57 protein-coding genes (1 of these 57 running past the window's edge) are annotated in these 56,297 nt (G+C 71.4%); 20 read left to right on the forward strand and 37 right to left on the reverse strand.

The features are described from left to right. The 3 genes in view from uca to F4560_RS22070 are tightly spaced (at most 10 nt apart) and all read left to right on the forward strand, a layout consistent with a single transcriptional unit that may run on beyond the window. On the forward strand, positions 1–127 hold the 3' portion of the coding sequence (uca, locus tag F4560_RS22060) for an urea carboxylase (RefSeq protein ID WP_184922767.1). Its footprint begins 3,386 nt before the window's first position; the window shows 127 of its 3,513 coding nt (coding positions 3,387–3,513); the start codon falls outside the window, past its left edge; it ends in the stop codon at positions 125–127. After that, entirely contained in the window at positions 124–1,701 is a 1,578-nt protein-coding gene (locus F4560_RS22065; protein WP_184922769.1) for an allophanate hydrolase, read from the forward strand. The genes uca and F4560_RS22065 overlap by 4 nt, the downstream gene beginning before the upstream one ends. Before the next feature lie 10 nt (positions 1,702–1,711). After that, a complete protein-coding gene (locus F4560_RS22070; RefSeq protein WP_184922771.1) occupies positions 1,712–2,695 on the forward strand; it encodes a PHP domain-containing protein in 984 nt (327 codons plus the stop codon). 20 nt (positions 2,696–2,715) lie between these two features. Here F4560_RS22070 and F4560_RS22075 read toward each other — a convergent pair whose 3' ends face one another. Next, positions 2,716–3,720: a radical SAM protein gene (locus F4560_RS22075; protein WP_184922772.1), complete on the reverse strand. Its 1,005-nt coding sequence runs from the start codon at positions 3,718–3,720 to the stop codon at positions 2,716–2,718. A gap of 214 nt (positions 3,721–3,934) precedes the next feature. Between F4560_RS22075 and F4560_RS22080 the strand changes: the two genes are divergently transcribed. The 3 genes from F4560_RS22080 to F4560_RS22090 all read left to right on the forward strand — a co-directional run bounded on the left by F4560_RS22080 (position 3,935) and on the right by F4560_RS22090 (position 5,945). Next, the gene (locus tag F4560_RS22080; RefSeq protein ID WP_184922774.1) at positions 3,935–4,573 is read left to right on the forward strand and encodes a sensor histidine kinase; all 639 of its coding nucleotides are present in this window, start codon (positions 3,935–3,937) and stop codon (positions 4,571–4,573) included. 6 nt (positions 4,574–4,579) lie between these two features. Next, positions 4,580–5,254: a response regulator gene (locus tag F4560_RS22085; RefSeq protein ID WP_184922776.1), complete on the forward strand. Its 675-nt coding sequence runs from the start codon at positions 4,580–4,582 to the stop codon at positions 5,252–5,254. A 67-nt stretch (positions 5,255–5,321) separates the two neighbouring features. Next, a complete protein-coding gene (locus tag F4560_RS22090) occupies positions 5,322–5,945 on the forward strand; it encodes a helix-turn-helix transcriptional regulator (protein WP_184922778.1) in 624 nt (207 codons plus the stop codon). 41 nt (positions 5,946–5,986) lie between these two features. On the opposite strand, the gene F4560_RS22095 is transcribed toward F4560_RS22090, so the two are convergent. The 15 genes from F4560_RS22095 to F4560_RS22165 all read right to left on the reverse strand — a co-directional run bounded on the left by F4560_RS22095 (position 5,987) and on the right by F4560_RS22165 (position 23,168). Beyond that, positions 5,987–7,291, reverse strand: coding sequence for a hypothetical protein (locus F4560_RS22095; protein ID WP_184922780.1), 1,305 nt, complete (start codon positions 7,289–7,291; stop codon positions 5,987–5,989). A gap of 113 nt (positions 7,292–7,404) precedes the next feature. Next, complete coding sequence (locus F4560_RS22100; RefSeq protein ID WP_184922782.1) at positions 7,405–10,629, reverse strand: DUF11 domain-containing protein; 3,225 nt, start codon at positions 10,627–10,629, stop codon at positions 7,405–7,407. A 3-nt stretch (positions 10,630–10,632) separates the two neighbouring features. Then, positions 10,633–11,514 (reverse strand): NADase-type glycan-binding domain-containing protein, encoded by an 882-nt coding sequence (locus F4560_RS22105; RefSeq protein ID WP_184922784.1) that lies wholly within the window; start codon positions 11,512–11,514, stop codon positions 10,633–10,635. A 497-nt stretch (positions 11,515–12,011) separates the two neighbouring features. Then, complete coding sequence (locus F4560_RS22110) at positions 12,012–12,527, reverse strand: phage tail protein (RefSeq protein WP_184922786.1); 516 nt, start codon at positions 12,525–12,527, stop codon at positions 12,012–12,014. After that, on the reverse strand, positions 12,524–14,467 hold the full coding sequence (locus F4560_RS22115) for a putative baseplate assembly protein (RefSeq protein WP_184922788.1): 1,944 nt from the start codon (positions 14,465–14,467) through the stop codon (positions 12,524–12,526). The genes F4560_RS22110 and F4560_RS22115 overlap by 4 nt, the downstream gene beginning before the upstream one ends. Beyond that, complete coding sequence (locus F4560_RS22120; RefSeq protein WP_184922790.1) at positions 14,464–14,877, reverse strand: gp25 family contractile injection system sheath assembly initiator; 414 nt, start codon at positions 14,875–14,877, stop codon at positions 14,464–14,466. Before F4560_RS22120 ends, F4560_RS22115 begins: the two co-directional genes overlap by 4 nt. Before the next feature lies 1 nt (position 14,878). Continuing rightward, a complete protein-coding gene (locus F4560_RS22125) occupies positions 14,879–15,160 on the reverse strand; it encodes a PAAR domain-containing contractile injection system baseplate protein (RefSeq protein WP_184922792.1) in 282 nt (93 codons plus the stop codon). Between the two features lie 42 nt (positions 15,161–15,202). Next, positions 15,203–17,017 (reverse strand): VgrG-related protein, encoded by a 1,815-nt coding sequence (locus F4560_RS22130; protein WP_184922794.1) that lies wholly within the window; start codon positions 17,015–17,017, stop codon positions 15,203–15,205. After that, entirely contained in the window at positions 17,007–17,765 is a 759-nt protein-coding gene (locus F4560_RS22135; protein ID WP_184922796.1) for a CIS tube protein, read from the reverse strand. Before F4560_RS22135 ends, F4560_RS22130 begins: the two co-directional genes overlap by 11 nt. A gap of 4 nt (positions 17,766–17,769) precedes the next feature. Continuing rightward, positions 17,770–18,201: a phage tail protein gene (locus F4560_RS22140; protein WP_184922798.1), complete on the reverse strand. Its 432-nt coding sequence runs from the start codon at positions 18,199–18,201 to the stop codon at positions 17,770–17,772. Positions 18,202–18,206: 5 nt separating this feature from the next. Next, on the reverse strand, positions 18,207–18,575 hold the full coding sequence (locus F4560_RS22145; RefSeq protein WP_184922800.1) for a hypothetical protein: 369 nt from the start codon (positions 18,573–18,575) through the stop codon (positions 18,207–18,209). Between the two features lie 1,953 nt (positions 18,576–20,528). Next, on the reverse strand, positions 20,529–20,687 hold the full coding sequence (locus F4560_RS22150) for a DUF6760 family protein (protein WP_106618461.1): 159 nt from the start codon (positions 20,685–20,687) through the stop codon (positions 20,529–20,531). After that, complete coding sequence (locus F4560_RS22155) at positions 20,684–21,148, reverse strand: hypothetical protein (protein WP_184922802.1); 465 nt, start codon at positions 21,146–21,148, stop codon at positions 20,684–20,686. Before F4560_RS22155 ends, F4560_RS22150 begins: the two co-directional genes overlap by 4 nt. Before the next feature lie 4 nt (positions 21,149–21,152). Next, on the reverse strand, positions 21,153–21,596 hold the full coding sequence (locus tag F4560_RS22160) for a phage tail protein (RefSeq protein WP_033441628.1): 444 nt from the start codon (positions 21,594–21,596) through the stop codon (positions 21,153–21,155). A gap of 36 nt (positions 21,597–21,632) precedes the next feature. After that, on the reverse strand, positions 21,633–23,168 hold the full coding sequence (locus F4560_RS22165) for a phage tail sheath family protein (protein WP_184922804.1): 1,536 nt from the start codon (positions 23,166–23,168) through the stop codon (positions 21,633–21,635). 177 nt (positions 23,169–23,345) lie between these two features. Between F4560_RS22165 and F4560_RS22170 the strand changes: the two genes are divergently transcribed. After that, a complete protein-coding gene (locus F4560_RS22170) occupies positions 23,346–23,702 on the forward strand; it encodes a hypothetical protein (RefSeq protein WP_184922806.1) in 357 nt (118 codons plus the stop codon). Here the strand turns inward: F4560_RS22170 and F4560_RS22175 are convergent. Further along, on the reverse strand, positions 23,699–23,845 hold the full coding sequence (locus F4560_RS22175; protein WP_184922807.1) for a hypothetical protein: 147 nt from the start codon (positions 23,843–23,845) through the stop codon (positions 23,699–23,701). The genes F4560_RS22170 and F4560_RS22175 overlap by 4 nt on opposite strands. A gap of 23 nt (positions 23,846–23,868) precedes the next feature. On the opposite strand from F4560_RS22175, the gene F4560_RS22180 reads away from it, so the two are divergent. Further along, the gene (locus tag F4560_RS22180; RefSeq protein ID WP_184922809.1) at positions 23,869–24,051 is read left to right on the forward strand and encodes a hypothetical protein; all 183 of its coding nucleotides are present in this window, start codon (positions 23,869–23,871) and stop codon (positions 24,049–24,051) included. Position 24,052: 1 nt separating this feature from the next. Here F4560_RS22180 and F4560_RS22185 read toward each other — a convergent pair whose 3' ends face one another. From F4560_RS22185 to F4560_RS22205, 5 genes are all read right to left on the reverse strand, one after another. Further along, positions 24,053–24,772 (reverse strand): eCIS core domain-containing protein, encoded by a 720-nt coding sequence (locus F4560_RS22185; protein WP_184929301.1) that lies wholly within the window; start codon positions 24,770–24,772, stop codon positions 24,053–24,055. 99 nt (positions 24,773–24,871) lie between these two features. Continuing rightward, a complete protein-coding gene (locus F4560_RS22190; protein ID WP_184922811.1) occupies positions 24,872–26,863 on the reverse strand; it encodes an ATP-binding protein in 1,992 nt (663 codons plus the stop codon). After that, complete coding sequence (locus F4560_RS22195) at positions 26,860–27,468, reverse strand: Pvc16 family protein (protein ID WP_184922813.1); 609 nt, start codon at positions 27,466–27,468, stop codon at positions 26,860–26,862. The genes F4560_RS22190 and F4560_RS22195 overlap by 4 nt, the downstream gene beginning before the upstream one ends. Continuing rightward, a complete protein-coding gene (locus F4560_RS22200; RefSeq protein WP_184922815.1) occupies positions 27,452–28,336 on the reverse strand; it encodes a hypothetical protein in 885 nt (294 codons plus the stop codon). The genes F4560_RS22195 and F4560_RS22200 overlap by 17 nt, the downstream gene beginning before the upstream one ends. Before the next feature lie 220 nt (positions 28,337–28,556). Further along, positions 28,557–29,015 (reverse strand): hypothetical protein, encoded by a 459-nt coding sequence (locus tag F4560_RS22205; RefSeq protein WP_184922817.1) that lies wholly within the window; start codon positions 29,013–29,015, stop codon positions 28,557–28,559. Positions 29,016–29,203: 188 nt separating this feature from the next. On the opposite strand from F4560_RS22205, the gene F4560_RS22210 reads away from it, so the two are divergent. Continuing rightward, complete coding sequence (locus F4560_RS22210) at positions 29,204–30,034, forward strand: helix-turn-helix domain-containing protein (RefSeq protein WP_184922819.1); 831 nt, start codon at positions 29,204–29,206, stop codon at positions 30,032–30,034. A 3-nt stretch (positions 30,035–30,037) separates the two neighbouring features. Then, positions 30,038–30,268 carry a DUF397 domain-containing protein gene (locus F4560_RS22215; protein ID WP_184922822.1) on the forward strand — a complete coding sequence of 77 codons (231 nt, stop codon included), beginning with the start codon at positions 30,038–30,040 and terminating at the stop codon, positions 30,266–30,268. Between the two features lie 83 nt (positions 30,269–30,351). Here F4560_RS22215 and F4560_RS22220 read toward each other — a convergent pair whose 3' ends face one another. Genes F4560_RS22220 through F4560_RS22245 form a run of 6 tightly spaced genes read right to left on the reverse strand, consistent with a single transcriptional unit; the run spans position 30,352 to position 37,089 of the window. Further along, positions 30,352–31,644: an ABC transporter substrate-binding protein gene (locus F4560_RS22220; RefSeq protein ID WP_221483607.1), complete on the reverse strand. Its 1,293-nt coding sequence runs from the start codon at positions 31,642–31,644 to the stop codon at positions 30,352–30,354. A gap of 13 nt (positions 31,645–31,657) precedes the next feature. Continuing rightward, positions 31,658–32,758, reverse strand: coding sequence for a branched-chain amino acid ABC transporter permease (locus tag F4560_RS22225; RefSeq protein ID WP_184922824.1), 1,101 nt, complete (start codon positions 32,756–32,758; stop codon positions 31,658–31,660). Continuing rightward, a complete protein-coding gene (locus tag F4560_RS22230; RefSeq protein ID WP_184922826.1) occupies positions 32,755–33,642 on the reverse strand; it encodes a branched-chain amino acid ABC transporter permease in 888 nt (295 codons plus the stop codon). The genes F4560_RS22225 and F4560_RS22230 overlap by 4 nt, the downstream gene beginning before the upstream one ends. Next, complete coding sequence (locus F4560_RS22235) at positions 33,639–35,498, reverse strand: AMP-dependent synthetase/ligase (RefSeq protein ID WP_184922828.1); 1,860 nt, start codon at positions 35,496–35,498, stop codon at positions 33,639–33,641. The genes F4560_RS22230 and F4560_RS22235 overlap by 4 nt, the downstream gene beginning before the upstream one ends. After that, complete coding sequence (locus F4560_RS22240; RefSeq protein WP_312869413.1) at positions 35,495–36,307, reverse strand: ABC transporter ATP-binding protein; 813 nt, start codon at positions 36,305–36,307, stop codon at positions 35,495–35,497. The genes F4560_RS22235 and F4560_RS22240 overlap by 4 nt, the downstream gene beginning before the upstream one ends. After that, the gene (locus F4560_RS22245; RefSeq protein ID WP_184922830.1) at positions 36,304–37,089 is read right to left on the reverse strand and encodes an ABC transporter ATP-binding protein; all 786 of its coding nucleotides are present in this window, start codon (positions 37,087–37,089) and stop codon (positions 36,304–36,306) included. The genes F4560_RS22240 and F4560_RS22245 overlap by 4 nt, the downstream gene beginning before the upstream one ends. Positions 37,090–37,301: 212 nt before the next feature. Between F4560_RS22245 and F4560_RS22250 the strand changes: the two genes are divergently transcribed. From F4560_RS22250 to F4560_RS22265, 4 genes are all read left to right on the forward strand, one after another. Then, positions 37,302–37,664 carry an ATP-binding protein gene (locus tag F4560_RS22250; RefSeq protein WP_184922832.1) on the forward strand — a complete coding sequence of 121 codons (363 nt, stop codon included), beginning with the start codon at positions 37,302–37,304 and terminating at the stop codon, positions 37,662–37,664. 64 nt (positions 37,665–37,728) lie between these two features. Next, on the forward strand, positions 37,729–38,475 hold the full coding sequence (locus F4560_RS22255; protein ID WP_184922834.1) for a SigB/SigF/SigG family RNA polymerase sigma factor: 747 nt from the start codon (positions 37,729–37,731) through the stop codon (positions 38,473–38,475). A 52-nt stretch (positions 38,476–38,527) separates the two neighbouring features. After that, positions 38,528–38,941 carry a hypothetical protein gene (locus F4560_RS22260; RefSeq protein ID WP_184922836.1) on the forward strand — a complete coding sequence of 138 codons (414 nt, stop codon included), beginning with the start codon at positions 38,528–38,530 and terminating at the stop codon, positions 38,939–38,941. A gap of 407 nt (positions 38,942–39,348) precedes the next feature. Then, positions 39,349–40,272, forward strand: coding sequence for a baeRF2 domain-containing protein (locus tag F4560_RS22265; protein ID WP_184922838.1), 924 nt, complete (start codon positions 39,349–39,351; stop codon positions 40,270–40,272). A 185-nt stretch (positions 40,273–40,457) separates the two neighbouring features. Here F4560_RS22265 and F4560_RS22270 read toward each other — a convergent pair whose 3' ends face one another. Further along, complete coding sequence (locus F4560_RS22270) at positions 40,458–41,477, reverse strand: DNA topoisomerase IB (protein ID WP_184922840.1); 1,020 nt, start codon at positions 41,475–41,477, stop codon at positions 40,458–40,460. Positions 41,478–41,576: 99 nt separating this feature from the next. On the opposite strand from F4560_RS22270, the gene F4560_RS22275 reads away from it, so the two are divergent. Both F4560_RS22275 and F4560_RS45715 read left to right on the forward strand, forming a co-directional pair. Next, entirely contained in the window at positions 41,577–42,665 is a 1,089-nt protein-coding gene (locus tag F4560_RS22275) for a carboxylate-amine ligase (protein WP_184922842.1), read from the forward strand. 56 nt (positions 42,666–42,721) lie between these two features. Next, positions 42,722–43,081, forward strand: a complete 360-nt coding sequence (locus F4560_RS45715; RefSeq protein WP_184922844.1) for an STAS domain-containing protein — start codon at positions 42,722–42,724, stop codon at positions 43,079–43,081. Here the strand turns inward: F4560_RS45715 and F4560_RS22285 are convergent. The 4 genes from F4560_RS22285 to F4560_RS22300 form a co-directional block, all read right to left on the reverse strand. Then, positions 43,078–43,428, reverse strand: coding sequence for a hypothetical protein (locus tag F4560_RS22285; protein WP_184922847.1), 351 nt, complete (start codon positions 43,426–43,428; stop codon positions 43,078–43,080). The genes F4560_RS45715 and F4560_RS22285 overlap by 4 nt on opposite strands. Positions 43,429–43,486: 58 nt before the next feature. Continuing rightward, positions 43,487–43,945, reverse strand: coding sequence for a nucleoside deaminase (locus F4560_RS22290; RefSeq protein ID WP_184929305.1), 459 nt, complete (start codon positions 43,943–43,945; stop codon positions 43,487–43,489). Positions 43,946–44,092: 147 nt separating this feature from the next. Next, positions 44,093–44,422, reverse strand: coding sequence for a TfoX/Sxy family protein (locus F4560_RS22295; RefSeq protein ID WP_184922849.1), 330 nt, complete (start codon positions 44,420–44,422; stop codon positions 44,093–44,095). A gap of 39 nt (positions 44,423–44,461) precedes the next feature. Beyond that, positions 44,462–47,083 (reverse strand): CHAT domain-containing protein, encoded by a 2,622-nt coding sequence (locus F4560_RS22300; RefSeq protein ID WP_184922851.1) that lies wholly within the window; start codon positions 47,081–47,083, stop codon positions 44,462–44,464. 99 nt (positions 47,084–47,182) lie between these two features. Between F4560_RS22300 and F4560_RS22305 the strand changes: the two genes are divergently transcribed. The 4 genes from F4560_RS22305 to F4560_RS22320 all read left to right on the forward strand — a co-directional run bounded on the left by F4560_RS22305 (position 47,183) and on the right by F4560_RS22320 (position 51,366). Then, positions 47,183–48,355: a S8 family peptidase gene (locus F4560_RS22305; RefSeq protein ID WP_221483608.1), complete on the forward strand. Its 1,173-nt coding sequence runs from the start codon at positions 47,183–47,185 to the stop codon at positions 48,353–48,355. Between the two features lie 177 nt (positions 48,356–48,532). Next, complete coding sequence (locus tag F4560_RS22310) at positions 48,533–49,165, forward strand: RNA polymerase sigma factor (protein ID WP_184922855.1); 633 nt, start codon at positions 48,533–48,535, stop codon at positions 49,163–49,165. Next, positions 49,131–49,595 carry a hypothetical protein gene (locus tag F4560_RS22315; protein WP_312869414.1) on the forward strand — a complete coding sequence of 155 codons (465 nt, stop codon included), beginning with the start codon at positions 49,131–49,133 and terminating at the stop codon, positions 49,593–49,595. The genes F4560_RS22310 and F4560_RS22315 overlap by 35 nt, the downstream gene beginning before the upstream one ends. A gap of 118 nt (positions 49,596–49,713) precedes the next feature. After that, a complete protein-coding gene (locus tag F4560_RS22320; protein ID WP_184922864.1) occupies positions 49,714–51,366 on the forward strand; it encodes a diguanylate cyclase domain-containing protein in 1,653 nt (550 codons plus the stop codon). On the opposite strand, the gene F4560_RS22325 is transcribed toward F4560_RS22320, so the two are convergent. From F4560_RS22325 to F4560_RS22340, 4 genes are all read right to left on the reverse strand, one after another. After that, positions 51,305–52,072 carry a class I SAM-dependent methyltransferase gene (locus F4560_RS22325; protein WP_312869415.1) on the reverse strand — a complete coding sequence of 256 codons (768 nt, stop codon included), beginning with the start codon at positions 52,070–52,072 and terminating at the stop codon, positions 51,305–51,307. The genes F4560_RS22320 and F4560_RS22325 overlap by 62 nt on opposite strands. Positions 52,073–52,143: 71 nt before the next feature. Continuing rightward, positions 52,144–52,740 (reverse strand): GTP-binding protein, encoded by a 597-nt coding sequence (locus F4560_RS22330; protein ID WP_184922866.1) that lies wholly within the window; start codon positions 52,738–52,740, stop codon positions 52,144–52,146. A 47-nt stretch (positions 52,741–52,787) separates the two neighbouring features. After that, positions 52,788–53,210: a roadblock/LC7 domain-containing protein gene (locus F4560_RS22335; protein WP_033441650.1), complete on the reverse strand. Its 423-nt coding sequence runs from the start codon at positions 53,208–53,210 to the stop codon at positions 52,788–52,790. Next, the gene (locus F4560_RS22340; protein ID WP_312869416.1) at positions 53,207–56,239 is read right to left on the reverse strand and encodes a sensor histidine kinase; all 3,033 of its coding nucleotides are present in this window, start codon (positions 56,237–56,239) and stop codon (positions 53,207–53,209) included. Before F4560_RS22340 ends, F4560_RS22335 begins: the two co-directional genes overlap by 4 nt. Between the last annotated feature and the right edge of the window lie 58 nt (positions 56,240–56,297).

A 56,297-nucleotide genomic window follows, 5' to 3' on the forward strand; every position in this document is an offset into this window, starting at 1 on the left:
CGCCGACGGCGAGGTGGTCGAGGTGCTGGCCACGCCGGGTGACCAGGTGGCGCCGGGGACGGCGCTGGTCGTGCTCGGCGAGTGGAAGCCGGCGGCGGAAGATGCGGCGGAGAGGGGTGCGGCGTGAACCGGGTGACGGCGGCGTACGAGCGGATCCGGCAGGTCGACCGGCCGGAGATCTGGATCGACCTGCGGCCGGAGGATGACGTCCAGGCCGAGTTCGCCGCCGCGTCCGGGCCGTTGGCCGGGAAACTGGTGGCGGTCAAGGGGAACATCGACGTGGCCGGGTTGCCGACCACGGCCGGTTGTCCGGCTTACGCGTACAAGCCGGAGCGGGACGCCGAGGTGGTGCGGCGGTTGCGGGCGGCCGGGGCGGTGGTGTTGGGCACCACGAACATGGACCAGTTCGCCACCGGCCTGGTCGGCACGCGCAGCCCGTACGGGGCGGTGCGGAACGCGGTCGATCCGGCACGGGTGTCCGGCGGGTCCAGTTCAGGCTCGGCGGTCGCGGTGGCGTTGGGGATCGCGGACCTGGGGTTGGGGACGGACACGGCCGGGTCCGGACGGGTGCCGGCGGCGTTCAACGGGATCGTCGGGCTGAAGCCCACGTACGGCGTGATCCCGACGGACGGCGTGGTGCCCGCGTGCCGGAGCCTCGACTGCGTGTCGATCTTCGCCCGGACGGTGGACGAGGCGTCGCGGGCGTTGGCGTGCGCAGGCGATCTGCCCGCCGCTCCCCCGTTGTCGCTGCCCTACCGGCTGGGGGTGCCGGTGTCGGTCGGCTCGCTGGCTCCGGGCTGGGCGGCGGCGTTCGAGGCGGCCGTGGATCGGTTCACCGGGGCCGAGTTGGTGCCGATCGACCTGGAGCCGTTCCTCGCGGCGGCGCGGCTGCTGTACGAGGGCGCGTTCGTGGCCGAGCGGTACACGGCGGTGGGCGACTTCGTGTCCGCGCACGCCGGTGAAGTCGATCCGACGGTCGGCGCGATCATCTCGGCGGCCCGGGACGTGCCCGCGCACCGGCTGTTCGCGGACCAGGAGGAGTTGACCCGGCTGCGGTCCCTCGCGCACGAGCAGTTGGACCTGGTCGACGCGCTGGTGCTGCCGACCACCGTCGAGCACCCGACGATCGCGGAGGTGGCGGCCGACCCGTTCGGGGTGAACGCCCGGCTGGGCCGGTTCACGAACTTCGCGAACCTGTTCGGGCTTGCGGCGTTGGCGGTGCCGGCGGGGGTGGTGGACGGGCTGCCGTTCGGGATCTCGTTGGTGGGGCGCGGACATTCGGAGCGGGTGCTGGCCGGGATCGCGCGGTCCGTGCCCGAGGTGGTGCGGGTGGCGGTGGTCGGCGCGCACCTGAGCGGCCAACCGTTGAACGTCGAGTTGGTGGCCAGGGGCGGGGTGCTGGTGTCGGCCACGTCCACGGCCGCCGGGTACCGGTTGTTCGCGCTGGACACCGTGCCGCCGAAGCCGGGGCTGGTGCGGGATGAGGGTGGTGGCGCGGTCGAGGCCGAGGTGTGGGAGCTGCCGGTGGCGGCGTTCGGCGACTTCGTGGCGTCGTTGCCCGCGCCGATGGCGATCGGGTCGGTGGAGCTGGCGGACGGTTCGCGGGTGTCCGGCTTCACGTGCGAGCGGTATGCGTTGGCCGGCGCACGGGACATCACGGAGTTCGGCGGTTGGCGCGCGTTCCTGCGGCGGGCGGAGTAGACAGGACGTCGTGGATCCGCTCTGGGCATTGCGACAGGTGGCGTTCCAGTTGGAGCGCGCGGGTGAACCCACCTACCGGGTGCGGGCGTTCCGGAAGGCGGCGGAGGTGGTGGCCGCGTTGCCGGAGGGCGAGGTGGCGAAGCGGGTCGCGGCGGGCACGTTGACCGACCTGCCCGGTATCGGCAAGGCCACCGCCGGGGTGATCGCGGACGCGGTGGCCGGGCGGGAACCGGCCTACTTGGCCAAGTTCCGGGAGCAACCGGTGGTCGGCGGGCAGGCGCTGCGGGCGTTGCTGAAGGGCGACTGCCACACGCATTCGGACTGGTCGGACGGCGGCAGCCCGATCCGCGAGATGGCCGAGGCGGCCCGCGACCTCGGGCACTCGTGGATGGTGCTGACCGACCACTCGCCGCGGTTGACGGTGGCCAACGGGCTGTCCGCGGACCGGCTGCTCAAGCAGCTGGACGTGGTGGCCGAGCTGAACGTGGAGCTGGCGCCGTTCCTGATCCTGACCGGGATCGAGGTGGACATCCTGGACGACGGGTCGCTCGACCAGCGGCCCGAGTTGTTGGAGCGGCTGGACGTGGTGGTCGCCAGCGCGCACTCGAAGCTGCGGATGCCCGCGCCTGAGATGACCCGGCGGATGGTCGCCGCGGTGTCCAACCCGAACGTCGACATCCTCGGGCACTGCACCGGGCGGCTGGTGGTGGGCAAGGGACGGCCGGAGTCGACGTTCGACGCGGAGGCGGTGTTCTCGGCCTGCGTCGAGCACGGGACGGCGGTGGAGATCAACTCCCGGCCGGAGCGACGTGACCCGCCGGAGCGGTTGCTGCGGCTGGCGCTGGAGCTGGGGTGCTCGTTCTCGATCGACAGCGACGCCCACGCGCCGGGGCAGTTGGACTGGTTGTCGTTCGGGTGCGAGCGGGCGGAGAAGTGCGGCGTGACACCGGATCGGGTGATCAACACACGGGAAGCGGCGGAGCTGCTGGTTTGAGTGCTCCGGTCGCGCCTGGGCTAACGGCCGGCGGTGGCCGGACGTGCGGCGCGGGACGCTCGGAGCAGGTGGCCGTACCACGGGACGAGCGGGCCGGTGCGGCCGTCGACCAGGCGTTGCCAGGTCGCCCGGCACAAGGCGAGGAACGGCGCGGCGTCCCAGTTCGCCGCGAGGTCGGCCAGTGGCCGGTCCAGGATGTTGCCCAACCCGTAGCGGCGGTCGAAACCGTAGGACACCGGCACCGCCGCGCCATTCGACTCGATCACCAACGGGGTCAGCCACCGGCCCAGCGCCTGCCCCTCGTCCACCGGCACGGCCATGAAAGCCTCCGGCTTGCGGGCCAGCATGGTCCGCGGCACCGCGTCCAGCTGCACCGCGAGACCGTGCTCCTCGGCGATCCGGCCCAGTTCCACCGCCGCGTAGGCGAGTTCGACCGAGTCCGGGCGTTCACCGGCCATCAGCCGGTTCGCGGCGCCCTCCGGTTCGAGCGGGTGGACCTGGAGCAGCAGCGCGCCGGACTGGGCCGCGGCGAGGGCGACATCACCCAACTGGGTGGCGTTGCCCTGGGTCAGGGTGGTGATGACGCCGACCGGGATGCCCGCCTCGGTGAACCGGCGGATACCGGCGAGCGCCTTGTCGAAGCACCCTTCCTGGTCGCGGATCCGGTCGTGGGTGGCGCGGTCGCCGTCCAGTGACACGGCCACGAGGTCCACCAGCCCGCGCACCAGCCCGATCCGGCGCTGGGTCAACGCGACCGCGTTCGTCGTGACGGTCGTCCGCATTCCCGCCGCACGGGCCGCGCGCAGCAACGCGGGCAGTTCCGGGTACAGGAACGGTTCGCCGCCCGACACGTTCAGCACGTCGTACCCGAGCCCGGCCGCGTCCCGGACCACTGTGGACAGCACCGCTATCGGAACCGATTCAGCGACGTCCGGCCCGGAGCTGGAGTAGCAGTGCAGGCAGCGCAGGTTGCACAGTCTGGTCGGGTGCACTTGCAGAACGGCCCGGCCACTCGTCTGCGCCATGCCACCCTCCCGTGGTTCTCACTATCCGTATGGAGCACGGTCGGGCCGCCCTGATACGTCGTTCCGTCACCGCATTCCGGTTTCGTTACCTCCAAAGGTGGAACCTCGCCGCTGATTGAAACGGGATGTCGCGGTGGGACGACTTCCACTACAGCGAGGCGGCCCACCGTCACGGCGAGGCAGCCCGCGCGCTCACCCACTTGGGGGAGGGGACATGCGCCGCGAGTTCATCGTTCCCGCCGACGCCGCCGACGAGGCGAGACGCCGGGTGCTGCGGGACCTGCACGACGGTCTTGGCCCGTCGCTGGTCGCGATCGCGCTGGGGTTGCGCGCGGCCCGGCACCTGGCCGTGCACGATCCGGGGTCGGCCGCCCTGCTGCTGGCCCGGCTCGAAGAAGAGGCGCACACCGCGGTCAACGAGATCCGGCGGCTGGCTTCCGGCGCGTGCCCGGCGGCGTTGGCGCGGCTCGGCCTGGTCGACGCGGTGCGGGCGCACGTGGCGTCGTTGGCCGACCGGCACCCGGTGCGGGTGGACGTGCGGTGCGGTGACATGCCGGAACTGCCGGTGTCGGTGCAGGTGGCGGCGTACCGGATCATCTGCGAGGCGTTGACGAACGTGGTGCGGCACGCGGGCGCGCGGCACTGCTCGGTGCGGCTGCGGTTCGACGGCTGCCTGCGCGTGGAGGTCGTGGACGACGGCGTGGGCGCCGCGGTGCCGGCGCAGGGTGACGGCGTGGGGCTCAACTCGATGCGCGAACGCGCCCACGAGGTCGGCGGCACGTGGCGGATGGAGCTCTCCGCCGACGGCGGCACGCTGGTCGTGGCGGACCTGCCCGTCGTGGGCGGGGTGTGACGCGGGATGGCGGCGTTGCGGGCGCTGGTCGTGGACGACCACCCGCTCTTCCGGTACGGCCTGGCCGCCGCGTTGGCCGCCGCACCCGATCTCGAAGTCGTCGGTGAGGCGTCGGGCGGCGGGATGGCGGTGTCCATGGCCGCGTCACTTCACCCGGACGTGGTGGTGATGGACCTGAACATGCCGGACCTGGGCGGGGTGGAGGCGACGCGGCGGATCGTGGCGCACGACCCGTCGGTGCGGGTGCTGGTGCTGACCATGTTCGACGACGACGAGTCGGTGTTCGCGGCGATGCGCGCGGGCGCGTTGGGCTACCTGCTGAAAGCGGCACGGCCGCAGCAGATCGTGCGGGCGGTGCGGTCCGTCGGCGAGGGCGAGGCGATCTTCAGCCCGGCGATCGCGGTGCGGCTGCTGGCGTTCTTCGGCAGCGCGCCACCCGAACGGGTGGAGGCGTTCCCGGAGCTGACGGTGCGGGAACGGGACGTGCTGCGGCTGATGGCCGACGGCCGGGGCAACGCCGCGATCGCCCGGTCGCTGGTGCTCAGCCCGAAGACGGTGCGCAACCACGTGTCGAACATCCTGCGCAAGCTGCACGTGGCCGACCGCGCCCAGGCCGTGTCCCGGGCGAAGCAGGCCGGCTTGGGCGAGGCGCCGGGACACATCGGGACACACCGCCCGTAGTGCCGGGACACGTCGGCTCGGGACGATGGCGGTAGCGGTATCGGGGGTATGAGGGCGGGAGCACAGGATGAACGCAGAGCAGGTCGCGGTAGCCCTGCACGCGACGGATTCCATCACCAGGGCCGGGGTCACCGCCGCGCTGCGGTCCCGGCCGGAGATCAGGCTGGTCGAGCCGGACGAGCCCGCGCCGGTGGCGCTGGTCGTGCTGGAGCGGCTGGACGGCGAGGCGCAGCAGCTGCTGCGCAGGCTCCAGGCGCCGGGCAGCGCGGGCATCGTGCTGGTCGCGGGCGACATCGCCGACCCCGAGCTGCTGAACGTGGTCAGCAGCGGGGTGTCCGCGGTGATCCGCCGGTCCGACGCGACGCCCGACACGTTGGTGCGCCTGGTGAAGGCCACCGCGTCGGGCCACGGCGCGCTCCCCGCGGACCTGCTCGGCCGGCTGCTGGACCGGGTGTCGCGGTTGCAGCGCAACGTGCTCAACCCCAACGGCTGGAGCATGGCCGGCATGTCCGACCGGGAGACCGAGGTGCTGCGGCTGATCGCGGACGGCTTCGAGACCCGCGAGATCGCCGAGAAGCTGTGCTACTCGCAGCGCACGGTCAAGTCGATCCTGCACGACATCACCAACCGGTTCCAGCTGCGCAACCGGGCGCACGCGGTGGCTTTCGCGCTCCGCGAAGGCCTGATCTGAGCCGCTCACAACCGACCGGGGCAACCGCTGGTCACCGCTGGTCACAGCGCCCGGCCGGAGAAGGTCACCGAGGGCTTGCAGTTGCCCTTCTCCGCCGGGTTCTGGCAGCTCACCAGCACCACGATCTTCTCGCCCTTCTTGAACCGCAGCGGTTCCACGTAGTGCAGGTCGTGATCGCGGAAGTTCGCCAGACCCAGGTCCAGCAGCACGGTGCGGGCGCCTTCGACGTCACGCACGACCCGGACCGTCCCGGTGTCGCCGCGCGGGTTCTGCAACACGATGTCGCTGATCAGCAGCGTCTTGTCGGCCGGCGGGGTGAAGACGAAGTCGGTGAACACGTCCGGGTTGGCCACGATCGCCGCGTCGGCCGCCACCCGGAAGTCGGTGGGCTCGCCGGGTGCGACGGGCGCCTGGTTCGGCTTCGCGGTGGGCGGCGAGCCGGGGGCCGCGTCCGGGTCGAGGCCGGCCGCCTTCATCGCCTCCTCCGCCTTCACCTCGGCCGCCTTGGCCTGCTCCTGGGCCTGCCCGGCGCCCACCTGCGCCTCGTCGGCGGCGGCCTTGACCTGGTCGGCCTGCTGCACGGCGGCTTCCCGAGCGGCGGACTTCACCGCGGGTTGCAGCACCGTGAACCACAGCGCGGCGAGCACCGCCGCCAACGCCAGCAGCGCGATCAACGCGGGCAGCAGCCACTTCGGCAGCAGCTGCCGCTGCACCAGCGTGCCCGCCGCGGTCAGGGGCGGACCGGAGCTGGGCACCACCTCCACCCGGAACGGCCGGGGCTGCGACGGTCCGCGCAGGAACGTGTTGCGCGGCTTGGCGGTCATCTTCACGAACGCCGCCGTGCCGGGCGCGAGCATGATGTCCGTCCGGTCGAGCTTGAACTCCAGCTCGCCGTCCGGGTCGGCCGGGTGCAGCCGCACCGCGACCGGGTGGTTGCCGACGTTGTCGATCGCCACCTCGAACTTGGCCCGCGCCCCGGCCTCCACCTTGGCGGGCACGATTTCCGCGGACATGTCGGTGAACGCGCCGACCTCGACCACGCCCTCCTCGACCACCGACCCGTACGGGTCCTCGCGGGAGACGACCCGGATGCCGAAGGCGACCGGGCCGGCGGCCACCTCGGCGGCGCGTGGGGGCGCGAACCGCACCACGACGGAGGCGGACGCCTGCGGCACGAGGCTCACCGAGGCGGGTTCGGCGGTGGCCCACTCGGCCGCGTCGCCGACCACGTCCACGGTGAACTCGTCCACCAGGTCTCCGGTGTTGCGCACGACGACCGTGCACGTGACGTCTTCGCCCGGCGCCACGGCCAGGCCGGTGGCGGAGAGCGTCGCGGTTGCGCCCATGGCGTGAATCCTCCGGTGGTCGGGTCGGTCCTGGGACTGGCGGAAGGGTGGGACGGGGTGCGACCGGCGCTGCCCCAACGGGCAGACCCCCGGATCTCAGGTGCGCCGGGTTGTCACCGGTTCACGAAATCGGGTGGTTGGAGGGCACTGCGCACGACCAGGAAGTCCTTGGACCGCACCGGGCCGAACGCCGGGCCGATGACCGTTGTGCCTTCCAGCTGCCGCGGTCCGATGCGGTCGTTGTGGAACACCAGGAACTGCGTGTCGAACGTGCCGTCGGCCTTCACGACGACCAAGCCGGGCGTCTGCGAGAGGCCGACGGTCCACGCCAGCTTCACCGTCGCGCCGGGCGGGAACGCCTTGCCGGTGGCGCGCGGCACGAACCCCGTCGGCCCGACGCCGGGCGCCACGGTGATCTCCGGCTGCCGCACCAGGACGCCGGTCGCGGCGGTGTTGTCGGCCGCGTTGCTGTCCGGCCCGACGCCGATCACCGAGCCGCCCGCCGTGCCGGCCACTGCGGCCTTGGCGGGCAGCGTGACCCGCACTTCGGCTTCCTGGCCGGGCGCGAGCGTGCCGATCGGGCAGGTCGCGCCGTCGGCCGAGCAGCCCACGACGGCCTTCACCGGGAGCAGTTGCGGCGGCAGGGCGGTCACCACGCGGACGTCGGTCATCGGCTCGGGCGCGCCGTTGCGAACCCGGTAGGACAGCACCAGGTCGTCACCGCCGACGTAGCTCTCCAACGGCGCGAGCGCCACGGCCATCGACAGCGAGCCGGGGTTGGCCGGTGGTCGGACCTCCTCGGCCACGGTGATCGGCATGTCGACCCGGTTGTCGCCCGGGTTGACGTCGTCGGGCAGCGACGCGCGGACCACGTGCCGCCCGGCCGTCGTGCCGGTGACGGTGAGCTGGATGTCGGCAACGCCGCCGGGAGCCAGGCGTCCGAGGGTGCACGTCGTCGCCGTGCAGGTGCCGACGGTGGTGGTGATCCCGTCGACGAGCAGCCCGGCGGGCACGGTGATCGCCACGTTGGCGGCGCGCGGCGCGGTCAGGCCCACGTTCGTCACTTTGAGGCGGACGGTCGTGGTGCCGCCGAACACGATCTCGGCGGGCACGGCGGCGCCGGTAAGCCGCAGGTCGGGCAGGCGTTGGAACGCGGGCTGGGTCACGTCATCCTCGTCGAGCGCGATCAGCGGTCCGGCGTCCCCACCGCTGGGCGGGACCGTCCACACCAGACTCGGGCTGTCCCCGTCGTACCGGCTGAACGCGATGAGCGCGCCGTCCGGCGACCACGCGGGGTCGGACGGGTTGCCGCTCACGATCCTCGTCGCGCTGCCACCGGCCAGGATCGCCACGCAGAGCGCGTCGGCGTGCTCGTAGACGAGCCGGGTGCCGTCCGGCGACCACGCGGGCGCGCTGTCGTCACGGCCGCAGCCGCCGGTGAACCGGCGGGTCAGGTCGAGTTGGCGGCGGACGGACGTGCCGTCCAGTTCCGTGCCGTCCAGCTCGGCGAGCCAGATGTCCCGGAAAGAGTTGGGGTCAGGCGCGTAGACGGTGATGAAAGTGCGTGCGGTGACCGTGCGGCCCCGTTCGGTCGTGCTGCACGTGAGGGTGGTCAGGCCGACCGGGAACAGCGCGCCGGACGTGGCGTCGCAGCGCACCGGGAGTGCCGCGCCGGCGGCGTTCGTCGCGGTGGTGGTGAAGGTGACCGGGACGGGGTCGCCGTTCGGGCTGGACGTGGCCTGGCTCTCGACCACGAGGGTGGGGCCGGCGCGTCGGGTGATGTCGAGGTGCTGTTCGTAGGGCTGGTCGGGGGTCTTGCCGTCGAACTCGAACCGGATCGTGCAGCGGACGTCGCCCAAGGCGGCACTGGACGGTCCGGGCTCCACGAACCGCACGGTCTCGGTGAACTTGACCTCGGTGTTGCCGCCCACGGTCGCCGACTCGGGCTGGAAGGTGACGGACACGTTGGCCGGGCAGGCCGCGATCGGGCGGACCGTGACCGGGATCCGGGTGATGCCGTCCTCGATGGCCGCGACGATGTCGTCCGGTGACGCGCCCGCGTCGATCAGGGCGCCGTCGGTGGCCAGGGTGATCTCGGTGGCCTGACCCTGTCGGTCCAGGCTCTCGTCCTCCGAGGTGATGACCGGGACGCCGACCACGTGGATGTCGCGGGGCGCGGGGTCGCCGTCGCGGCTGGTGAGGTCCTCGATGACGGTGGAGCGCTGCCAGTACGGGCCGCACTCCTCCGGCTCGTCCTGGGCGCGGATCGCGGGGCCCGGGTCCGTGGTGGGCGTCGGTGTGGGGGTGGGTGAGACGGTCGGGTTGGGCCAGGTGGGATCGCACTCGTGGCTGCTCGCGTCACCGGCGAGCACGATGATCCGGCTCGTGCCCGGCTTGCTGAACACCTTGTACGAGCCGTCCGCGTTCGTGCTCCTGGCGATCTCGTGCAGCGCGTTGAACCAGTCCTCTTCCAGGTCGCCGCCGTCCCCGAGGTCCAGCAGGCCCAGTGCCGTCTGCACCGCCTCCGCCTTGCCCAGGGGCGCGACGAGCCGGAAGCGGCGCTCGACGCCGTCGGTGAAGTCCTCGTAGGCGGCCAGGCCGAACGTGGCCTCCGGTTCGGCGTCGGCGATCCGGCCCATCGCCTTGCCGAGGTTGGTGCGCAGGGCGTCGATCGTGGTGACCATCGACGCGGTGGTGTCGACCAGGAACATGATCTCGGGCTTCGCCAGGACGGTCGGCGTGCGCACGGTCGCGGTGGTGGTGAACGAGTCCTGAGCGGACGCCCCGACGGTGAACGGGGTGACGCGCGGGGTGGTGGCGCGGCGGGTGTCGCGGGCGAAGGCGATCGTGTCGCCGTCCGGTGACCACGCCGGGTGGCTGTCCTCCACTTCCGTGTGCGCGGGGGCGGGGATCGAGTCGAGCACGGCCCCGTCGGAAACCCGCACGATCTTGATGCCCTCGTCGTCGGTGACGGCGATCATCGTGCCGTCCGGTGACCAGGAAGGCTGGCGCTCGCCTTCCCGGTCGCTCAGCCGGCGGGGGTTCGAGCCGTCGGCGTTCGCGATCACGACCTCGGTCCGCGCGTCACTGCCGGGGTCGACGGTGTAGGCGACGAGCGTGCCGTCCGGTGAGTAGTCCGGGTCGGTTTCCCGGGGCCGGCGGGTGTTCGTGTGCTGACGCGGGTCGTCGCCGTCCGCGTCGGTGCTCCAGATGTCACCGGTCCGGCTGACCCCGATCCGGTAAGGCGCGGTCGGATCGGGTGGTTGCGCGGTCGCCACCGGGCGGGCGGCCACGACCAGGCCGGCCAGCAGGAGGACCGCGAGCGCCAGGTGTCGCACGGTTCACCTCACCGCGAAGAATTCGATCTCGGCGAGCGCGACCTCGTTGCCGCGCAACGACCTGTGCAGCTCGACCACGTGCACCTCGACGTTGGTCGCGCCCGCGCTGTTCTCGATCTTGACGCGCTGCTCGTCCGGGGTGTCGGCGATGTCCAGGTCGAACGTCTTGCCGGTCGAGTAGACGAGGTGCAGCTTCTTGGGCCGGTGCGCGGCTTGGAGGTCGTCGGGGTTGCCAACCCTGATGATGGCCTCGCGCAGGTCCACCTCACGGCCGAAATCGAGCGTGAGGGCCGGTTGCTGTGGTTCGACGGGTGCGAGCCAGAAGGTGTTCTTCGCGTTGTCGGCGGCCATCAGCGGCGGGTGGTCGGGCGATTCGGCGTTGGCCGTGATGCCGGTGGGGCGGACGGGGGTGAGCTCGACGACGAAGAGGCCCTTGACGTCCTTGACGATGGAGGTGGCCTGGCCGTTGACGAGGCTGCGGAACGACGGGACCAGGCCGTAGACGCCGACCGCGCCGAGCAGGGCGACCAGGAAGGACCAGCGGAGCGCCTTGCCGATGCCTCGTCTGGCGGAGCCGGCGCGGTGGCGGTTGGGGCGGGTGCCCGCCTCCGGTGGCTTGCGCTTGGGCAGGAAGCGACGCCACCACTTCTCCGCGACCACTTCGGCCTCGACCAGCGCCGAGCCGCAGCGGGCGCAGAACTTGCGGGAGGGCGGGTTCGCTTCGCCGCACTGGCCGCAGATCAGGTCACCGGGCTGGGCCGCGCGGCGTTCGGTCAAGCGCGGCCGGCGACCGCCGGTGGTCGGCTTCTGGTCGCCGGGTTGCATCGCACCGGGTTGCAGTGGGGCAGGCTGCATCGCGCCGGGTTGCAGTGGGGCGGGCTGCATCGCGCCGGGTTGTCCAGAACCGCCCTGTCCAGGGCCGGGCTGTGCGGGCGCGTGCTGTTCGGGGCCATGCTGTCGGGCACTCGGCGGGCCTGGTGGCTGCTCGGGTCCGAACTGCCGCGCCGGTGCGAACCCCGGCCCGGACTGACCCGGCGGCGGATAACCCGAGCCCGAGTGGCCGGGTGATGGACAACCCGGGCCGCCTTGCACCGGACCGTTCGGTCCGGGTGCGTTCGGTCCGGGTGCGTTCGGTCCGGGCGGGGGTTGCCACCGGGTGCCTCTCGGCGGCGGGACCGGCTGGTACGGCGGCCCCTGGTTCGGTCCGCCGCGTGTCGGCAGTGGCGAGGGCATCGGTTGGCTGTTCGCTTGGTTGCCCGGTGGCCCGGCTTGGCCCGGCACGGGCTGGGCCGCCGCCGCGGGTTCCCATTCCAGGTACGTCCCACAGGCGCCGCAGAACTCCGAGCCAGGCGCGTTGCCCTCACCGCACTGCGTGCACACGATCATGCCCCCACCACCTCCAGCTCCACCGCGACGTGCGCGGGCACCGCATCGGCGATCGCCGCCACCAGCCGGGTCCGGTCCACCTGATCGGGCCGCGCCACCCGCACCCGGACGTGCACGCGGGGCGGGTTCTCGGCCACCGCCAGACCCGGCCGGTCGGTCGACGTGCAGCCGCCGCTGTCCCGCACCTCCACCTGCCCACCCGTCAGCAACGCCACGTGCTCGGCCAGCCCACGCCGCGTGCCCCGCCACCGGTGCAGCTCGACGGCCCGCGCCACCAGCGCCCGCCGTTGCGGCACCGACCAGCCCTCGCCGACGTCGAGCGCCACCCAGTGCGCCAGCCACTCCAGGAAGTCCTCCGGCGCGAGCCGCGGGTCCAGGTAGCCCGCGAACCCGTCCAACGTGGTGAACACCGGCGCCAGCACCTCGTCCAAAGCGACCAGGAACCGCTGCGTGAACCCGTCCTCCAGGTACACGCCGGGCAGTCGCTCGGCCAACGGGTGCGGGGTCGTCATCGCGCCACCCGCACCTGGTGGCCGTAGGAGAACGCGAGCCCGTTGGCGGGCAGGTCGAGCCGGGCCGCCGCGTTGCCGCGCTCGCCGGTGACCGGGTTCGCGCCGAACAGCTTGATCTCCTCGACCAGCTCGACCCCCGGCAGCCGTTGCAGCACGGCGAACACCTCACCGGACTGCACGGGCCGCCCGAACGGCCAGCCGTCACCGTCCGGCCCGCCGCTGACCGGGTTGAAGTAGTCGTACAACGCCTGCACCGCCCGGGTCCGCAGCACGTCCTCGGGCGTGCCGGCCTTGGCCTTGAGCTGCGCCACGACGGTGACCCCCTGGTAGTAGGGCGGTTCGACGGACACCCGCGCGCCGACGCACCGGCGTTCGTCCAGGAACCGCTCGATCCGGCCGCGCACGTCCGCGCTCGGCTGCAACGCGGCGAAGTCCGACTCCTCGTGCGCCCCCACGGCAGGCACGACCAGCACCCGAACCGCCGCCGAACCCGGTCCGGCGGGCACGCACCGCACCCGCGCGATCTCCGGCGCGGCCTCCCGCGTCAACACCTCGTAGTCCTCGGCCGTCACGGCACGGTCGCGCGTCCGCAGCAGCAACGGCCCGCGCAACGCCGCGTCGCGCACCGACTCCCCCGCCACCCCGCCGGACGCCGGACGCCGGTTGGTCACCGTGGTGACGAACGGCACGGGGTCGCGCTGGACCTGCAACAACCCGCGGGCGACGTTGCCGCGCAGGCCACCGCCGGTCCGGTACTCGGGCACCCTGATCGCGGCCGACTTCGCCGGGATCGCCCCGTACAGGCGCACGCCGCCGCCGGGTTGCCGCACGGCCGGACCGAAGATCACCTCGCCGCCGACCCGGTCCAGCACGACGTGCCGGTCGTTCGGCCCGGACTCGGCGAACGACCGCACCTCGCGCCACTCCTCCCAGCCGTCCGGCGTGGCGACCTCCACCACGAGCGTGCCGTCGTCCACCACGACCGGGGTCCGGGCGAGCGGGAACCGTTGTCCCGGAACGCCTTCCGACACGCCGATGGTCTCGCCGCGCACGATGTCCGCGTGCGTGGCGGTGGTCGTGCCGCCGATGGTGGCGGCGGTGACGGACAGCAGTTTCGGCGGGCGCTGGTAGAACGGCCGGTCCGGAGCGGGCGCGATGGCCCGGCACCTCAACCACCCCGCGCGCTGCCGGGCGATGACCGACACGGCGTGCGTCCCCGGCACGTGCAGCACCACGTCACCGGGCTGGTTGAAGCCGCCGGTGGTGTCGCGGTCCACCTCGCACGGGCTCCAGCCGGTGCCGTTCCACGCCTCCCACTCCCACGGCGGGTCACGCGGGTCGACGCCACGGCCTTCCGCGCGTGCCTCGATCCGCAGCAGCACCGCGCAGCCGGGCACCGCGTCCGACAGTCCGAAGAGGACGGCGTCACCGGGCGCGGGCGGGTCGGCGAAGACCTCCGGGTCCTTGCCGTCACGCAGTTCGTCGGTGCGGTCCGCGGGCGGGATGCCGGTGTCCCCGACCGCCGTCACGAGGTGCGTCAACGAGCACGGCACGACGCTCAGCTCCCGGTCCACGGTGAACACCACCGGGTCCTCGACCTCGCTGCGCTCGGTGGCGACCTGCGCGCCCGCGGGCACCACCACCGGCACGTCACGCGGCGCGGCCAGCCAGAACGTCACCTCGCCACGTGCCGCGGTCGGCGGGAACAGCGTCACCCCGATCAGGTCGAGGAACCGCAGGTAGTGCAGGTCGGGCACCCGGTTCAGCCGGTACAGCAGCTCGTCCACCATGTGCGCGAACGCCTCGATCAGCGTCACGCCCGGGTCGGACACGTTGTGGTCCGTCCACTCGGGACAGTGCTGCTGGACGCGGCGCTTGGCCTCGTCCACCAGGTCCTGGAACCGGCGGTCGTCCAGGTTGGGTGTGGGCAGGGACGTCATCGCGCGCCCTCCTCGTCGGCCTCGTGCGGCGGGATGACGTAGAAGGGGAACACCAGGTTGCGCGGGTCGTTCGTGCCGCGCAACGCGTACCGGATGTCGATGAGCAGGGTGCCCTGGTCGACCTCGTCGAAGCCGACGGACACGTCGGTGAGTGAGATGCGGGGTTCCCAGCGTTCCAGGGACAGTCGCACCTCGTAGGCGATGCGGCCGGCGGTGGCCGCGTCCGCGGGCGCGAACACCAGGTCGTGGATGGCGCAGCCGAACTCGGGCCGCATCGGGCGTTCGCCGGGCGCGGTGGCCAGGATCAGCCGGATGCTCTCCACGATCTCGCGTTCGCCGCCGACCAGCGCGACCGAGCCGGTGGCGTCGGTGTGCACGGGGAAGGCCAGGCCGCGGCCGATGAAGTCCACATCACCCTCCTATGAGGACGGTCGGGCAGCCGACGACGATCGGCGCGCCGCAGCCCGCCAGGTCGCCCATCCGGGCCGCGGGCAGGCCGCCGATCAGCACGGTCGGGCAGCCGGGCGGCAGGACGGGCGTCGGCGGGTGCGGTGGCAGGCCCGGGAACGTGCACGTGTGCAGCCCGCTCACGGTCGCGGCGGGCATACCGCCGATGAGCACGGTCGGCACGCCCGGCGGCGCCAGCACGCCCGGGTGCCCGGTCGGGTCGCCGACCCTCGCCGCTGGTGGCATCCGCCCCTCCCCCTTCGAAACGTCAGTTGATCCGGACGAGCTTCAGTTGATCCGGACGAGCGCGCCGCGCACGGTCACGGGGCCGCTCGCGGTCAGTTCGGCCTGGCCCTGGCCGGTCACCGCGACCGTCGCGCCCTCGACCTTGACCCCGGCCGTGCCGGACGCCTTGAGCTGCGCGCCCGCCTCGATGGTCACGTCGGTCTGGGCCTTGGCGGTGATCTTCTGGCCCTTCAGCTCCAGCGGGCCCGTGCCGGAGTCGATGGTCACCCCGTTCTGCGCCTTGATCGTCACGGCCTTGCCGCTGGTCACCTCGACCACCTGGTTCTTCTGGTCGAGCTTCACCACGAACTTGCCGTCACCGCTGGAGATGACGATCCCCTCGTCCTCCAGGAACTCGACCTTGTGGTGCTTGCGCGAGACGAAGCCGCGGGTCACGACCTCGCCGCTGTTGCCGTCCACCGGGTCCTTGGTGAGCGTGGGCGGCGCGTCCTTGCCGTTGTAGAGGCCGCCGAGGACGTAGGGGGCGTCGAAGTCGCCGTGCTCGAAGCCGACCAGCACCTCGTCCCCGACCTCGGGCAGCACGAGTCCGCCGTAGCCGTTGCCCGCGCCGGGGTGCACGGTCCGCGCCCAGCCGCTGGAGTAGTCCGCCGACAGCCACGGGTAGGTGACCTTGACCCGTCCCGTTTTCGCCGGGTCGCGGACGTCGCTGACCACGGCCGGGACCAGGCCGCGGTCCGCCGAACCGCCCGGACCGCCGTTGGCCAGGCCGTAGAGGGACCGTTCCTGGCGGCCGGAGACGGTGAACTCGGTGGTGTAGCCGACCTGCTCGGCGAACAGGTGCCGGGTGCTGGTGAGCGTGTACTTGCCCGCGAACGGCTCGCCGACGTTCGTCAACGCCACCGCCGTGCCCGCCCGCAGTTTGGGGTTGCCGCGCGCCACACCGGCCAGCTCCGCGCACGCGCCGCCCAGCTGGGTGCCGAGCGCGGCGGCGACCGCGTTCGCCTGGGCCTGGCTGCGGTGCGTGCCGCCGGCGAGGAACGGCGGGCTGCCGAACTTCCCGGCCAACGCGACCGGGTCGAGGCCCGCGACCTCCGTGCCCAGCGCGCTCGACGGCTTGCTGGCCACCACGGCCTGCTTGTTCTCGGGGTCCCAGCCGCGCACCTGCACCTCGGGAACCTGCTCGGCGGCGGTGATCGCGGCGCGCAGGGAGAGGAGGGTGCGGTGCATCTCCAGCACCAGCGGGTTCGCCTTGGCCTTGGCGTTCGGGGCGGGCGCGGACTTGGGTTCCTCGGCGAGCTGGAACTCCAGCTTCCCCTCGACCACCGCGATCTGCGCGCCGACCAGCCCGGCGATCCGGGACAGGAACTCCCAGTCGCTGACGCCGTCCTGGCTGAGCTGCGTGTGCGGGCGGCCGAAGCCCTTGACGTCGTCGATCTGCCCGACCGGGATGTTCGCCCGCTGCGCGACCTTGCGGACGACGTCGGCGATCGTCATGTTCGGGTAGGCGGCGACGCGGCTGCCCCGGAACAGCCGGTGCCCCAGGTCGTAGCCGCGGACCTCGGTGAACGTGCCGGTGGCGTCCAGCTCGACGCCGACCGCGGTGACCTCGCCGCTCATCAACGGCTGCGGGCCGCCCGGGTCGGACGTCTGCACCTTCAGCGCGATCTTGGTGCCGATCTTGATCTTCGCCTTGTCCAGCACCACGTGCCCGGGGTCGCGGAAGCGGAGCACGAACACGTCCGGCAGGTTGCGGCTGTCGTCCACGAACGCGTGGGTGAGCAGGGACTTCACGTCGGCGGGCAGCGGGCCTTTCTCCACCTCGACCACGAGGGAGTTGGCGAACGTCTCATTGGCCATCGCGGATCTCCTCCAACGCGGGCACCAGCAGCCGTGCGCCGGGCCGCAGCCGCATCGGGTCGTCGATGTCGTTGGCCTCCGCGATCTCCCGCCACAGCTCGGCGTTGCCGTAGGCCTTGTAGGCGAGGGATTGCAGGGTGTCGCCCGCGACGAGGACGTGCGAGTCGCGTGCGGCGAGGGCGCCGGAGGTGGGGTTCTGGCCGCCCTGCTCGCCCGCGATCTCCTCCAGGTTGACCGTGCAGGTGGCGCGGACCGGGACGCCGGCGGGCGTGAACAGGGTGTACTTGGCGCTGACGCTGGAGACGAACGCCGGGAAGCCCGTCATGCCGCCCCACTTGAAGATCACCCATGGTGGGGAGCCCTTGCCGTGCTGGCGGCTGTCCTCGGTGGGCACGCAGCAGCCGAACAGCTGCTCGACCTTCTTCACCACGTCGTCGTCCATGCGTTCGGTGGCGTCGAGGAAGACTTCGAGGACGAGCTTGCACGGGTCCGAGCCCTTGAACTCCGGCGTGCCGCTCTTGGCGACGTTCGGTTGCCGGCTGCGTTCCCACTTGGCGTTCTTGGTCAGCGAGAGTTCCTTGGGGTTGAACTGGAAGGTGATCTCGTGCATGAGGTCGCCCGGCTTCGCGGCGCCGCCGGCCTTCGGGGGGCGGTGGACGCTGAGCAGGGCCTTCTGGAGGTTGGTCGGCGCGGCGTAGCTCGTCGTCTTGCCGGAGCCCGCCGAGGTGAAGGTGATCGGGGAGGCCATGGCGTCACTTCGCCGTGCTGAGGAAGCCGTGGTGGGCGAGTTCGAGGGTCTCGGTGGCGACCTTCGGGGAGTCGGCGGACAGCTGAGGTCCGCTCCACCGCACCGGGACGACGCCGGAGAGCGCCCAGCTGGCGACCACCGTGCCGGCGAGCGTGCGTGCCTCGATGATCGCGGTCTTGCGCGTGATGCCCGCCGCCATGCCCGCGATCCACTTGATGATCTTGGCGCTCTCCTTGGTGACGGGGCGGGACAGCTTGACGTTGGAGTACTTGATGCGGGTGGGCAGCTGCCAGACCATGCCGTTGTTGCCGCCCTCTTCGCGTTGTTCGACGGTGAACTCGATGCCGAGCCCGTCGCAGCTGTTGAAGGAGCCGAGGCTCTCGTCGTCGATGCGCACGACGAAGCACACGGCCACCGCCTCATCCACCTCGGCCATTCCGCTCACCTCCACCGATCGGTCAACGCTCCGCGCCGTTCGCGGTCGAGCCAGAGCTCGGCCTTGAGCCGGCGGACAAGGGGGTCGTAGAGCTTTTTGAGCAGTTCCTCAGGCTCTTGGCCCTGTGCTGCTTGTGGTGCCTGGGCCGGGGCTGGGGGCGTTTCGGCGGCGGCGGTCTGCACCGACTCGACCGGCACGAACGGCGGAGGCTGAACCTCGACCTCCCGTTGCACGTACTCGACCCGCGAGTCGGCCTGAGGGCCGGGTTGCGAGTTGAACCGTGCCACGACCGGCTGTTCAGCCGCCGGAGCGTCCCGCACCAGAGGCCGCCCCAACCCCGGCACCAGCCGACCGGGATTTCCGCTCTCTGGCACGACGTCACGCTGCACCACCGGCCCGACCTGACGTTGTGCGCCGAGCAACGGCCCAGCGACCTCGCCGACGATCGGCGCACCAAGCCCACGCCCAGATGACAAGCCCGGTGCTGGCACGGCCTCGCCAACGGACCGCTGCGCATTCGACCCGACGGTCACCGCAGACCCCTGCGCAGCCGCCGGTGCCGGTGCAACTCCCGGCGGTGGTCCGGCTTCCCGGGTCGGCGAGGCATGTGACCGCAGTGCCGATTCCAGCGTGGATGTACCGACCAGCCTCTGCACGGTTTCCGGCTCCGGCGCAGCGGCCAACCTCGACGCCGTTTCCAGCTTCGGCCCGCCCAACCGCGATGCCACTGCCGGCGCCGGTCCGGCCACCAACCGTTGCGCGGTCGCCGACTCCGATCCCGCCACCAACCTCGACGCCACTTCAAGCTCCGGTCCGGCTACCACCCTCTGCACAGCTTCCGACTCCGGTACAGCCACCGCCCCCGATGCCGCTCCCATCTCCCGCGCGGCCACCGACGCCGACGCTGCTTCCATCTCCCGCGCGGCCACCAACCGCGGTGCCGCTTCCAGCCCTGGTGCAGCTACCAACCGCTGCCCGGTTTCCAACTCGGGTGCAGCCACCGACCTTTGCCCAGTTTCCAGCTCGCGTGCGGCCACCGACCTCTGCCCGATTCCCAGCTCCGATGCAGCAACCGACCTCGATGCCGCTTCCGACTCCGGCGCGGCCACCGACCGCTGCGCCACATCCAACCCAGGCCCAGCCACCAACCCCTGCGCGGCTCCCAGCACCGGAGCAGCAACCGACCCCGATACCGCTTCCGACTCCGGCGCGGCCACCGACCGCTGCGCCACATCCAACCCAGGCCCAGCCACCAACCCCTGCGCGCCTCCCGACTCCGGAGCAGCAACCGACCCCGATACCGCGCCAAGCCCCCGTTCAGCGTCCGAGCTCGATCCCGGTTCCGGCCCTGGCGCAGCGACCGACCTCGATGCCGCTCCAAGCCCCGGTTCAGCAACAGACCTCGACCCCGGTTCCGACCCCGGCGCGGCAGCCGTCCTCTGCGCCACTTCCAGCCCCGCGCCGACCGCCAACCTCTGCGCGACTCCAGGCTCCGGAGCAGTTACCGACCTCTGCGCCACTTCCGGCGTCGGCATCGCTACCAGCCTCTGCGCTGCTCCGGGCTCCGGTGCGACAACCGACCTTGGTGCCAGTGCCGGTTCCGGCGCGGCCACCGACTGCCGTGCCGCGTCCAGCCCTGGTCCGGCCACCAACCTCTGCACGGCGTCCAGCTTCGGCGCGGCTTCCGGACCCGATTGCGGTTCCGTCTCCGGCCGGACTGCCGACACCGGTCCGGTCACCGGCTCTGGGCCGGGCTGAATGCCTGGGGTTGCTTCGAGCGTTGGCGCGGCTTCAGGCACCCGCGCGGCTTCAGGTTCCGGGCCGAGGGTCTGCGCATCCGGATCACCGCCGACATCCCCGGCAGCTTCCCCACCCGACTCCCCACCCGACTCGCCGGCGATCTCCTCAGCGCTCTCCTCAGCGCTCTCCTCGCCGACCTCCAACCGCTGCACCGGTTGCACCGGCCGCACCACTTCGCGTTGTGCCGATCCCCAAACCCGCGACCACAAACCACCCCCGCGCGGCTTGCGTGCAGGCGGTTGGGCGACGGGCAGGTCACCCGGCAACGCCTCCGCCTGCTCCACCCGCTGCACCACGCCGTCGATCACCCCGGACGGCTCGTCCACCCCGACCCGGTGTGCCAACGGCGCCAGGTAGGCCGGTGACTGCCACGACGCCAAAGTCCCCGAGAAGCGCTCCACCGGGTTCGCCAACGGGTGCGCCGCCACCACCCGCTGGATCGGCGGCAGCCCACGCCACTCGGCACGCCGCACCGGCAACGCCGGCGGCGGCGCGGGTCGAACGCGTCGCCACGGCCACATCGCCCCTCACCGTCCCTGGCTGATCCGCGTGTTGATCCGGGCGATCTCGGCCACGTACCGCAGCCGGTCCGGGTGCTCCAGGTCGAGGATCGAGTCCCACGACCAGTGGAAGTGGTACGCCACGTACGCGACCTCCTCGTGCAGCCGGTCGGCCGCGTACGTCACGATTCCCCCAGGCGCCCACCCGCGACGTCCACGCTGAACCCGTGCCCGCACTCGGGACAGGCCACCGCCGCGCGGGTGTGCCCCTCGCTGTTCACCCGCCGGTACATGTCCTGCAAGAACGCCAGGTCCGACGCGAACAGGTTCTCCACGACACCGGCGTGCACGTCGGTCACCGCGCCGATCCGCACGATCACCCTCGCCAGCAGCACCACGGTCAGGTACGCCGCGTTCTCCCGCACCCTGTCGTCCCGCAACGGCACCAGCTCGTCCCGCGCGGTCGCCAGGCGCATCACGCCGGAGCGGTGCACCACGCCGCCGTCGTCGACGTACCCGCGCGGCAACTCGAAGGCGAACTCCGTGCGCATCGGCTCCACGACAGGAGCTCCACCAGGAGCTCCGACAGGAGCTACAACCGGCACCGCGGACACGTCGGGGGCGATCGCCGCCATCATCCTGCGCATGGCGTCACTCGACTTCCATCATCTCGTACGTGACGACGAGCTTCTCCGTGAGCACGCTGGTGTCGCCGGCCTTCAAAGACCCGATCTCCAACGACTTCGGCCACGCGTTGGTCAGCTTGTACCGCTTGATCGGCTGGCCCTCGTAGTCGTAGACGATGATCGCCCCGCCCTTGCGGGCACTCGCCATCTTGCCGAAGTGCGCGTCCTTGACCCACTTCTCGAAGCTGTTGTCGCCGGTAAGACCGCGGGTGAGGGTGACCTCGCCCGCCTTCGGCCTGCCGGGCAGCTTCTTGATCACGTACTTGCCGTCCGGCGTGTTCTGCTTGAGCTCGATGACGTCCTGCTCCATCTTCAGCCCGGAGACCTCGGAGATCTGCTTGATCGCGACGCCGTCGACTTCCAGGCCGAACGAGTGGCCGACCGAGGTGTCGAGGTCGGGAAGAGCCATGACCAACCGCCTTAACTAGTGGACGGGACGAGACGACTACTCGTTGACGAGGCTGGTGCCGCCCGAGATCTGCGCCAGGCGGAACACCACGAACTCGGCGGGCTTCACCGGCGCGATGCCGACCTCGCAGATGACCTGGCCGAGGTCGATGGTCTCGGCGTAGTTGGTCTCCCGGTCGCACTTCACGTAGAACGCCTCGTCCGGCGTCAGCCCGAACAGCGCGCCCTTGCGCCACTCCGTGACCAGGAAAGAGCTGATGGTGCGCCGGATCCTGGCCCACAGCGCGTCGTCGTTCGGCTCGAACACGACCCACTGGGTGCCGTTGAGGATCGACTCCTCCAGGTAGTTGAACAGCCGCCGCACGTTCAGGTAGCGCCACGCCGGGTCGGACGACAGCGTCCGCGCGCCCCACACCCGGATGCCACGACCGGGGAACGACCGCACGCAGTTGACGCCGATCGGGTTCAACAGCTCCTGCTCCGCCTTGGTCAGCTGCGTCTCCAACGCCACCGCGCCGCGCACGACCTCGTTCGCGGGCGCCTTGTGCACGCCGCGCGTGGCGTCCGTGCGGGCCCACACGCCGGCCATGTGGCCGCTGGGCGGGATGAACAGGTGGTCGTTGCTCGCCGGGTCGAAGATCTTGATCCACGGGTAGTAGAGCGCGGCGTACTTCGAGTCGTAGCCGGCGCCGTTCATCCGCCAGTCCTTGACCTTCTGCGGGTTCAGCCCGGGCGGCGGGTCGAGCACCGCGATCCGGTTGCCCATCAGCTCGCAGTGGGCGATCATCGCGAGCTGCACGGCCTTCACCGACTCCAGCGAGATCGCGCCGCGCTGGTAGCTGCTCATCAGGTCGGGCACCGAGACCATGGTGATCTCCTCGACCGCTTCCAGGCCGCCGAAGCCGGTGCGGTCGGAGACGTCGCCGACGTAGTCGTCGGCCGCGATCCTGAGCGGCACGGCCGGCGGCGCGGCCGGCGCGGCGGCCTCCTTCAACGTCACGCTGCCCTTGTCCGGCCTGGCCACCGCGATGGGCGCGGTCTCCTCGACGGTGATCAGCTTCGACTTCTCCCGCACGACGGTGACGACGTGCTCCTTGGTGCGCTTGCTGCTCACCTGGTGCGTCTCGACGACCTTGCCGTCCTGCTTGACCAGCAGCGTGAACCGGTCTTCCGGCTGGTTCTCACCGGCCGGGTCGGCGACCTCCACGGTGATCTCGCCCGCGCCGAGCTCCCGCGCGGTGACCTTGTAGCCGCCCAGCACGGCCTGCGCGCCCGAGCTCACGGGCACGTGGCCGTTGCTCTTGGCGCGTTCACCGCCGATGCGGACGACGTAGCAGTTGGTGCCCCCGTTGAGGAAGTACCCGTACACCGACTGGGCCAGGTAGCAGTCCGGCAGGAAGTCACCGAAGACCTGCGTGTACTGCGCCCAGTTGGAGACCAGCGTCGGCGTGTTGTACGGGCCTCGGGCCGCGAAGCCGACGAAGGCGGCGACGGCGGTGCCCACGCCCTCGATGGGCCGCGCACCTGCCTCCACCTCCTCGACGTACACCCCCGGCGAGAGATAGGTGGGCATCCGTGCCTCCCAAGTCGTGCTGATGGTTCGGGTCTGGCTCGTTCTCGGAGCGAGTGCCGTCGATGCTGCTGCGGTTCGGCGGCGGGCGAAACGACCGCGAGGCTGTGCCGGGGTACGCCGATAGCTGCCCAAAGGTGCAGCTGCCCGTTCGGGCGGCCCGGACCGCCCTTCCGGTCGTTGCCGCCGGACGCGCGGAAGGCCGTGCCGGACAAGGCGCCCGCCGGGCAGACCGACCTCAGCGCGGACAATCACGAGACGAACGCCAAGATGACGGAGGCGGGCGTCACCGGGGAGCAGCTGGCCCGGTCCAACGAGCCCGACTTCACCGGGGCGCTGACCGCGAAGAAGCAGGGCGAGGAGCACAGCGACACCACGCCGGCCGCCGTGCGGGCGTCCGAGTCGCAGACGCTGGCCGCCGCCACCGGTGACGCGAAAGCCACCGGACTGGCGGCCGTCGCGGGCCTGACCGGCGCGAAGGGCAACCAGGCGCAGAAGTCCGCCGCGGCGGAGAACGCGACGAAGTCGAAGGACTAGCAGGACCGGATCAGGATCACCGGTGAGCTCAAGGCGATCTTCGACGAGACGAAGACCAAGGTCGAGGCGGTGCTGGGCAACCTGGACGACGAGGTGGCCAAGCGCTTCGAGTCCGGCGAGGCGAAGGCGAAGGCCGCGTTCATCGCCGACCACCAGGCACGCGTCGGTGATCCAGCACTGGAACGAGACCGGGCGGATGTCCGACCAGGCGGTCCGCGCCGAGTTCTACAGCCGGCTGGACAACCTGCACGGCATGTGCCAATCCTGCAACACGTCCAAGGGCGCGGAGGAGAGCGGCACCGGGGTGTGGCGGATCGACGACGGGTTCAAGGGGCCGGATGGGACGTGACCTACTCGGCCTCTTCGTCCTCTTCCCGCTGCACGGAGGCCGGCCCGACGTAGGTCTGCGCCATCTTCTCCTCCTCGCCCTCTTCGGCAGGTGGAGCTTCTTCGCGCTGGATCACGGAGTCGGTGACGCGCTGCGCAGCGGGAGCGACAGCGGGAGACGCGGACATGACGTGGTCGGCGTTGGTGCTCGCCTCACGTTCGAAGCGGTCCGAGGGGTCGCTGACCTTGACGCCACCACCGACGTCCGTGCCGTCCACGGGGCCGCTGCGCTGCTGCACGACGTGCGTCAGCTCGTGCGCCAGCGTGTGCTTGCCCGAGTCGGACGACGGGTCGTACTTGTCGCGCTGGAACACGATGTTCGAGCCCACGGTGTACGCCTGCGCGTTGAGCGACTTCGCCGACTCGTGCGCCGCGCCGTCCGTGTGCACGCGCACGTCGCCGAAGTCGTGGCCGAAGCGGCCCTCCATGTCCTCGCGCACGCCGGTGTCCAACGGCGAACCGCCTGAGTTCACCACATCGTGGACGGACGACTCCTCGACCAGCGTGCTCGCGCCCGCGTTGCCGACCGCCCGTTGGAGGTCGAGCATCCCGGCGGGGCCCAGCACGTCCGGTCGCCCGGCGGCTGCCGCGCGTCCCAGCAGGTCGTGGTCCTCGCGCTCGGCGCGGTCGCCTTTCGGCCGGAACGCGCCGTCACTCTCGTGCCCGTGCTCGTGCCCACGCATGGTCGCCTCCTGGTACCTCGGAGCCCGCATCCATCCTGAACCCCGCCCCACGGGCCGGACCACGACCGCGAGGGCGGTGGTCGCTGCCCGAAAGGGCAGTCACCGGGCCGCGCCGTCCGCCGCGAGACCGAGGTAGCGCCCGAACTCCCGCTCACCCACCAGCCGCCCCAGCTTCCGGTACTCCCGCGCCACCGCGCCGACCACCTCGGCCATCCCCACCGGCCCGCCGTTCTCGGCCGCCAGGTAGGCGGCGGTCACGGCGGCCGACCGGATGTGCCCGCCGGCCAGCTCGAACGCGCCGGCCAGGAAGTCCAGGTCGACCTCGGTGCGGGGCGCGGTCTCGCCGAGGCAGCGGTCCCACAGCAGCCGGCGCAGCGGCTCGTCCGGCAGCGGGAAGTCGACCACCACGTCCAACCGCCGGGTGAACGCCTCGTCCAGGTTCGCCCGCAGGTTCGTGGCCAGCACGGCGATCCCGTCGAAGGTCTCCATGCGCTGCAACAGGTACGCGCTCTCGATGTTGGCGTACCGGTCGTGCGCGTCCCGCACCTCCGACCGCTTGCCGAAGATCGCGTCGGCCTCGTCGAACAGCAGCACGCCGTTCACGCCGGACGCCTCGGTGAAGATCCGTTCCAGGTTCTTCTCGGTCTCGCCCACGTACTTGTCCACCACGGTCGCCAGGTTCACCGTGTACATGTCCAGCCCCAGCGACGAGGCGATGACCTCGGCGGACATCGTCTTGCCGGTGCCCGAGTCGCCCGCGAACAACCCGGTCACGCCGCGTCCCCGCCCACCGCCCGGCCGCATCCGCCACTGGTCGATGACCTGGTCGCGGCGCCGGGCGCGGGCGGCCAGCTCGTGCAGCAGGCCCACCACGCCGGTCGGCAGCACCAGGTCGTCCCAGCCGACGGCGGGCTCGATGCGGCGGGCGAGGCGTTGCAGGCCGGCCGCGTTCTGGCTACGCGCACCCGCACGCAGGTGCTCCGTGGTGACGACGCCGCCGTCGACCAGCGCGGACACCGACGCGGCACGGGCGGCACGGGTGATCTGGCCGGGGCCGAGCACGAAGTGCGCGGTGGCGGCGGCCGGGTCGACACCGGGCGCGAGCCGGCCGTCCAGCTTCAGGCGCCACAGGTCGGCGCGGTCGGCGACGGGAAGCGGCGCCGCGTCGTGCAGCAGGGGCGGGTCGGGGCTCCAGCGCGGGTCCCACACGTTCGGGCCGAACACCACCAGCGGCACCGAAGGATGGGTCAACGCGGCCAACGGAGGCTCCTCCTCCACCGGGCCGAGCACCACCCCGGCGCCGCGCAGCACCGCCTCCCGCAGCACCGCGACCGTCGACACGTCCTCGGCACGCAGCCGGGCCGCGTCGACCTCAAGCACGGCGAACCCCGCGTGGCCCAACGCGGCGGCAGCCACCTCACGCGCACCGCCGCCTGGACGTTCCCGCAGGTAGGCGAGCCGCACCTGGGCCCGGAACGCGCGTACTAGATTGCCCACGTCGGCCGCCGTCACCTCGTCCACGACCTTGGCCACACCGGCGAGCGCCGCGTCCGCCAGGTCGTCGCCGAGCAGGTGGTTGACCACCCGGTCCGGCACCCGCAGCGACCGGGACAGGAACGGCCGCTCCCGGTCGTCCACCACGAGCAGCCCGGCGGACCGCAGCGGTGACGACGGGTCGAGCCGCGCACGGCCCGTCGCGGACGCCTCGGGCAGCCCGCACAGCCGCAACGCCAGGCCAGCGGTCGCACGGCGGCGCGTCACGTCGTCGTTCAGGTAGCCGTAGAACTGCTCGAACCGGCTGTCCACGTCGGGCGCGAGCGCCACCAGCAGCAGTTCGACGTCCAGCCCCGACAGCCGCGCGGTCTCCGCCAGCCGACCGAGCCGACCGGACGCCGCCGACGCCTGGAACGGCACGTACGGCTCACGCCGGGACGCCAGCAGGGCGTCGATCGCCTCGTCGGACAGGTACAGGCCGCGGAACGGGTCGTCCGGGTTGGGATCCGAGCCGCGCCGCACGGCCACCGCCGCCCGGATCCGCCGCTCCAGCGCGGCCAGCCGCGCGAACAGGTGAGGCAGGCTGCCGCTGGTCACGGTCGCCTGCGGCTCATGGCCACGCGGTGGGAGACCGAGTCGTCGCCCATGGCCAACCGCATGCCCTCGTCCACCGGCGGACCGGCCGCGAACACCCGGCCGGAGTCGATCGGCGCGGACACCACCACGTCCAGCGACGGTTTCAGCTCACCGCCGAGCGCGGTCCAGACGTCCGCGAACGCGCGGTCCTCGGGCGGCGGCAGGGCGATCGTCATCGGCACCGGGAGCCCCAGGGCCACCAGCGACCCGGTCAGCAGCTCGACCGGCACCGACTCGTGCCGCAGGAAGCCCACCAGCAGTTCGGACAGCAACCGGTGCTCGTCCTCGGACCGCTGGGTCCAGGCCGTCATCAGGTAGGACAGCTTGATGTGCCGCGGCGGCAGGCGGCGGGCGGTGACCTGGCCGTTGTCGTACTCGTTCAGCAGGCCGCGCTGCCGTCGCCGGAGGTCTTCCCGGATGTCGTAGAGGTAGACGTTGACCGTGGGCGCGTTCCGCCGTGCGGCCCAGTCCTTGGTGGGCGCCTCGAACGCGACCTCGACATCCGTGCCGCGCAACGCGTCGTCCCGGACCAACCGCCTCAACGCCTCGTCAACCTCGTGGATCACGTTCCCACGATGGCCCGTCCGCCACGTCCGCGACCAGCGGCGACCCGGCGAACCTTGGGGCAGCGCCGGTTGCCCCTGTGGGCAGTGGCGCGGTGGCGTCGTCGTTCCAGTCGACGGTCAGGGTCTCGCTGGTGGCGACGACCTGACCGCCCTTGCTCGTGTCCACCGCCCTGAGCCGGAAGTCGAACTTCCCCTGGGACCCGGGCAGGACCTTCGGCGAGTCGCTCCCGTCGTACTGCTCGCCGAGCAGCCGCTCAGAGGTGCTCCCGTGGCCGGCCTCCACGTACTTGTCGAAGTCGCCTTCCAGTTCCTGGAACTGGTTGGCGTACGGGCCGTCCCGGTGGCCGTACCGCGTGCCGGGTGCTGCGGGCCGGTCGCCCTCGGCGTCGGTGTCGGGGAAGCGGTCCTCGTGCCAGTCGCCCGCCGCGGCACCACCGAAGTGCGGCGGCGCGCTTCCGGCGGTCTCCTCGTACTCCTCGTCCCATCGGATGTCCTGCCGCACCTCTAAGGGGTGCCGATCGGCGCCTTTCGGCATCGGGGTGAACTTCGCCTTGAAGTCGAACTCGGCGTTCTTGAGGCCGCCGTCCGTCTTCTCGCCGCGGAGCACGCCGGACTGCACGTACCTCGGCTCTTCGACGATGTCCGCGCGCTGGACGGTCGGGCCGGAGCCCTTGACCAGCGCGGTGGCGGCCCCGTTGCCCGCCGTGCGCTGCAACGCCAGGGCGAGGGAGCGGACCACACCGGGCGGTGCGGGGTACGTCCGCCCCGGCACGGGGGTCGACGCCGGGTCGATGTCGGGCTCGACGCGTCCGCGGGTCTTCGTGGTGGGGGTGGTCGGGGTGGTGTCCGGTTCCCGGGCGAGCGACACGACGTCCTCCGGTTCTCGGGTGCGACGGGCTCCGGGCCGCCCGCACCCGGGCGACCAGGACACACCTCACGATAGGACGAAACCCCGGCCGACTGTCAGCTCCTGTGCCAGACCACCACGCCCTCCGCTCCGCGTCGACCGATCGGCCTACCCTGCCGGCGAACATCACCGCACGTCCGCTGTTCGACCGCGCCGGCCCCCGCCCGCACCGGCATGGCCGTCACACCAGATGCGGAATGCGCCCAGCCGTGCCGGTGTCCTCCCCGGCGGCGACTGCCGCCACGACCTTGTCCGTGGCGTCCTCGGCGGTCAACATCGCCTCGACCGCCGCCTCCACCGCCGCGTTCGCCGCGTCGGCAGCGGCGATCGCCGCCCGTGCCGCCACGCGCACCCGCTCGGCGTCGTCGTGCGAACGCGCCGACTCGGCCTGTCGCAACGCACGTCCGGCTGCCGTCCGGGCGTACGCGGCGGCGTCGGACACGACGTCAAGCCGTTCATCGGCTGCCGCCACCAGGTCCACATCCCGCAGCGCCACGCTCGCCTGGTCGTGCAGGGCCACGAGTTGCCCCCGATCGAAGACGATCTCGATCCCGAGGCCGATCGTCAAGATCACCCGTCCCTCCATCGCGCCACGCAGGTGAAGCTCCTCACCCGCACCGATGCTGACGTTGAGGCTCATCCGGTCCCCACTTGATCCCACCGTCACGACCCACCCTTTCTTGATCACCGCGCCAAGCTCCGACGGACCCCGTGATCGTCCGATCACAGCGTGTGGCAAAGTTCTACGTGATACTCCCTAGCCTTCCCGGAAAAACGTCCCACATTCCCGGAAACACTGGCAACCGCAGTCACCCGAACGGAGTTCCCATGCCGAGGAAGTCACCTGGTCCCAAGGCCAAAGGCCTCGGCGCGGAGCTGCGCGTCCTGCGCAAGCTCTCCAAGATCACGCTGGAGCACGCCTCGGCGTCGATCGGGTTGTCCAAGCAGGTCCTGTCACGTCTGGAGACCGGCCAGCGCAACATCTCGGCCGACGAAGTCGCCGGTCTCCTCGCGCTCTACGGCGTGACAGGCGGCCAACGCGACAAGTTGCTGACCATGGCCCGCACGCTCAACGACCCCGGCTGGTGGGAGTTGAACATGCCGGGGATGACGCGCGAATCGGCGACCCTGGCCGACTACGAGGACCGCGCCAGGAAGATCACGAACTGGTCTCCGCTGCTGGTGCCGGGTCTGTTGCAGACTCCCGAGTACGCCGGTGCGTTCATGCTCGACGACGGCGTCGCGCCCAACGAGGTGGAGTCACGACTGGCCGGACGACTCCGCCGCCAGGAACGCCTGACACGGCCGGACGTGCAGTACACGGCGCTCATCGGCGAAGCCGCGTTGATCGGCAACGACGAGATCCACCGCGACCAGTTGGCGGCGCTGGCGACAGCGGCGGAGCGGCCGAACGTCACCATCCGAGTCGTGCCGATCCAGGCGATGCCGCGACTCGGACGCGTGGAGGCGTTCATGGTCCTCGATGTGCCGCCCACCGTCGTGGTGCACGTCGAGATGGCGCGATCCGCCGCGTTCCTGGACGACGAGCCGTTCACGACGCCCTATTTGCGTCGGGCGGCACGACTCGGCGAAGTCGCGCTGAGTGCGACAATGTCGCTGCGCCGAATCATCGCCCTGCGAGACGAAATGGACGTGTGAACCATGCAGCAACCAGCCCAGACGTGGCGCAAGTCCTCCCGGTCGGAGCAGTCCAACTGCGTCGAAGTCACGTGGCGCAAGTCGTCCCGGTCCCAATCGCAGTCCGACTGCGTCGAAGTCGCACACATCGGCACTGGAGCGGTCCGCGACAGCAAGAACTCGACCGGACCGGTCCTGCACATCGACCTGACCTCGATGTTGACCGCGATCAAGGCCGGGCGCTTCGACGCCTGACGCCAAGCCAACCGACACCGCGACGCCCCTGCCGGAAGAGTGGCAGGGGCGTCGCGGTGTCCAAGCGGAGCGGTGGTCCGGAATCAGGTGTAGCAGGGCTTCTCGAACTTGAAGTCCTTCGCCGTCGGCCCGGTGAAGAAGTCCTCCACCAGGGCCAGCCCGGTCTGCCCCGCCTCGTCCGGCTTGTAGATCAGCGTCTGCCGGAACGTGCTGTCGTTCGGGTTGCCGGCGAAGTTGCCCGCGCCCTCGGGCAGCATGCCCTCGTAGTCCACCGACTTCAGCTGCCGCACCGCGTTCAGCAGCCCCGCCCGGGTCAGGTCCTTGTTCTCCGCCGCCTTCGTCAGCGCCGCCTTCAACGGGTACGCCCACACCCAGCCGGACGTGTAGCCGTCGTTCGGCGTCACCGACGGCAGCGCCTCACGCAGCGCCTTGTGCCCCGGCGAGTCCGTCGTCCACGTCTTCCACGGCGCGGACTGCATGTACAACGCCTTGATCGCGGGCGCGGCCGGGCTCTGCATCAGGCCCTGGTTCCACGTCGGCGACGTGCCGATGAACTTGCCCTTGAACCCGCGCGCCGCGGTCTGGCCGATGATCACGGCGGCGTCCGTCGGCCCGGTGGTCAGGATGACCACGTCCGGCTTGTTCGCCAGCACCGCGTCGATCGCGCCGCCCTGGTTGTCCTGCCCGGTCTGGGTGACCGCGTTCGTGAACGGCACCCCGCGCTTCTCCGCCGCGATCTTCGCGCCCGCCGCGGCGTCGTCGCCGTAGTCGCCGGGCAGGTGCACGGCCATCACGCTCTTCGCGCCGAGCTTGTCCACCGCGTAGTCCACCGAGTTCATCGACTCGACGCAGTAGTTCGCGCCGGACTCCAGGATGACCTCCTCCACGCCCCACAGCGACGTCCACGACGCGGGCACGCTGACCATCTGCGTGCTCTCCAGGTCGGGCAGGATCGCGGCGGTCGTGGGCGAGCCCAGGGTCTGGGTCAGCGCCAGCACCTTGCCCTTGATCTCCTGGTACACCTGGTTGTGGATCTGCGGGTTGTACTTGTTGTCCTTCACGTACGACGTGACGTCGACGTCGTAGCCGCCGATGCCGCCCTGGTCGTTGACGCGCTTCCAGAACGCCTTCTGCGCGTCGGTGATCGGGACCGCCAGCGTCTTGAACGGCCCTTCGGTCAGGTCCGAGATCGAGCCGAGGTAGATGCAGCCCCGGTCACTGTGGCCGGTGTCCGGGCACGGCTCGCCGGTCACGCCGAAATCGACCTTGATACCGCCCTTGCCCTCCTGCGGGGCCGCGCCGTCGCCTCCGCGACACGCGACCGCCGCCAACGCGACCACGGAGAGCATCGCGAGCACCGCTCTGTGACTTGCCATCCCATCCACCCTTTCAGTACGAGAAAGGCCAAGTGCGCCAGTAATTGCGCACGCGCACCCAGATTCCGAACAGGCCCCGTGGCTCCACGATCAGGAACACCACGATCAGCAGCCCGTAGAGGACCGCCTCGACCTGGAACACCGAGATCCCGCCGGTCGCGTCGGAGCTGATGAACGGCAGCACCGTCGGGAGTTCCCGGGTGATGCGCGGCAGCAGCGTGATGAACAGCGCGCCCATGATGGCGCCGGAGATCGTGCCCGCGCCGCCGATGAGCACCATGGCGATGTACTGCACCGACAGCAGCAGGCCGAACGAGCCGGGGTCGAAGAACCCGTTGACCACGAACAGCAACGAGCCCGCCACACCGGCGTAGAACGACGACACGGCGAACGCCAGCGCCTTGTACCGGGTCAGGTCGACCCCGATGACGGCCGCCGCCAGGTCCCGGTCCCGCACCGCCGCGAACGCCCGCCCGATCCTCGACCGCACGAGGTTCCGCGCCAGCACGCCGAAGATCACCAGCAGCACGAACATCAGCAGGTACAGCTGCTGGGGCCCGGTGAACCACGCCGACGCCCGGTCCAGCCGCACGCCGAACAGCTCGGGCACCGCCGCCGGCCGGCCCACACCGGGACCACCCGTCAGCGACGTCCACTCCCGGAAGACGTGCTCGCCCAGGAACACCAGCCCCAGCGTCACGATCGCCAGGTACAGCCCGCGCAGCCGGGCCGCGATCGGGGCCACGATCAGCCCCGCGAGCCCGGCCACCAGCCCGGACGCCAGCAGCCACACCGGCAGCTCCGTCACGCCGAACCCGAGCACCCGCCCGTCCGGGTCACCCGACAGGGCGGCTCCCGTGTACGCGCCGATGGCCAGGAAGAACGCGTGGCCCAACGACACCTGGCCGGCGTACCCGGTCACGATGTTCAGCCCGATCGCGCCGATCGCCGCCACGAAACCGGTGGCCAGCAGCGTCAGCAGGTCGTCGGTGACGGCGAACGGCAGGAGCAGCGCGAACACCACCAGCGCGCCCGTCCACGAGCGCTTGGGACGCGTGTTGAGGAACGCCGTGTCCTGCGCGTAAGAGGTGTACAGCCCTGGACGGCCCTTCACACTCGTTCCACCTCCTTGCTGCCGAACAGCCCGTAGGGCCGGACGAGCAGCACGACCAGCATCAGCACGTACGGCGCGACGAGCGCGAAGTTCGGCCCGAGCCACGGCGCGACGTCACCCTGGTAGGTGCCGACGAGCGATTCGACGACCCCCACCGCGAGCCCGCCGACGACCGCGCCGCCGAGCGAGTCCAGCCCGCCGAGGATGATCGCCGGCAACGCCTTCAGCGCGATCACCCACAGCTGCTGGTCGACACCGGCGCCGGTGGCCACGAACACCCCTGCCAGCGCGGCCAGCCCGCCCGCGATGGCCCACGACAGGGCGAACACCGAGCCGACCGAGATGCCCTGCGCCAGCGCCACCTCCTGGTCGTAGGCGACCGCGCGCATGGCCAGCCCGATCCGGGAGAACCGGAAGAACGCGAACAGCACCGCGACCACGACCGCCGTCGTCACGAACATCACCAGGTACCGCTGCTGCACGTCGACGCCGAACAGCGTCACCGTCGACAGGCCCCACGGGTCACCCACCTGGCGGACGTCCAGCCCGATGAACGAGTTGGTCACCACCCGCACCACCACGTCCACGCCGATGGTGATGATCGCGACCACGAACACCGGCTTGCCGATCATCGGCCGCAGCACGGTCCGCTCCACGCCCAGCGCCAGCACCGCGATCAGCACCGCCGCGACCGGCACGGCCGCGAAGAACCCGATCTCCGCGGCCAGGTAGCTGACCAGCACCGCGCCCGCCAGCATGAACGCCGGCTGGGCGAAGCTGATCACCCTGGTGGACTTGTAGATGATGACGAAACCCAGCGCCAGCAGCGCGTAGATCGACCCGGAGCCCAGGCCCCGGAGCATCGACTGCACGAACTCGCTCATCCGCGCCCCCCGAGGTACATGTCGTCCACGAGGTCGCCGAACACCTTGGCCAGCGCCGACCGCTTCACCTTCTGCGTCGCGGTCAGCTCGCCGTCCTCGTGGTCGAGCTCCTTGGGCAGCATGCGGAACTTCTTCACCTGCTCCACGGAGGCGAACTTCTCGTTGACCTTCGTGACGATGTCCTGCACCAACTCCCGCACCTCGTCCTTCTCCGCCAGGTCGCGGTAGGTGGTGTAGGCGATCCGGCGCTGCCTGGCCCAGTGGCCGACGGTGTCCTGCTCGATGCCGATCAGCGCCACCAGGTACGGCCGCTGGTCGCCCACCACGATCGCTTCCTTGATGTACGGCGACGTCTTCAGCGCGTTCTCGATCTCCGACGGCGCCACGTTCTTGCCGCCCGCGGTGATGATGATGTCCTTCATCCGGTCGGTGATGCGGACGTGCGTGCCGTCCACCCACTCGCCGACGTCACCCGTGCGCAACCACCCGTCCGGGGTCATCGCCCGCCCGGTGGCGTCCTCGTCGCGCCAGTAGCCCGCGAACACGCCCCGGTGCCGGGTCTGGATCTCGCCGTCGTCGGCGATCCGCAGCTCCACGCCGGGGTGCGGCTCGCCGACCGTGCCGACCTTGACCCGGCCGGGCCGGTTTCCGGTGGCGATGGCGCTGTTCTCGGTCATCCCGTACACCTCGTGCATCGGGACGCCGATGCCCATGAAGAACCGCAGCACCTCCGGCGCGATGGGCGCCGCGCCCGACGACGCGTACCGGACGTGCCGCATCCCGATCCGCGTCTTCAGCGCGCGGAAGCAGAACAGCCAGCCCACGCCGTACTTCAGCCGGGTGCCGAACGTGTGCTCGCCGCCGTTGCGGACCAGCCGTTCGCCGAGCCCGTCGGCCACGTTCAGCCAGAACCGGGTCGTCATGCGCTTGAGCCAGGTGGCGCTGGACGCGCTGATCGTGATGCCCGCCAACAGCTTCTCCCAGATCCGCGGCACCCCGAACAGGATCGTCGGCTGCACCTCGCGCAGGTTGGCCTGCACGGTCTCGATGGACTCGGCGAAGTGCACCTGAACCCCGGCCGACGCGCTGAACCACGTGGTGAAGATGCGTTCGGCCACGTGGCACAGCGGGAGGTAGGAGAGGGTGATGTCCTTCGGCGACGGCGGTGGGTCGGTGAACCCTCCGCCCTCGACCAGCGACTCGATCGCGAACTCGACGTTCGCCACGGTCAGCATCGCGCCCTTGGGCGGCCCGGTAGTGCCGGACGTGTAGATCAACGTCATCACGTCGTCCGGCGCGGCCTCCCGCATCCGCCGGTCCACCGCGTCGGGGTGTGAGCCCCGGTGTTCCGCGCCGAGCGCCAGGAAGTCCTCCCAGGCGAGCAGCTTGGGGTTGTCGTAGCGGTGCCGGATGCCGCGCGGCTCGATGTAGACGATGCGCTCCAGGTCGGGCAGGGAGTCCAGCACGGCGAGCGCCTTGTCCACCTGCTCCTGGTCCTCGGCGATCAGCACGCGGGCGCCGGAGTGCGAGAGCAGGTAGGCGACTTCGCTCGCCGGGTTCGTCGGGTACAGGCCCACGGTGATCGCGCGGACGGCCACCGTGCCGATGTCGGAGTACAGCCATTCGCGGCGGTTCTCCGAGTGGATCGCGACCCGATCGCCCGGCTCGACACCGAGCGCCAGCAGGGCGTGCCCGACGAGCTCCGACTGGTCCCAGTACCGCGACCAGCCGACCTCCTGCCAGATGCCGAAGTCCTTGGCCCGCAGCGCCACCGTGTCCGGGGCCGACTTCGCCCGGTCCCGCACGCGGGTGGCGATGGTGGTCAGGCCGGTGGCGGTGGTGGTCGGGGCGGTCATGCGACACCTCCCACGGTCTGGTGCGCCTCGCCCAGGTAGGCGCGCACGACGTTCGGGTCCTGCTGCACCTCGGCGGGCGTGCCGGTGCGGATGGGCTTGCCGAAGTCGAGCACCATCACCCGGTCCGCGAGGTCCATCACCAGGCCCATGTCGTGCTCGACCATGACCATCGCGATGCCGAGCTCGTCCCGGACGTCCAGCACGAACCGCGCCATGTCCTCGGTCTCCTCGACGTTCATGCCCGCGACCGGCTCGTCCAGCAGGAGCACCTTCGGCTCCATCGCGAGCGCGCGCCCCAGCTCGACGCGCTTCTGCACCCCGTACGGCAGCAGGCCGACGGGCAGGCCGCGCCACTGCTCCAGTTCGAGGAAGTCGATGACCTCCTCGACGGCCGCCCGGTTCGCCAGCTCCTCACGCCGGGCCCGGCCTACCCACGCGAACGCGGCGAGCGCCCCGTACCGCATGTGGTTGTGCCGGCCCAACATCAGGTTCTCCACCACGGAGAGGTGCCCGAACAGCTCGATGTTCTGGAACGTCCGGGCGATGCCCATGGCGGCGATCTTGTGCGGGCGCTTGCCCACGATCTCGTCACCCAGGAACCGGACCGAGCCCTTCTGCGGCCGGTAGACGCCGGACAGCACGTTGAAGATCGAGGTCTTGCCCGCGCCGTTGGGCCCGATGATGGCGAACAACTCGCCCGCGGCCACGTGGAACGACACGCCGTCCACGGCCGTGACGCCGTCGAACGCCAGCGTCACCTGGTCCATCTCCAGGACGTTCGCCTGGGCGTCCTCGTCGGGAAGGCTCACGACAACCACCGCTTCCGCCGCTTGTAGTGCTTCACGTCGCGGAACGACTGCGTGGCGCCCTCGCCGCGCAGGCCCAGGTAGAACTCGCGCACGTCCTCGTCGGCCAGCAGCGCCGCGGCCGGCTTGTCCATCACGACCTTGCCGTTCTCCAGCACGTAGCCGTGGTCGGCGATGGACAGCGCCATGGTCGCGTTCTGCTCGACCAGCAGCACGGTCGTGCCCGCCGCGTTGATCTTCACGATGAGGTCGCGGATCTGCTGCACCATGAGCGGCGCGAGGCCCAGGCTCGGCTCGTCCAGCAGCAGGTAGCGCGGCTCGGACATGAGCGCCCGGCCGATGGACAGCATCTGCTGCTCGCCGCCGGACAGGTAGCCCGCGCTCTGCCTGCGCCGCTCCTTCAACCTGGGGAACAGCTCGTACATCCGTTCCAGGTTCTGCTTGATGCCGCGCGGCCTGCTGTGCCCGCCGACGCGCAGGTTCTCCTCGACCGTGAGCTCGCCGAGGATGCGCCTGCCCTCCAGCGCCTGCTTCACGCCGAGCGACGCGATGCGGGTCGGGGAGGAGCGGTGGACCGGTTCGCCGTCGAGCGTGATCCGGCCGCGGGTGATCTTGCCGTCGTGCACGTCGAGCAGGCCGGACAACGCCCTGAGCAGGGTCGTCTTGCCCGCTCCGTTGGCGCCCAGGAGAGCGACGATGCGCCCTTCGGGCACCCTCAGGCTCACACCGCGCAGCACCAACATCACGTCGTCGTAGACCACCTCAAGGTTGTTCGCCTCAAGCACCAGGCGCCTCCGTGGGGATGTCGGGGTGGCGATCAGTATGACTCCAGTCACACGGTTACCTACCGCTGTTCGCAAACCGTGATGAACCAGCTCACGGCATGTTCGGCTTTCACGATTCTGTTGCTCGGTCCTGTGTGGACGGGTGTAGCGGGAGGGGTCCGTGGGTATGCCCCCGGCGACGACAACGGGGTTGTGAGGAGCGTTCGCCACACATGGACGGCTCGGAGCTTGAGCTCAGGGTGGCGGCGAGACCGGCCTACCTCTCGACCGTCCGCGCGGTCGCGGGTGCGCTCGCCCGGTCCACGCCTGAGCTGGCCATAGACCTGGTCATCGCCGTCGACGAGGCGTGCACCGCGCTCATCGCGCGGTCGCTGGCGCCGTCGTCCGAACTGCGGTGCCGGTTCGCCCGTGAAGGTGATTCCGTGCGCTTCCGGGCGGAGGTGAGGTCGGCCGCGATGACCGTGCCGGATCATGACTCCTTGTACTGGAGGGTTGTCAGTTCCGTGACCGACGCGGTGGCGACCTGGATCGATGGGGAAGGGCGGTTGCGGGTCGAGCTGAGGTGTCGGGCATGAGCGGGTGTCGGGCATGAGCGGGTATCTGGCGTGAGCGGGTGTCGGCGATGAACGGGTGTCAGCGGTGAGCGCCGTGGACTACCAGCCGCTGTTCCACGAGCTGGCGGAGGCCGAGCGGGACGGCGAGCACTACCAGCGGATACGCGATCGATTGGTGACCGAGCACCTGCCGATGGCCAGGCACATCGCCGACCGGTTCGCCGAGCGGGGCGAGTCGGTCGAGGACCTGCGGCAGGTGGCGGCGCTCGGGCTGATCAACGCGGTGGACCGGTTCGACGTGTCGAGGGGGATCGACTTCCTGGCGTTCGCGGTGCCCACCATCACCGGCGAGGTGCGGCGGTACCTGCGTGACCAGGGGTGGGCCGTCAGAGTGCCGCGGCGGTTGAAGGAACTGTGCGTCGCGATCGACGCGGCGCGGGTGGAGCTGTCCCGGTTGACCGGACGGACGCCGACGCCCAGTGAGGTGGCACGGCACCTCGGCATCGCGTTGGACGAGGTGTACGAGGGGCTGCACGCGACGTCGGCGTACCACCTGCTGTCGTTGGACGAGCAGTCGATCAGCGACGAGTTGAACTACGCCGATGCTCTGATCTGCGACGATCCGGCTTTGGAGGTGGTCGAGCTGCATCACGCGTTGGATCCGATGCTGCGCGGGCTACCCAAGAGGGAGAGGCGGATCGTGGTGTTGCGGTTCTTCCGGAACATGACGCAGAGCCAGATCGCGGACTCGGTGGGCGTGTCGCAGATGCACGTTTCGCGCCTTCTGAGCCGATCACTGGCCCGATTGCGGTCTCTGCTCGATGATGAGTAGTGATAGCGGTGATAGCGCTCAGTGACCCAACAGCACACGGCCCGGTGGTCAGGTGGGGTTCCGCGGGTGGCTCGACGAGGCGGAAGGGGTGGTCGCAGTGGTGACGAGCCTGGGGAGCCTGGCCTGGCCGCAGCGAGCAGCCCTGGGGTTGGGCGTGTTGCTCACGCTGTGGGGTGTGGTGGATTTTGTGCGGGGCGAGGTGCCTCCCGGGGTGCTGCACGTGGTGACCGGTCTGGTGATCGGAGTAGCGGCGGTGCGCACGCGTGTGGCCCGGATGGCGGGGAGTGCGCTGGGCGTGGTGTACCTGGTCGTGTTCGCGTTCGGCGTAGGACAGCCCGACGGCGCGATGGACGCGGGAACCGTGGGGAACGTCGTGCACCTGCTGATCGGCTTCGCCTCAGTAGCCGTAGCCGAAAGCTGCGCCTGGTGCGAACAACACGCCAACCGCACCGCCCGCTCCCGCTAACCCCCCAATCCCCCGGCCACACCCCCGCACCGCCCGCTCCCGCCCCACCCCTCCCTTCCCTCGCCTGCCCCCATCCCGGTCGCCATCCACTTGCACCCGCCACCCACATCACTCCCCTTAGCTCTCTGCGTGTCCTCCCCGCCTGCCCTGGCCTCCCGCCCGCCTGCACCTCCCCTCCCCGCCTGCCGTCCCGCTTGCCCACTCCTCCTGCCGTCTCCTCCTGCCGTCTCCTCCTGCCAGCCCCTCGTACCCTCTCGGCGCCGCACACGGTCGCGTTGCACACTTTCGCGTTACACCGCCCCACTTTCGCGCAGAACCACCACCGGCCGACCTCCGCACCGCTCCGCCAAAACGGTTGCATCGAGCCACTTTCGGGTACCACCCGAGTGACCGATCGGGGAGGACCGATGCACACGGCGAGTCTGCAAGACCTGCTGGACGTCGAGGGCCCGTTCGTCTCCGTGTTCCTCGACGTAGGCGATCACGTCGACCTGCGGTGGCGGGCCATGCGCGATCAACTCCAGGCCCAGCAGGCCGACGCGTACCTGGTCGCTTTGGCGCACAACGCGATCACCTCAAGCGTGACCCCACGCGGCCTCGCCGGCCGGGGTCTCATCCTGGGCGACGGCCGGGTCCTGCTGGACCGCTACGTCCCCGTCCCACCCACCGGCTACACCGCGCGCTACGGCCCACTCCCGTACGTGCTCCCCTTGGTCGACCTCTCCGAACCCCTCCTCCCGCACGTGGTCGTCGAGGTCGGCGAGCACGGCGCGGACCTGCGCGCGGTGGACCCGACCGGGCGGCCGGTGGCCGTGGCGACGGTGGGCGCGCGCCGACCCGGCCGACGGCTGGACGCGGCGGAGTTGGCGGACGTCGCCGAGGAGGCCGCGACGCTCGTGGACCGCCTCGACGCACCACTGCTGGTGCTGGCCGGGCCGGTGGCCGGGCGGCAATCGCTGCGGGTGGCACTTCCTACCCGCTACCACCACCTGGTGGTCGAGGTGGAGGGGTCACCGGATCGGGCGGTGCTGCACCTGGCCGGGCGGGCGAATCAGGACGCGCGGCGCGTGGTGGTCGAGCGGTTCCGGGACGAGTCGACTCGGCTCACCGGGCGCGCGGTGCACGGGCTGGAGGCGGTCGGGCGGGCGCTGGAGGACGGGCGCGTCGACACGTTGTTGCTCACCGACACCGTCGTGGGCTCGCAGGAGGTCGACGGTGGGCGGGCCGACGAGGTGCTGCCGTTGCGGGCGGTGGCTTGTGAGGCCGAGATCGTGCTTGTCGGTGGGGCGGTTCGGTTGCATGAGGATGTCGGGGCGTTGCTGCGGGACTGAGGGTCGGGCGTTGCTGCGGAAGTAGGAGTCGGAGGTCGTTCGCGAGTGAGGGCCTGGGTCGTTCGGGAGTGAGGGTCGGGGGTGGTTCGGGGCTCCGCTGGTTTTCAACCGAGTATCGGTAACAGTGTTTCCGTACATTTTCGGCCCATGATCACCCAATCGTGTAGCGGGACTCCGACGCATCCCTAGGCACCGCGCAGCATCCGCCACACCGCGCGCTCCACCTTCTCACGATCACCCGACCTCGGCTTGATCAACCGCCCCTCGTCGAACAGCCGCACCACCCTCGGATCGACGTACGACTTCCGCGCCACCGCCGGCGTGTTCCCCAAGCTCTCCGCCACCTCCCGCATCACCGCCACCTCCACCCGCTTCCGCCCACGCCGCGACTCCGGCCGCCCCTCCCGCGCGAACGCCACCGCAGCCGACACCGTCGCATGCCAAGTCCGCAAGTCCTTCACCGAGAACTCCGCCCCCACCAACTCCTTGAACCGCTCGTTCACGTCATCCGACCCGACCTCGTACCCCCGCACGTCCACCAACAGCCGATCCCCACCGGAACGCCCGCGCAGCAACGACTTCACCGCCCGCGCCAACGCCGCGTCCTCCACCGAAGCGGTGAACTCGATCCCGCCCTTGGCCGGGTAGCAGAAGTCCACAGTGGAAGAGCCCGCAGAGCCCGCAGAGCCCGCAGAGCCCCAAGAGCCGGAAGAGCCCGAAGAGCCCACAGCCACGTGCGAGCACAGCAGAGTCGCCACGCCATGCGTGCCGTTGTCCGCCGCGTACTCCTCACTCCCCACCCGGAACACGCCCCGGTCCAGCAACGCCAACGCCACCGCCAGCACCCGGTCACGGGACCGCCCCCGCGACGCCAACTCCCGCCCCACCTCCGCCCGGAACGCCGGCAACGTCGGCGCCAGCGCCAGCACCCGGTCGTGCTTCTCCTCGTCCCGGTCCTGCCGCCACCGCGGGTGGTACAGGTATTGGCGGCGGCCGGCGGCGTCCGTGCCCACCGACTGGATGTGCCCGTTCGGGTACGGGCACACCCACACGTCGCGCCACGCGGGCGGGATGGCGAGGGACTTGATCCGCTCCACCGACTCGGGATCGACCGGCGCACCCGTGGCGTCGGTGTACTGGAACCCGCGGCCACGGGCGCGGCGGTGCCAGCCGGGGCCGGACGGGTCGCTGCGCCGCAGTCTCACAGCGGGCAGGTTCCCGGCTGGACCGGCCCGAAACCACCACTGGGCGACCGGATGCCGACACAGGGGTTGAACGGGCCGCCAAGTGGGTACGGGACCGTCATGACCCCGCCGTGGACCGTCGGAGTCGAGCAGGAGTTCCTGCTCGTCGACCCCGAGTCCCGCCGACCCGTGCCACTGGCCGAGTCGGTCGCGCAGCACGCCGACACCGACATGGACGTGCAGCGCGAGCTGACGCCGTTCCAGATCGAGGTGGCCACGCCGGTGTGCGGGACGGCCGGGGAGCTGGCGGAACAGGTCCTGCTCGGCCGGACCCACCTGGCGAAGGCCGCGCACGCGGCGGGCTGCCGGCTGCTGGCCTCCGCGGTGCCGCCGATCGGCACGCTTGGGCCGCCACCGGACACCGACGACGCCCGCTACCGGCTGATGCGGTACTCGCACCGCAAGATCATCGGCGGCCAGGGCGTCTGCGGCCTGCACGTCCACGTGGGCGTGCCGGACCGGGACGTCGCCGTCCGCGTGTCGAACGCCCTGCGCCCGTGGCTGCCGACGCTGCTCGCGTTGGGCGCGAACTCCCCGATCGAACACGCCGAGGACACCGGGTACGCGAGTTGGCGCTCGGTCGTCTGGTCGCGCTGGCCGGTCAGCGGCCCGCCGCCGCACCTGGAGTCCGGCGACGAGTACGACCGGCTGGTCAGCGCCCTGGAGTCGACCGAGGTGCTGCTCGACGCCGGCATGGTCTACTGGGACGTCCGCCCGTCCGCGCAGCACCCGACGGTCGAGGTGCGGGTCTCGGACATCCCGATGACGGCCCGCGAGGCCGTCGTCATCGCCGAGGTCATCCGGGCGTTCGCCCGCACCGCCGCCGACTCGGGTGAACCTGAACGGGTGAACGACGTGCTGTTGCGCGCCGCCTACTGGCGGGCCGCGCGGGACGGTGTGGACGGTCTGGCGGTCGACCCGCGCACCGGCCACCTGGTGCCCGCCCGGGACCGCCTCACCGAACTGGTTGCCTGGTGCGGCAACGCGCTCCGCGACGCCGACGCTCTGTCCACTGTGGAGGAACACGTCGGGTGGCTGGACGCGCACGGCAGCGGCGCGGCGCGGCAGCGCAGGGCGTTCGGCAGCTCGCCCGACGCCCGCAGGCTCGTGGACCTGATCCTCGCCGAGACGGTTGACGAGGCCTTTTGAGGACTACCGTGAAGTCGACGCCGATCCGGCGTCGATCGAGTGAGAGGAGAACCAGAGTGCCAGAACCCGCGGCGACGCTCGCTTCCGTAAGGGTCGACAGACCCTCGGACGGCGTGGTGGTGCTGCACGTGTCGGGCGAGTTGGACACGAGCAGCGCGGACGAGTTGGCCAGGCCGTTGCAGGAGCACCTGGTCGAGAACGTGCGGGCCGTGGTGGTGGACCTGGGCGGGGTGCGCTTCCTCGGCTCCGCGGGCCTGGAGTCGCTGGTGGTGGGCCGTCAGCGGGCGAGCGAACTGGGCATCCCGTTGGTGCTGGTGGCGACCAGCCGGGCGACGCAGCGGCCGATCGAGGCGACCGGTCTGGACTCCGTGTTCACCGTCGTCGGTTCCGTCGACGAGGCTTTGAGCCGGTTCTAGCCGAACCGGCGGACAGTCCTGATGGCGCAGCGCACCGCCCCCACCGGGGGCAGTGCGCCCGCCGGGGGCACGACCCACCTCGACTCGGCGGCCGGGATCCGGCGCGGGCCGTCCCAGTAGCGGACGTGGGGTGGCGGCACGTGCGGCGGCACGGGTCCGGGATCGGGTCTGGCCAGGAACAACCAGCGCAGCCGCGGGCCGGGGATGGCCAGGATCGGGCCGAGCGGGCCGGCCGAGCGGAGTTGGTGGCTGACCTCGGCGCCCCAGCTCGCGGGCACCTCCACCGCCACGGCGGTCTCGTCCAGCACCAGTGCGTCGAGCGATTCGTCTACGCGCCAACGTTCCATGCCCGCTGATCCTGGACACGCCCCGTGTCGGGATTGTGTCCACGCGGAGCGCGGCGCGTTAAGACTGCTCTTGACCGATGTCCGCGCTGACGTCCTCGCCGATGTCCTCGAACCACAGCTCCGGCTTGGCGGCGATGAAGTCGGTCATCATCCGAACGCACTCCGGGTCGTCCAGGAGGGTGATCCGCACCCCGTGTTCCGCGAGCCAGTCGTGACCGCCGTGGAACGTCCGGGCCTCGCCGATCACCACATGGGGGATCCCGAACTGGCGAACGAGACCGCTGCAATACCAACAGGGTGACAGCGTGGTGACCATGATCGTGTCCCGGTAGCCGGCCCGGCGGCCCGCGTCGCGGAACGCGGCGGTCTCGGCGTGGGTGGAGGCGTCACCGTCCTGCACGCGCCGGTTGTGGCCGCGGCCGAGGAGCGTGCCGTCCGCGGCGAACAGCGCCGCGCCGATCGGGATGCCGCCCTCGGCGAGTCCGGCGCGGGCCTCGGCCACCGCTACGGCGAGCATGTCGTGTGCGTCCACCCGGCCAACCTACTTGGACAGACCCGTACTTGGGCAGCCTCGTACTCGCGCCGGCCGTTACTTGGCGGCCCTCACTTGGCAGGCCCCCACTTTTGGTAGGCCCCACTTGGCAGGCCCCACTTGGGAGGCCCTCTACTTCGGAGGCAACGCCTCGACGAACTCCCGCGCCCGGCCGATCCAGTCGGTCAGCCCGGAGTCCTCGTCCAGCACCGCGCCGTCGACCACGACCCACCCGCGCATCACCTTGCCGGTGAGGTCGAAGACCTTCGTGCCGGGCAGGGCGAGGCACGCGTCCGCGGCGTCCGGGCCGACGCGGGCGATCATGTCGTCGCCGCTCACGCCGACCAGCATGTTGCCGTGCAGCAGGAACACGAGCGAGCCGAACATGCGCTTGGCGCTGACGCCGGGCAGGTCGCCGATCTCGTCGCGGATCCGTTCGGCAAGGTGTTCGTCGAACGCCATGTCCTGTCCTCCCAAGAGAGTCGCTACGCGAGAGAGTCGCTACGCGCCGAAGCAGAGGAACCCGGCGCTCGCGGCGTACGCGGCGTCGCCGTCCTCCCGGTGCGCTTCCTGCGCCCCGGCCAACGCCATCGCGGGCGAGTCGCCCTTGCCCAGCCTGCGGTGCAGTTCGACCATCAGCGGTGTGGTGACCTCGGCCGGCACCGGGACGACCGGCGCGACGAGGGTCCGGGTGCCGAGCCCGAGCAGCGCGGCGGTGAAGCCCATCAGCTCGTCGCCGGGCCGCACCGCGGACAGGCCCGAGTCGCACGCGGACAGCACGACCCGAGCCGGTGGGGTGCGCAGCCGTTCCAAGTCGTAGACGGTGAGCGGCCCGTCCGCGAGTTCCAGCGCGGAGAACAGCGGGTTGTCCGCGCGGAACGAGCCGTGCGCCGCCACGTGGGCCAGCGGTGCGCCGTCCATCGCCGCCGCCACCGCGTCCACCGTCGCGGACGCGCCCACCAGCACCGACGCGGAGCTGCCCGGTGGCGAGCCGGAGGCGATCGCGGAGATCTCGGTCGGCGCGGCGGGAAGCCGCGGACCCGCCGCCAAGACCACCCGATCGTGTGAAATCAGGGTGGAGGTGGCGGCTCGCAGCCACACCGTCGCCGACGGCACCACGGTCACCGACCGGCCGCGGCACGCGGGCAGCGCGGACCACGGCAGGCCGCCCAGCTTCCCGGTCGGCACGAGCACCAGCGGCCGGTCGTCGAGCCGCCGCCGCACCGGCTCCAGCAGCCTGGCCTGCAACAACTTCGCCGCGTGCTCGGCGCCCGCGCGCACCGCCGTCCGGTCGACGTGCTCGGGCAGCGTCACGAGCCGGTGCAGGGCGAACCGCAGCAGCCGCAGTTCGCGCAGCGCGGCGTCCAGCGGCCCGAGGCGGTGCAGCGACGCCCGACCGCCCGCGACCACCACCGCCAGCAACGCGCCGTCGTGGTCGATGTACTCCACCAACGCCGACGAGCCGAGCGCCCGCGCCAGGTCACGCACCGCAGGCGGCTTGAACACCGCGCCGCCGCCACCGGCCTGCCGGGTCAGCTCGCGCACCCGCTGCTCGCCGCGCACCTGCCGCTGCCGCAGCGCCGCCGTGGGACGTCCCGCAGTGGACGCCGCCTCCAGGTCCGCCGCCACGGCCCGCAGCTCGGCCAGCGCGTCGGCCAGCCCGGAGTCCTCCGGCGGCCGGGCCGGCGTCATCCGCAGCGCGCCCGCCCGCCACGCCTCGGCCCAGCTCAGCACCCGACCCGCCCGCCCGCCGGCCACCGCCGTCCGCAGGCCCTCCAACGCCAGCGCCTTGCCCTGCGCGCCGCTCAACGCCCGCAGCTCAGGCGCCCCCAGCGACACCCGGTACTCGTCCAGCAGCGCCAGGCCCTGCCGCAACGCGATCTGCGCGCCGCGCGTGTTGCCGAGCAGGTCACGCCGCATCGCCTCGGCGTACCAGCCCTGCACGCGGTGCGCCGCCGGTCCGCCGCGCCTGGCCGCGCCCGCCGTCGACAGCTCGGTCACCGCACGCCTGCGGTCGCCGATGTCCCGGGCGACCAGGGCCGCGTCGACCCGCGCCTCCAGGCCCGCCATCGGCCACCCCAGCTCGTCCAGCCGGGACGCCACCCTCGTCAGCGCCGTCACCAGGGCCTTGGTCCGCTGTCCGCTCAGGTAGGCCGCGCGCAGCTCCACGTGCCGCGCGCCCGCCTCCCACACCTCGCGCTTCTCCCGGCGGAACCCCTTGCGCGCCGCCACCGCCTGCTCCACGGCCAGGTCGAGGTCGCCCTCCAGCAGCGCGATCCGGGCCCGGTAGAACAACGCCTCGGACCGGGCCAGCACCAGGTCGCCGCCCAGTTCCGCGAGCGCCCGGTCGGCCGCCGCACGTGCCTCCTCCAGCAGCGGCACGGACACCAGCAGCTCCAGCCGGTTGATCAGCAACGCGGGCCGCGGCACCTCCAGCCGCCGGTACTCGCGCTCGGCCTCGGCGAACATGGTCAACGCGCGCGGCACGTCACCCGCCCGTGACGCCGAGATGCCCGCGTTCCACCGCACGTCCGCCACGGCCAGCCCTTGGTCCAGCTCCCGGTACAGCACGGCCGCGCGGTCGAAGTCCTCGTCCGCCGCACGCAGGCCGCCCGTGTAGGCACGCAGGAGCCCCCGGTTGTTCCGGGCGCGCGCTTCACCGAGCTTGTCGTCGGTGCGGCGGGCGGCCTCGATCGCCCAGTTGTACTCGCGCTGGGCCTCCTCGTACCGGCACAGGTAGTGCAGCACCAGGCCGCGCTGCATCCGGGCGATGTCCGCGTCGCCGCCGCGCAGCTCGGGCAGTGCCGCGTTGATCGCGCGCAACGCCAGCGCGTGGCGCCCGGTGTTCGACAGCACGAATGCGAGACTCACTCTCGCCAGTGCGGCCAATCGTGTCGAACCCGCTCGTTCGGCGGCACGGATGGACCGGCGCAGGTGGGTCAGCGCGCCTTCGAAGTCGTGCAGTTCGCGCAGTGACAACCCGATCGCGCGCTCGGCTATGGACGCCTCCTCGGCGTCGCCCACCGCTCGTGCCGCCTTCAGCGCCGAACGGCCCATCGCTATTGCCGCCCGCGGATCCCGTTGCCGGGCTTCCAGTGCTGCGGCGGCGGAAACCCCTGCCACGAACCCACCTTATTACCAAGAGCCCTGTGGTAGCTTGCTGTTCAGCCCCGTCGACGCTGCTGTGAGGCCTCGGTGTCCGAACCATCGAATCGCTCCGAGTTGTATCAAAGAGCCTTCCACCAGGCCCTCCTCGAACACAAGAACTTCCGGCTGCACGCCGAACGCGGACGGGAATTCATCTTCGTCGCGGGCGAGCTGCTGACCATTCCGCAGGACGCCGATCGGGTGGCCCGGAAACTGGCGCAGAACGGCATCGGCTACCAGCGGGGCCGGGATTTCGCTGGAATGGTCCGGTTCGTCCTGCCGCGCAATTCCGATGACATCCCGGACATCGTCCGCCTGCTGCGCGACCCGGAGCAGTGGCCCGGCGAGCGCACCCCGTTCGTGCAGCCGCACCACGTGCTGGTCGGCCACGGCGGCAACATGCACGGCCACCCCGGCCAGCCGCCGAAGGTCGCCGGCCCGCTGCCGGACCCGGACAAGGCCGCCGCCGGGCACGGCAAGGGCGTGGTCGTCGGCATCGTCGACACGGGCATCTCGAAGTCCGCCGGGAACGACCACCCGCTGTGGCTGGCCAACGCGTTCCTGCCCAAGCTGGACGAGGTCGACGCCGCCTACGCGCACGACGACGTGTTCGCGATGGAAGGCGGGCACGGCACGTTCGTCGCGGGCGTGGTCCGGCAGGCCGCGCCCGGTGTCCGGTTCGACCCGGAGAAGGCGCTCGACCCGACCGGCCTGGGCACCGAGGAGGACTTCGCCAAGGCGCTGACCTCGTTCGACGAGAAGGTCCAGATCATCAACATCTCGCTGGGCTGCTTCACGCAGGACGACGTGGCGTCCGAGCCGATCCGCAAGGCGGTCGCGGCGCTGCCCGCCGACGTGGTGGTGGTCGCCTCCGCGGGCAACCAGGGCACGAACCGGCCGAGCTGGCCCGCCGCCCTCCAGCGCGTGGTCGCCGTGGCGGCGGTCGCCGAGGAGCTCGACGCGACCCGGAGCCCGGCGTGCTACTCCAACCACGGGCACTGGGTGGACGCCTGCGCCGTCGGCAACCGGACCAGCACGTTCCTCAAGGGCCAGTGGGTGCTGCCGGGCGAGCCGCCGGAGGTCTACGACCGCTTCGCGTACTGGCTGGGCACATCGTTCGCCGCGCCACACGTAGCCGGCCGCATCGCCGAAACCATGACCACCCTCGGCCTGTCAGCCACAGCCGCACGCGACCACCTACTGGCCGGCTCGGAGTTCTTCCCCGGCTACGGCATCTTCATACCCTGACCGCGACGCCGGAGGCGGCTCAATCCAGCACAGCGCCATCCAATCCTGTATCTGACGGTCGGGTCTGTGCTCCGTAGTGTGTGGCAGCAACGAATCCGAAGTCCGTGACCCGGCTGGGGTCCGCGCCGGCGCAGACCGGGGCGGAGGCGCAGCATCCCCTGGACAAGAGGAGGGGACGTGACCCTTGCATCCCCGATCGCCGCGCTCGTCGCGGCGGCGGCGGAGGGCGACCAGCGCGCCTGGAACGAGATCGTCGCGCGCTACACGCCGCTCGTGCTGGCCGTGGTGCACCGGCACCGGCTGCGCCCCGCGGACGCCGCGGACGTGCACCAGACGGTGTGGCTGCGGCTGGTGGAGCAGGTCGGCCGGCTCCGCGAGGCGGACGCGCTGCCCGGCTGGATCGCCACGACGACCCGCAACGAGTGCCTGCGGATGCTGCGCATGCAACAGCGCACCCAGCCGTACGACCCGCAGTCGCAGGACGAGCCGGCGAGCCCGGACGACGCGGTCGCGGACCTGGACGAGGAGATGGAGGCCGCCCAACGGCGGCAGGCGCTGCGCGAGGGCTTCCGGGCGTTGCCCGAGCACTGCCAGGTCCTGTTGGCGAAGCTCATGGCGGACCCGCCGCCCAGCTACGCGGCGGTCGGCGAGGAGCTGGCGATGCCGGTGGGCAGCATCGGGCCCACCCGGATCAGGTGCCTGGACAAGCTGCGCAAGACTCCCGCGGTGCTGCGGCTGGTCGGCCCGCACACGGACGACGGAGGAGGTGTGGTCGGTGCTGAGGGACGATCCGGGGTGGGAAAGCGATGAGGTGCTGCTGCGGGAGCTGCGCGCGGCACTCGCCGAGGAGCGTGACGTGCCCGAGCACCTGCTCCAGGCGGCACGTGCCGCGTACACGTGGCGCACGGTCGACGCCGAACTGCTGGCGTTGACGAGTTACGACTCGATCCTCGACGCCGGGCTGGCGAAGCGGGCGCGGGCGGCGCAGACGGCGCGGCAGCTCGTGTTCGACGCGGAGGGCTTCTCGGTGCAGGTAGAGGTGACCGAGGCCGGTGTCGCCGGCCAGGTGTTGCCCGCCCGGCCGGGCCGGGTGTGGCTGCTGACGGCGACCGGGCCGGTGGAGGACGCGGAGCTGGACGAGCTGGGCATGTTCCTGCTCGGCCCGCCGCCCGCCGGTCCCGTGCGGTTCCGCTGCGAGGTCGACGGCAGGACGGTCATGACCGACTGGGTCTGCGTCTAGCCCGTCACGGCACCCGGGTGCTCGTGGCGGGCGTTCGCACGCCCGGCCCCTTGACTGCGGTGGCCGTGGGTCGCAAGATTCAGCGACCTGATCTTCACCCACCGCCGCACACCACCACATGACCCAGCAGGCCCGAACGACCCCGGCCGAGATCGACGCCGCCTCGGCCCTTGTGGCGCGCCCGCACGGCGAGTCGGCCGTCGGTGCGGCATCAGGCGGCCTACCTGCCGGTGAGCTGTCAGCCGGTGAGCTGTCGGCCGGCGAGATCTGGGCCGTGGAGCTGCCGGAGCTGTTCCGGCAGGTCTTCGTCGGTTCCACCGCGGGCATCGCGATCTTCGACCCGGACGGCGCGCTGGTCGTGGTCAACCCGGCGTTGGAGGCGATGCTGCCGTCGGCCGACCTGTCGACGTTGTTCGTCGCGGACGAGGTCAAGGTGCAGCGGGAGTTCACCGACGCGGCCGGCGACCCGGTGTGGGTGAACGTGGCCACGTCGGTGGTCCGCGACCCGGACGGACGACCCCGCTGGCACGTCGCCGTGGTCGACGACACCACCGAGCAGCGCGTGCTTCGCGACTACCTGCGACACCAGGCGCTGCACGACGTGCTGACCGGTCTGCCGAACCGGCAGGGGTTCCTGCCGAAGCTGGAACAGGTGCTGAGCCGGCCGGGCTCGATCACGTTGTGCTACCTGGACGTGGACAGCGTCGCGATCGTGAACGACGGCCTCGGCTACGAGTACGGCGACGAACTGCTGAAGGTGGTCGCACGGCGGCTGACCGAGGTGGTGTCGGGCGAGAACGCCACCGTGGCGCGGATCGGCGGCGACGAGTTCGTCGTGCTGATCGAGGATTCGCCGACCACACCGGGGATCTCCGCGCTGGCCCGGTCGATCGAGGCCGCGCTGACCGAGCCGGTGCACCTCGCCGGGCACGGTGTGGGCGTGTCCGCGGGGATGGGTTTCGTCCGCACGTCGGCGCGCGGGTCGGACGCGATGGCGTTGCTGCGGCAGGCGCACAGCACGCTGCGCCGCGCGGAGAGCGGCGGCAAGGGCCAGTGGGGCATCTACGACGCCGGGCAGGACGCCCGCGACCGCACCCGGCTGTCCCTGATCGCGACCATGCCCGGCGCGTTGCAGAACGGCGAGATCGCGCTGGACTACAAGCCGGTGACACGGGACGGCGAGCAGGTCGCGGTGGCGGCCAGATTGCGGTGGCACGACGCCGAGAGCGGTCCGGTGTCGCACCCGGAGTGCCTGCGGTTCGCCGACGAGCTGGGGCTGAGCGGGCCGCTGGCCGAGTGGGTGCTGGAGGAGGCGTGCGAGTTCGCCGCCGCCGAAGGGCTGCCGGTGCTGGTGCAGCTGTCACCGGACCAGTCCCGTGACCCGGACCTGACCGCACGGGTGGCGGAGGCGTTGCGCGCGTCCGGTCTGGCGCCGCGGGAGCTGTGGCTCAGCCTCGCCGCCCAGGCCCTCACCACCGATCAGAGCCTGGCCGAGGGCCTGGACGCGGTGGAGGACAACCTGACCACGTTGGCCGACATGGACGTCCGCCGCCTGCTGCACGGCGTCACGTTCGCCCTGCCGGAGCTGTCCATTGTGGAGCGTCACGGCCTGCACGGCGTCGAACCGGCCGCCCCGCCACCGGAAGCGTTGGCGCACAAGGCGTTGACCGCACTCCTGCCGCTGGTCCGGGCGACCGGCGCGCTGGTCGTCAGCGGTTGGGATATTCCCAGGGTGGACCTGCCCGGAGTGGACCTGGTCGTGCGATCGTGATGATCTCGCGGCTGGTGTCGGCGAGCGGGGTCCGGTCCCAGAACCCGTAGCGCTCGACCACCTCGAACCCGGTCTCGACCAACAGCGAGTCGAGGTGGTCGGCCGCCACGAACCGCAGCGTGCCGCGGTCGACGCGGGGTTCCGGCCAGTCCGGGCTGCTGAACGTCTCGGTCATCGTGACCAGCCCGTCCTCCACGCTCTCCACGAAGTGCTCGACGCGCACCCGCTCGCCGTCGTGGCCGACGATGTCGGTGCCGTTCTCGGGCGTCCACCGCTCCCACGCCCGCGCGCCGGGGTTGCGGGTCTCGAACGCGAACCGCCCGTCCGACTTGAGCGCCCGGCGGATCGCGGCGAACTGGGCGCGCGCCTCGTCGTCGGTGAGGAAGATCTGGAACGCGTGCCCGGTCATCACGACGAGGTCGAACTCGCCGTCGAACGCGACCGTGCCGAGGTCACCCCGGATCCACTCGACACCCGGATCGCGCCGCGCCTGCGTGAGCATGCCCTCGGCCGGGTCCAGCCCGACCAGCCGACCGGGGTGGTCACCGGCGCGGGCGGCCTTGAGCAGCATGCCCGTGCCGCAGCCCACGTCGAGCACGGCGTCGGCGGCCATCACGAGGTCGATGTAGAAGTGGTCGTCCTCGCCGAACTCGTTGATCAGGTCGTAGTAGGCGGCCAGGTCCGGGTCCTCGAAAGAATCTGCCACCTGGCCGATTCTGTCCCGAACGGCGAGGGGGCCGCGACCGATTTCCGGTCACGGCCCCCTCGATCCGACGATCAGGCGAACGTCGGCAGCCGCATCGCGTGCTGGACCAGCGTGATCAACGTCTGCTTGGTCGACTGCCGGTTCCGCGCGTCACAGGGCACGATCGGCACCGACTCGTCGATCGTCAGCGCCTCCCTGATGTCCTCGATGCGGTGGTGCAGCAGCCCGTCGAAGCAGTTCACGCCCACCACGTACGGCAGTTCGCGGTCCTCGAAGAAGTCGATCGAGGCGAACGCGTCCGACAGCCGGCGGGTGTCGACCAGCACGACCGCGCCGATCGCGCCGCGCACCAGGTCGTCCCACATGAACCAGAACCGGTGCTGTCCGGGCGTGCCGAACAGGTACAGGATCAGGTCGCTGTCCAGCGACACGCGGCCGAAGTCCATGGCCACCGTGGTGGTCATCTTGTTCGGCGTCGCCGACAGGTCGTCAACGCCGACGCTGGCCTCGGTCATCACCGCCTCGGTGGTCAGCGGGACGATCTCCGACACCGACCCGACGAAGGTCGTCTTGCCGACACCGAACCCGCCCGCCACCACGATCTTGGTCGACGTGACGGTCAGGCTCGCCGCGGGTGTCCCCGTCCGCCCGGGAGCGCCACCGCTCATGTTGCTCTGCTTTCCCTAGTAGTAGGACCTCGCCGGGTGGTGGGACCTCAGCCGCGCATGGCGACGTGCAGCTGCGAGCGGATCTCCGGGGTGAGCTGGACGCCGACCCGCTCGACCAGGCGCGTCATCGCGTAACCGATGAGGCCGATGTCGCAGTTGGGCGCGGCCAGCACGGCCAGGCAGGAGCCGTCGCTGATCGACATCAGGAACAGGTAGCCCCGCTCCATCTCCACCACGGTCTGCTTGACGTCACCGGCCTCGAAGCAGCGTGCCGCGCCGAGGTTCAGGCTCACCAGACCGGACGAGACAGCCGCGAGCTGCTCGGCGCGATCGATCGGCAACCGCTCCGAGGACGCGAGCAACAGGCCGTCCGCGGAGACCACGATCGCGTGCGCGACGCCCGCGACCCGGGCGACGAAGTCGTCGACCAGCCAACTGAAGTTGTCGATTTCCTCGGCTGCGGTGGTCACTTCTGCTCCTTGTTGTCAACGTTGCCGAATGACGGGCCTTCCCAAGGCATCCCTGCGTCGTCGCCGGTCTGGCGGCCCAGCTGCACGCCCCGCTGGTAGGTGGCGAAACGCTGCCGCAACCGGTCGGCGGACCGGCGCGGCGGAGCGGCGGTCGCGAGACCGGACGGCGTCGAGCCGTTCGCGGACGGCTGGGCCGTCGGCGCGGACCCGCGTGGCGCGGGCGCGGTGAGCGAGCCGGGCACCAGGCGCGCCTTGGGGACGCGCTTGGGCAGGCCCGCGGTCGTCGTGTCGTCGACCGGCGCCTTCAGCACGCTGCTGGCCGTCGACCAGCTGTCCTCCGCGGCGCCCCAGCCCGGGGACGGTGACGGCGCCGCCACCGCGCCGGACGAGGGGATCGCGGACGGCGCGGGCTCGCGCTTGGGCAGTCCGCCCGGGGTCGCGGAGCGCGGAGCCGGCGGAGGTGTCGACGCCCGGGGCGCCGCGGCCGGCGCGGGCGGCGTGATCAGGTCGGACCGGTCGGTGTACGCCGTCTGCTCGGACGCCGTCCCGTGACCGTTGACGATCGCGTTGTCGGAGCCCATCAGCTCGGCGCGGTCGGCGAACATCGTCCGCTCGGACGCGGTCTCCGGCGGGGCCGTGGTCGGCCTGCGGTCGCCCAGCTCGCCCTGCACGGCCGCCTCGGCCTCGCCGCCCTGGAACCACCGGGACAGCACGTCCTCGTAGATCGGCAGCCGCTGGGTGGACGCGTCGTCCTCCTCGACCACCGGCGGCGGCGGTTCCGGCTGCCGGGTGGACGGCGGGTACGAGTAGTCGGGCAGCTCGTCGTCCACCGGGGGCACGGTCTCGGTCACCGTGGCGGTGAACAGGTCGGCCGCCGGGGTCTGCTCGATCTCGAAGTACCCGCCGGGGTCGGCCTCGTGCGTGTGCACCACCTGCGGGAACGGCGCGGGCGTCGCGTCCAGCGGCTGGTAGCCGCCGGGTGCGATCTCCGGCGTCCACTTGGGCACGCCCGCCAGCACGCCGACGCCGCTCTCCTCCAGCGCCGGGTTCGCCTGCCGCTGCGGCAGCGCGAGCGGCGCCGGCTGGGCCTGGATCTGCTCGGGGCCGCGGTGGAGCAGTCCGACCGGCAGCACGACCTGCGCGGTCACGCCACCCTCTATGTCGTCGTTGTTGGTCAGCGTCACCCGGATCTCGTGCCGCTTGGCCAGCTGGCCGACCACGTACAGGCCCATCTCGCGGGCCACCGACACGTCGACCTCGGGCGGGTCGGCGAGCTTGATGTTGGCGTCGATGACGTCCTGCTCCTGCATGCCGACACCGCGGTCGTGGATGCGGATCGACACCTCGCCGCGCCGCGTCTCGATGGCCCGCACCGTCACCTTGGTGGTGGGCTTGGAGAACGCGGTCGCGTTGTCGAGCAGCTCGGCGATGAGGTGCGCGAGGTCGTTGACCACGCGGCCCTGGACCTTGAGCTCCGGCGCGGGCGCGATCTGGATGCGGGCGTACTTCTCCACCTCGGAGACCGCGGCGCCCAGCACCTCGGAGATCGGCACCGGCCGGGTGACCCGGCGGTTGACCGTGGTGCCGGACAGCACCAGCAGGTTCTCGCTGTTGCGGCGCATCTGGGTGGCCAGGTGGTCCAGCTCGAACAGGCTGGCCAGCTGGTCCGGGTCCTGCTCGTCCTGCTCCAGCCGGTCGATGACGGTGATCTGCCGCTCGACCAGCGCCTGCGAACGCCGGGACAGGTTGATGAACATGTCGTTGACGTTCGCGCGCAGCGCCACCTGCTCGACCGCGAGGCGGACGGCTTCGCGCTGCACGGCGTCGAACGCCCGCGCCACCTGGCCGACCTCTTCGGTCGTGTTGATCGGCACCGGCACCAGCGCCTCTTCCGCGGCACGGGCCGGGTCGCGGTGCGTCCGGATCCGCTTGATCGCCTCCGGGAGCCGGTTGCGGGCCACGTCCAACGCGGTGCGGCGCAGCAGGCGCAGCGGCGTCAGCATCGAGCGGGCGACGAAGGCCATGAGGGCGAACGCGACCACCAGTGCCGCGGCGACCAGTGCCGCGTCACGCCACGCGGACGCGCGGGCCGCCTCGGTCAGCTCGACCGACTCGGTGTCCGCCTGCCGTTCGATGTCCTGCGACACGGACCGCAGCAGCGCCGCGGTCTCCTCGCCCACGCGCATCACGTCGGCGTCGGAGATGGACACGCGGCCGGAGTCGGCCTGCTGCACCAGCGCCAGCTGCACGAGCCGGTTGCGACCGTCCACAGAGGAGCCGGACACCTTGTCCGACAGCAGCTGCCGGTTCTCCGGGCTCGCCGTGATGGCGAAGTCGGTCAGCGCGGCGTCCAGTCGGGACTGGGCCGCGCGCAGGGCGTTGACCTGGCCGGGCGCGAACTCGCCGCGCTTGGCCGTGGACAGCAGGATCGAGTTCTGCTGGGTCAGCTGCTCCTTGGCGCTGTAGAGCGCGAGGTTCGCCCCGGACAGCGGGATGATCCGCTCGTGGCTCTCACTGCTCGCGGTGGCTCGGTGCACCTGCGACAGCGCGGCCAGGACCTGGCCGTAGGCGCTGTGCACCGAGATGTCGGGGTACTTGGTCGTGGTGACCGTGTTCCGCAGCGCGTCGAGCCCGTCGAGGGACTGCAACGACTTCTGGAACGCCTCGCGCACGGCCTCGTCGATACCGGTCGTGGCGGCGGCGACGTCCCGCAGCCTGCCGATCTCGGTGTCGACCTTGTTCGACCGCATGACGAGCTCGTTGGCGTTCGCCTGCCGGCCGCCCGCGACGAACCAGACCGCGACGTCGCGCTCCAGTTGCAGCGCGTCCGCGACCGCCGCCGTCTGGGCGGACAGCTGGAGCTCCCGCTGGACCTGGCCGAACAGCTCGACATCGTCGAGTTGGGTGTTCAGCCTCAGCCCCGCGAGGGTCAGCGTGCTCAGCGCGGGCACCAAGAGCACCACGGCCAGCTTGCTGCGCAGGCGCCAGTTCCGCAGACGCCACCGGGACATTCCCCGGTCGGCGGGCACGGCGCCTGTGCTGGGACCCGAGTCGGGTGGACCGCTGCTCGCGGCACCCGCGTCGAGT

This window comes from Saccharothrix ecbatanensis, from assembly GCF_014205015.1.
In the GTDB taxonomy this organism is placed as follows: Bacteria; Actinomycetota; Actinomycetes; order Mycobacteriales; family Pseudonocardiaceae; genus Actinosynnema; species Actinosynnema ecbatanense.

Excerpts from the sequence above, each read along its gene's own strand:
- F4560_RS22290 (WP_184929305.1), bottom strand. The coding sequence starts at position 43,945 with ATGCTCGCCGTAGCGGTGGCCGAGGCCCGCGCCGGACTCGCCGAGGGC.
- F4560_RS22285 (WP_184922847.1), bottom strand. The coding sequence starts at position 43,428 with ATGGAACGTTGGCGCGTAGACGAATCGCTCGACGCACTGGTGCTGGAC.
- F4560_RS22165 (WP_184922804.1), bottom strand. The coding sequence starts at position 23,168 with ATGCCCACCTATCTCTCGCCGGGGGTGTACGTCGAGGAGGTGGAGGCA.
- F4560_RS22085 (WP_184922776.1), top strand. The coding sequence starts at position 4,580 with ATGGCGGCGTTGCGGGCGCTGGTCGTGGACGACCACCCGCTCTTCCGG.
- F4560_RS22230 (WP_184922826.1), bottom strand. The coding sequence starts at position 33,642 with ATGAGCGAGTTCGTGCAGTCGATGCTCCGGGGCCTGGGCTCCGGGTCG.
- F4560_RS22115 (WP_184922788.1), bottom strand. The coding sequence starts at position 14,467 with ATGACGTCCCTGCCCACACCCAACCTGGACGACCGCCGGTTCCAGGAC.
- F4560_RS22075 (WP_184922772.1), bottom strand. The coding sequence starts at position 3,720 with ATGGCGCAGACGAGTGGCCGGGCCGTTCTGCAAGTGCACCCGACCAGA.
- F4560_RS22080 (WP_184922774.1), top strand. The coding sequence starts at position 3,935 with ATGCGCCGCGAGTTCATCGTTCCCGCCGACGCCGCCGACGAGGCGAGA.
- F4560_RS22185 (WP_184929301.1), bottom strand. The coding sequence starts at position 24,772 with ATGCGTGGGCACGAGCACGGGCACGAGAGTGACGGCGCGTTCCGGCCG.
- F4560_RS22330 (WP_184922866.1), bottom strand. The coding sequence starts at position 52,740 with ATGAGCGGTGGCGCTCCCGGGCGGACGGGGACACCCGCGGCGAGCCTG.
- F4560_RS22210 (WP_184922819.1), top strand. The coding sequence starts at position 29,204 with ATGCCGAGGAAGTCACCTGGTCCCAAGGCCAAAGGCCTCGGCGCGGAG.
- F4560_RS22215 (WP_184922822.1), top strand. The coding sequence starts at position 30,038 with ATGCAGCAACCAGCCCAGACGTGGCGCAAGTCCTCCCGGTCGGAGCAG.
- F4560_RS22235 (WP_184922828.1), bottom strand. The coding sequence starts at position 35,498 with ATGACCGCCCCGACCACCACCGCCACCGGCCTGACCACCATCGCCACC.
- F4560_RS22130 (WP_184922794.1), bottom strand. The coding sequence starts at position 17,017 with ATGGCCAATGAGACGTTCGCCAACTCCCTCGTGGTCGAGGTGGAGAAA.
- F4560_RS22250 (WP_184922832.1), top strand. The coding sequence starts at position 37,302 with ATGGACGGCTCGGAGCTTGAGCTCAGGGTGGCGGCGAGACCGGCCTAC.
- F4560_RS22125 (WP_184922792.1), bottom strand. The coding sequence starts at position 15,160 with ATGCCACCAGCGGCGAGGGTCGGCGACCCGACCGGGCACCCGGGCGTG.
- F4560_RS22295 (WP_184922849.1), bottom strand. The coding sequence starts at position 44,422 with ATGGCGTTCGACGAACACCTTGCCGAACGGATCCGCGACGAGATCGGC.
- F4560_RS22275 (WP_184922842.1), top strand. The coding sequence starts at position 41,577 with ATGACCCCGCCGTGGACCGTCGGAGTCGAGCAGGAGTTCCTGCTCGTC.
- F4560_RS22205 (WP_184922817.1), bottom strand. The coding sequence starts at position 29,015 with ATGAGCCTCAACGTCAGCATCGGTGCGGGTGAGGAGCTTCACCTGCGT.
- F4560_RS22220 (WP_221483607.1), bottom strand. The coding sequence starts at position 31,644 with ATGGCAAGTCACAGAGCGGTGCTCGCGATGCTCTCCGTGGTCGCGTTG.
- F4560_RS22110 (WP_184922786.1), bottom strand. The coding sequence starts at position 12,527 with ATGACGACCCCGCACCCGTTGGCCGAGCGACTGCCCGGCGTGTACCTG.
- F4560_RS22140 (WP_184922798.1), bottom strand. The coding sequence starts at position 18,201 with ATGGCCGAGGTGGATGAGGCGGTGGCCGTGTGCTTCGTCGTGCGCATC.
- F4560_RS22090 (WP_184922778.1), top strand. The coding sequence starts at position 5,322 with ATGAACGCAGAGCAGGTCGCGGTAGCCCTGCACGCGACGGATTCCATC.
- F4560_RS22320 (WP_184922864.1), top strand. The coding sequence starts at position 49,714 with ATGACCCAGCAGGCCCGAACGACCCCGGCCGAGATCGACGCCGCCTCG.
- F4560_RS22175 (WP_184922807.1), bottom strand. The coding sequence starts at position 23,845 with ATGAACGCGGCCTTCGCCTTCGCCTCGCCGGACTCGAAGCGCTTGGCC.
- F4560_RS22135 (WP_184922796.1), bottom strand. The coding sequence starts at position 17,765 with ATGGCCTCCCCGATCACCTTCACCTCGGCGGGCTCCGGCAAGACGACG.
- F4560_RS22105 (WP_184922784.1), bottom strand. The coding sequence starts at position 11,514 with ATGCAGCCCGCCCCACTGCAACCCGGCGCGATGCAGCCTGCCCCACTG.
- F4560_RS22155 (WP_184922802.1), bottom strand. The coding sequence starts at position 21,148 with ATGCGCAGGATGATGGCGGCGATCGCCCCCGACGTGTCCGCGGTGCCG.
- F4560_RS22095 (WP_184922780.1), bottom strand. The coding sequence starts at position 7,291 with ATGGGCGCAACCGCGACGCTCTCCGCCACCGGCCTGGCCGTGGCGCCG.
- F4560_RS22265 (WP_184922838.1), top strand. The coding sequence starts at position 39,349 with ATGCACACGGCGAGTCTGCAAGACCTGCTGGACGTCGAGGGCCCGTTC.
- F4560_RS22160 (WP_033441628.1), bottom strand. The coding sequence starts at position 21,596 with ATGGCTCTTCCCGACCTCGACACCTCGGTCGGCCACTCGTTCGGCCTG.